The 56,709-nt window shown below is 70.2% G+C and carries 49 protein-coding genes (1 of these 49 cut by a window edge); 24 read left to right on the top strand and 25 right to left on the bottom strand.

Annotation, left to right across the window (positions count from 1 at the left end; genetic code table 11):
• The 4 genes from MBR110_RS15410 to MBR110_RS15395 form a co-directional block, all read right to left on the bottom strand.
• On the bottom strand, positions 1-1,897 hold the 5' portion of the coding sequence (locus MBR110_RS15410) for a TonB-dependent siderophore receptor (RefSeq protein ID WP_181709403.1). It extends 338 nt beyond the left edge of the window; 1,897 of the gene's 2,235 nt are visible here — the first part of the coding sequence; its start codon is at positions 1,895-1,897; the stop codon falls past the left edge of the window.
• Positions 1,898-2,484: 587 nt separating this feature from the next.
• A complete protein-coding gene (locus MBR110_RS15405) occupies positions 2,485-2,688 on the bottom strand; it encodes a DUF2970 domain-containing protein (RefSeq protein WP_011881436.1) in 204 nt (67 codons plus the stop codon).
• Positions 2,689-2,820: 132 nt separating this feature from the next.
• On the bottom strand, positions 2,821-4,641 hold the full coding sequence (locus MBR110_RS15400; RefSeq protein WP_181709402.1) for a 2Fe-2S iron-sulfur cluster-binding protein: 1,821 nt from the start codon (positions 4,639-4,641) through the stop codon (positions 2,821-2,823).
• A gap of 40 nt (positions 4,642-4,681) precedes the next feature.
• Entirely contained in the window at positions 4,682-5,326 is a 645-nt protein-coding gene (locus MBR110_RS15395) for a glutathione S-transferase family protein (protein ID WP_011881434.1), read from the bottom strand.
• Positions 5,327-5,452: 126 nt separating this feature from the next.
• On the opposite strand from MBR110_RS15395, the gene MBR110_RS15390 reads away from it, so the two are divergent.
• Entirely contained in the window at positions 5,453-6,424 is a 972-nt protein-coding gene (locus MBR110_RS15390) for a LysR family transcriptional regulator (RefSeq protein WP_181709401.1), read from the top strand.
• Positions 6,425-6,498: 74 nt separating this feature from the next.
• On the opposite strand, the gene MBR110_RS15385 is transcribed toward MBR110_RS15390, so the two are convergent.
• Positions 6,499-7,155 (bottom strand): TetR/AcrR family transcriptional regulator, encoded by a 657-nt coding sequence (locus MBR110_RS15385; RefSeq protein ID WP_045578235.1) that lies wholly within the window; start codon positions 7,153-7,155, stop codon positions 6,499-6,501.
• Positions 7,156-7,242: 87 nt separating this feature from the next.
• On the opposite strand from MBR110_RS15385, the gene MBR110_RS15380 reads away from it, so the two are divergent.
• The 3 genes from MBR110_RS15380 to MBR110_RS15370 are packed head-to-tail and all read left to right on the top strand — an operon-like array spanning position 7,243 to position 10,698.
• Positions 7,243-8,145, top strand: a complete 903-nt coding sequence (locus MBR110_RS15380) for an SDR family NAD(P)-dependent oxidoreductase (RefSeq protein ID WP_059462035.1) — start codon at positions 7,243-7,245, stop codon at positions 8,143-8,145.
• On the top strand, positions 8,142-9,704 hold the full coding sequence (locus MBR110_RS15375; protein WP_181709400.1) for a flavin-containing monooxygenase: 1,563 nt from the start codon (positions 8,142-8,144) through the stop codon (positions 9,702-9,704). The genes MBR110_RS15380 and MBR110_RS15375 overlap by 4 nt, the downstream gene beginning before the upstream one ends.
• Positions 9,705-9,711: 7 nt before the next feature.
• A complete protein-coding gene (locus MBR110_RS15370) occupies positions 9,712-10,698 on the top strand; it encodes an alpha/beta fold hydrolase (RefSeq protein ID WP_034194920.1) in 987 nt (328 codons plus the stop codon).
• A 151-nt stretch (positions 10,699-10,849) separates the two neighbouring features.
• Here MBR110_RS15370 and MBR110_RS15365 read toward each other — a convergent pair whose 3' ends face one another.
• Positions 10,850-11,248 (bottom strand): carboxymuconolactone decarboxylase family protein, encoded by a 399-nt coding sequence (locus MBR110_RS15365; RefSeq protein WP_041494076.1) that lies wholly within the window; start codon positions 11,246-11,248, stop codon positions 10,850-10,852.
• Between the two features lie 380 nt (positions 11,249-11,628).
• Between MBR110_RS15365 and MBR110_RS15360 the strand changes: the two genes are divergently transcribed.
• The 3 genes from MBR110_RS15360 (at position 11,629) to MBR110_RS15350 (ending at position 15,647) form a co-directional block, all read left to right on the top strand.
• Positions 11,629-13,524: a collagen-like triple helix repeat-containing protein gene (locus MBR110_RS15360; protein WP_181709399.1), complete on the top strand. Its 1,896-nt coding sequence runs from the start codon at positions 11,629-11,631 to the stop codon at positions 13,522-13,524.
• A 120-nt stretch (positions 13,525-13,644) separates the two neighbouring features.
• A complete protein-coding gene (locus tag MBR110_RS15355) occupies positions 13,645-14,928 on the top strand; it encodes an isoprenylcysteine carboxylmethyltransferase family protein (protein ID WP_181709398.1) in 1,284 nt (427 codons plus the stop codon).
• A gap of 146 nt (positions 14,929-15,074) precedes the next feature.
• On the top strand, positions 15,075-15,647 hold the full coding sequence (locus MBR110_RS15350; protein ID WP_014724509.1) for an NADPH-dependent FMN reductase: 573 nt from the start codon (positions 15,075-15,077) through the stop codon (positions 15,645-15,647).
• A 19-nt stretch (positions 15,648-15,666) separates the two neighbouring features.
• Here MBR110_RS15350 and MBR110_RS15345 read toward each other — a convergent pair whose 3' ends face one another.
• From MBR110_RS15345 to MBR110_RS15325, 5 genes are all read right to left on the bottom strand, one after another.
• Positions 15,667-16,287: a DUF2894 domain-containing protein gene (locus MBR110_RS15345; RefSeq protein WP_011881424.1), complete on the bottom strand. Its 621-nt coding sequence runs from the start codon at positions 16,285-16,287 to the stop codon at positions 15,667-15,669.
• Positions 16,284-16,928 carry an OmpA family protein gene (locus MBR110_RS15340; protein WP_011881423.1) on the bottom strand — a complete coding sequence of 215 codons (645 nt, stop codon included), beginning with the start codon at positions 16,926-16,928 and terminating at the stop codon, positions 16,284-16,286. Before MBR110_RS15340 ends, MBR110_RS15345 begins: the two co-directional genes overlap by 4 nt.
• A gap of 3 nt (positions 16,929-16,931) precedes the next feature.
• Entirely contained in the window at positions 16,932-19,739 is a 2,808-nt protein-coding gene (locus MBR110_RS15335) for a DUF802 domain-containing protein (RefSeq protein WP_181709397.1), read from the bottom strand.
• 10 nt (positions 19,740-19,749) lie between these two features.
• Positions 19,750-20,514 carry a DUF3348 domain-containing protein gene (locus tag MBR110_RS15330; RefSeq protein WP_011881421.1) on the bottom strand — a complete coding sequence of 255 codons (765 nt, stop codon included), beginning with the start codon at positions 20,512-20,514 and terminating at the stop codon, positions 19,750-19,752.
• 333 nt (positions 20,515-20,847) lie between these two features.
• Positions 20,848-21,486 (bottom strand): LysE family translocator, encoded by a 639-nt coding sequence (locus tag MBR110_RS15325; RefSeq protein ID WP_014724505.1) that lies wholly within the window; start codon positions 21,484-21,486, stop codon positions 20,848-20,850.
• A 226-nt stretch (positions 21,487-21,712) separates the two neighbouring features.
• Here MBR110_RS15325 and MBR110_RS15320 point away from each other — a divergent pair, with 226 nt between their 5' ends.
• Positions 21,713-23,089, top strand: a complete 1,377-nt coding sequence (locus MBR110_RS15320) for an FAD-containing oxidoreductase (protein ID WP_181709396.1) — start codon at positions 21,713-21,715, stop codon at positions 23,087-23,089.
• 252 nt (positions 23,090-23,341) lie between these two features.
• On the opposite strand, the gene MBR110_RS15315 is transcribed toward MBR110_RS15320, so the two are convergent.
• Positions 23,342-24,235 (bottom strand): SDR family oxidoreductase, encoded by an 894-nt coding sequence (locus MBR110_RS15315; protein ID WP_011881418.1) that lies wholly within the window; start codon positions 24,233-24,235, stop codon positions 23,342-23,344.
• A 95-nt stretch (positions 24,236-24,330) separates the two neighbouring features.
• On the opposite strand from MBR110_RS15315, the gene MBR110_RS15310 reads away from it, so the two are divergent.
• Both MBR110_RS15310 and MBR110_RS15305 read left to right on the top strand, forming a co-directional pair.
• Positions 24,331-25,188 (top strand): helix-turn-helix transcriptional regulator, encoded by an 858-nt coding sequence (locus tag MBR110_RS15310; RefSeq protein WP_059735653.1) that lies wholly within the window; start codon positions 24,331-24,333, stop codon positions 25,186-25,188.
• Positions 25,189-25,347: 159 nt separating this feature from the next.
• Complete coding sequence (locus MBR110_RS15305; protein WP_059735651.1) at positions 25,348-26,604, top strand: cyanate transporter; 1,257 nt, start codon at positions 25,348-25,350, stop codon at positions 26,602-26,604.
• 99 nt (positions 26,605-26,703) lie between these two features.
• Here the strand turns inward: MBR110_RS15305 and MBR110_RS15300 are convergent, their stop codons facing one another.
• Both MBR110_RS15300 and MBR110_RS15295 read right to left on the bottom strand, forming a co-directional pair.
• A complete protein-coding gene (locus MBR110_RS15300; RefSeq protein ID WP_011881415.1) occupies positions 26,704-26,991 on the bottom strand; it encodes a PAAR domain-containing protein in 288 nt (95 codons plus the stop codon).
• A 45-nt stretch (positions 26,992-27,036) separates the two neighbouring features.
• Positions 27,037-28,050 carry an SEL1-like repeat protein gene (locus tag MBR110_RS15295; protein WP_309486114.1) on the bottom strand — a complete coding sequence of 338 codons (1,014 nt, stop codon included), beginning with the start codon at positions 28,048-28,050 and terminating at the stop codon, positions 27,037-27,039.
• Positions 28,051-28,558: 508 nt separating this feature from the next.
• On the opposite strand from MBR110_RS15295, the gene MBR110_RS15290 reads away from it, so the two are divergent.
• On the top strand, positions 28,559-30,121 hold the full coding sequence (locus tag MBR110_RS15290; RefSeq protein ID WP_181709395.1) for a methyl-accepting chemotaxis protein: 1,563 nt from the start codon (positions 28,559-28,561) through the stop codon (positions 30,119-30,121).
• Positions 30,122-30,226: 105 nt separating this feature from the next.
• Here MBR110_RS15290 and MBR110_RS15285 read toward each other — a convergent pair whose 3' ends face one another.
• Positions 30,227-31,102, bottom strand: a complete 876-nt coding sequence (locus tag MBR110_RS15285; RefSeq protein WP_011881412.1) for an IclR family transcriptional regulator — start codon at positions 31,100-31,102, stop codon at positions 30,227-30,229.
• A gap of 294 nt (positions 31,103-31,396) precedes the next feature.
• On the opposite strand from MBR110_RS15285, the gene MBR110_RS15280 reads away from it, so the two are divergent.
• From MBR110_RS15280 to MBR110_RS15250, 7 genes are read left to right on the top strand one after another with little or no spacing between them, the layout of a single operon-like run.
• Positions 31,397-32,479, top strand: coding sequence for an ABC transporter ATP-binding protein (locus MBR110_RS15280; RefSeq protein ID WP_034194912.1), 1,083 nt, complete (start codon positions 31,397-31,399; stop codon positions 32,477-32,479).
• The gene (locus MBR110_RS15275; protein ID WP_059889744.1) at positions 32,480-33,463 is read left to right on the top strand and encodes an ABC transporter permease; all 984 of its coding nucleotides are present in this window, start codon (positions 32,480-32,482) and stop codon (positions 33,461-33,463) included.
• Positions 33,460-34,254 (top strand): ABC transporter permease, encoded by a 795-nt coding sequence (locus tag MBR110_RS15270; RefSeq protein WP_011881409.1) that lies wholly within the window; start codon positions 33,460-33,462, stop codon positions 34,252-34,254. Before MBR110_RS15275 ends, MBR110_RS15270 begins: the two co-directional genes overlap by 4 nt.
• On the top strand, positions 34,254-34,604 hold the full coding sequence (locus MBR110_RS15265; RefSeq protein WP_011881408.1) for a (2Fe-2S)-binding protein: 351 nt from the start codon (positions 34,254-34,256) through the stop codon (positions 34,602-34,604). The genes MBR110_RS15270 and MBR110_RS15265 overlap by 1 nt, the downstream gene beginning before the upstream one ends.
• Positions 34,601-36,028, top strand: coding sequence for an FAD-dependent oxidoreductase (locus MBR110_RS15260; protein WP_176322050.1), 1,428 nt, complete (start codon positions 34,601-34,603; stop codon positions 36,026-36,028). The genes MBR110_RS15265 and MBR110_RS15260 overlap by 4 nt, the downstream gene beginning before the upstream one ends.
• Positions 36,021-37,172, top strand: a complete 1,152-nt coding sequence (locus MBR110_RS15255; protein WP_181709394.1) for an NAD(P)/FAD-dependent oxidoreductase — start codon at positions 36,021-36,023, stop codon at positions 37,170-37,172. The genes MBR110_RS15260 and MBR110_RS15255 overlap by 8 nt, the downstream gene beginning before the upstream one ends.
• A complete protein-coding gene (locus MBR110_RS15250; protein WP_181709393.1) occupies positions 37,169-38,215 on the top strand; it encodes an ABC transporter substrate-binding protein in 1,047 nt (348 codons plus the stop codon). The genes MBR110_RS15255 and MBR110_RS15250 overlap by 4 nt, the downstream gene beginning before the upstream one ends.
• Before the next feature lie 82 nt (positions 38,216-38,297).
• On the opposite strand, the gene MBR110_RS15245 is transcribed toward MBR110_RS15250, so the two are convergent.
• Positions 38,298-39,545 (bottom strand): YbfB/YjiJ family MFS transporter, encoded by a 1,248-nt coding sequence (locus MBR110_RS15245; protein ID WP_181709392.1) that lies wholly within the window; start codon positions 39,543-39,545, stop codon positions 38,298-38,300.
• Positions 39,546-40,055: 510 nt separating this feature from the next.
• Here MBR110_RS15245 and MBR110_RS32130 point away from each other — a divergent pair.
• Together MBR110_RS32130 and MBR110_RS15240 are read left to right on the top strand one after the other, a co-directional pair.
• A complete protein-coding gene (locus MBR110_RS32130) occupies positions 40,056-40,178 on the top strand; it encodes a hypothetical protein (RefSeq protein ID WP_006479692.1) in 123 nt (40 codons plus the stop codon).
• 58 nt (positions 40,179-40,236) lie between these two features.
• Entirely contained in the window at positions 40,237-41,190 is a 954-nt protein-coding gene (locus MBR110_RS15240) for a leucyl aminopeptidase (protein WP_175994661.1), read from the top strand.
• Positions 41,191-41,197: 7 nt separating this feature from the next.
• Here MBR110_RS15240 and MBR110_RS15235 read toward each other — a convergent pair whose 3' ends face one another.
• The 3 genes from MBR110_RS15235 to MBR110_RS15225 all read right to left on the bottom strand — a co-directional run bounded on the left by MBR110_RS15235 (position 41,198) and on the right by MBR110_RS15225 (position 44,319).
• Complete coding sequence (locus MBR110_RS15235; protein WP_011881401.1) at positions 41,198-41,707, bottom strand: GNAT family N-acetyltransferase; 510 nt, start codon at positions 41,705-41,707, stop codon at positions 41,198-41,200.
• Between the two features lie 44 nt (positions 41,708-41,751).
• The gene (locus MBR110_RS15230; protein ID WP_181709391.1) at positions 41,752-43,770 is read right to left on the bottom strand and encodes an LssY C-terminal domain-containing protein; all 2,019 of its coding nucleotides are present in this window, start codon (positions 43,768-43,770) and stop codon (positions 41,752-41,754) included.
• A gap of 96 nt (positions 43,771-43,866) precedes the next feature.
• Positions 43,867-44,319 carry a hypothetical protein gene (locus MBR110_RS15225; RefSeq protein ID WP_046425990.1) on the bottom strand — a complete coding sequence of 151 codons (453 nt, stop codon included), beginning with the start codon at positions 44,317-44,319 and terminating at the stop codon, positions 43,867-43,869.
• 290 nt (positions 44,320-44,609) lie between these two features.
• Here MBR110_RS15225 and MBR110_RS15220 point away from each other — a divergent pair, with 290 nt between their 5' ends.
• Positions 44,610-45,257: a response regulator gene (locus MBR110_RS15220; protein WP_011881398.1), complete on the top strand. Its 648-nt coding sequence runs from the start codon at positions 44,610-44,612 to the stop codon at positions 45,255-45,257.
• A complete protein-coding gene (locus MBR110_RS15215) occupies positions 45,254-47,053 on the top strand; it encodes a sensor histidine kinase (RefSeq protein WP_059735639.1) in 1,800 nt (599 codons plus the stop codon). The genes MBR110_RS15220 and MBR110_RS15215 overlap by 4 nt, the downstream gene beginning before the upstream one ends.
• 37 nt (positions 47,054-47,090) lie before the next feature.
• Here the strand turns inward: MBR110_RS15215 and MBR110_RS15210 are convergent, their stop codons facing one another.
• Positions 47,091-48,401, bottom strand: a complete 1,311-nt coding sequence (locus MBR110_RS15210) for an MFS transporter (protein ID WP_014724483.1) — start codon at positions 48,399-48,401, stop codon at positions 47,091-47,093.
• 89 nt (positions 48,402-48,490) lie between these two features.
• Positions 48,491-49,519, bottom strand: a complete 1,029-nt coding sequence (locus MBR110_RS15205; protein WP_059462088.1) for an ABC transporter substrate-binding protein — start codon at positions 49,517-49,519, stop codon at positions 48,491-48,493.
• 234 nt (positions 49,520-49,753) lie between these two features.
• Between MBR110_RS15205 and MBR110_RS15200 the strand changes: the two genes are divergently transcribed.
• Both MBR110_RS15200 and MBR110_RS15195 read left to right on the top strand, forming a co-directional pair.
• The gene (locus MBR110_RS15200) at positions 49,754-50,419 is read left to right on the top strand and encodes a response regulator transcription factor (protein ID WP_011881394.1); all 666 of its coding nucleotides are present in this window, start codon (positions 49,754-49,756) and stop codon (positions 50,417-50,419) included.
• The gene (locus tag MBR110_RS15195; RefSeq protein ID WP_011881393.1) at positions 50,406-51,824 is read left to right on the top strand and encodes a sensor histidine kinase; all 1,419 of its coding nucleotides are present in this window, start codon (positions 50,406-50,408) and stop codon (positions 51,822-51,824) included. Before MBR110_RS15200 ends, MBR110_RS15195 begins: the two co-directional genes overlap by 14 nt.
• A 21-nt stretch (positions 51,825-51,845) precedes the next feature.
• Here the strand turns inward: MBR110_RS15195 and MBR110_RS15190 are convergent, their stop codons facing one another.
• The 4 genes from MBR110_RS15190 to MBR110_RS15175 are packed head-to-tail and all read right to left on the bottom strand — an operon-like array spanning position 51,846 to position 56,508.
• On the bottom strand, positions 51,846-52,577 hold the full coding sequence (locus MBR110_RS15190; protein ID WP_011881392.1) for an ABC transporter ATP-binding protein: 732 nt from the start codon (positions 52,575-52,577) through the stop codon (positions 51,846-51,848).
• Positions 52,578-52,606: 29 nt separating this feature from the next.
• A complete protein-coding gene (locus MBR110_RS15185) occupies positions 52,607-53,446 on the bottom strand; it encodes an ABC transporter ATP-binding protein (protein WP_011881391.1) in 840 nt (279 codons plus the stop codon).
• Between the two features lie 11 nt (positions 53,447-53,457).
• Positions 53,458-55,269: an ABC transporter permease gene (locus tag MBR110_RS15180; RefSeq protein ID WP_059735635.1), complete on the bottom strand. Its 1,812-nt coding sequence runs from the start codon at positions 55,267-55,269 to the stop codon at positions 53,458-53,460.
• A 45-nt stretch (positions 55,270-55,314) separates the two neighbouring features.
• Complete coding sequence (locus MBR110_RS15175; protein WP_059735634.1) at positions 55,315-56,508, bottom strand: ABC transporter substrate-binding protein; 1,194 nt, start codon at positions 56,506-56,508, stop codon at positions 55,315-55,317.
• Between the last annotated feature and the right edge of the window lie 201 nt (positions 56,509-56,709).

Raw genomic sequence — 56,709 nt, 5'->3', positions numbered from 1 at the left:
CCTCGTACGCCGGCGAGCCGGAATCGTAGGCACGCGCGCGAATCGCCGCGACGCTCGCGCTCAGCGCCATGCGCTCGGTCAGCCGGCCGGTCGCACCCAGCTCGATCCCCTGGTGCCGTTGCGTGCCGCGTTGCACGAACGTGTAGCTCGCGCCCGATGCGTCGGGGTCCGCGAACTGGAACGGCTTGCTGATCGAGAACACGGCGGCCATGATGCTCATCCGATCGAGCCAGTCGTATTTCGCGCCGAGTTCGAATTGATGCGACTCGACCGGCGGCAGGAACGCATACGCGTTGGTCGCGCGCACCGGCGCCTGATCGCCGAGCGACAGCGCCTTGCTGTACGACGCATACAGCGACAACGCCGTTACCGGCTTGTAGACGAGCGCGACCTGCGGCAGGAACACCGAGCGATCGGTATGCGTCGCATCGCCGTCGATGCTGTCCCAGCTGCGCTGGCGCAGCAGCACTTCCTTGCCGCCCGCCAGCAGCTGCCAGTGCTCGCCGAGGCTGATGCGATCCAGCCCGAACACGCCGTATTGCCACGCGTCGAGCCGCGGATACGACGGCCCCGGCGTGTTGGGCGACGGCGGGAACGCGACGTCCGGCCCGTAGACGTTCTCGCTGCCCACGTAGTCGTACACGGCATCGGCCATATGCACGACGCGACGCTGCACGCTGATGCCGAGCGTCAGCTCGTGGCGCAGCGGGCCGGTCGCGAACTTGCCGGTGGTGACCGCACGCAGGTCGTCGTTGCGGCGGTATTCGCCCGGGCTGCGGAAGTCGTACACGTCGTAGTCACCGTTCGCGCCGAAGAAGAACGGCGAGGTCGCGCCGCCCGCGCAGCTCGCCGCGTAAGAGCAGCCGTACGGGAACGCGCTGTTGTCGTCGATCATCGTGCGGCTGCGGCCGGCCGCGACGTAGGCTTTCCAGTCGTCGCTGAACTGGTAGTCGAAGCGCGCGTTCAGGTTCAGCGCGTCGGTCGTCACCGGCTTCGCCCACGGCTGCGTGCCGAGCGCCTTCGAGGTCGTCTTGACCGACGGCACGACCGTGCCGCCGAGCAGCTGGTAGCCGGGCGCCGAGCGCTGGATCCACTGCTGGAATTCCGCATTGAGCTGCAGGCTCGCACGCGGGCTGATGTCCCAGTCGGCGGCGATCGAGCCGAACGTGCGCCGTCCGTTCGTGTCGTCGACGTAGGAGTGCATATTCTCCTTCGCCGCATTGATCCGGAAGCCGAACTGATGATCGGCGCCGAAGCGCCGGCCGAGATCCACGGCCGCCGACGTCGAGCCACGGCTGTCGACACCGGCCGTCACGCTCGCGACGTCGGCCGCGCGCTTCGTCACGAAGTTGATCACGCCGCCCGGCGCGACCACGCCGCTGTCGATGCCGGCGAGCCCCTTCAGGATCTCGACGCGCTCCTTGTTTTCGAGCGGCACGTTCTGTTCGCCGGACACCGTCAGGCCGTCGATCCGGATCGCGCTCGCGAGATCGACCGGAAAGCCGCGAATCGCGAAGCCCTCGAAGTAGCCGACCGGCGCATAGTCGTTGACCACCGACGCGTCGTTGCGCAGCACGTCCGACAGGCGCTTCGCCTGCTGATCGTCGATCAGCGCGCGCGTCACGACGCTGACCGACGCGGGCGTGTCGCGCAGCGGCGCATCGTCGAGGCCGGCGACCGACGCTTCGCGCGCGCGCAGCGCGCTGCCGCGTTCGCCGCTGACCGTGATCGCCGGCAGCGTCGCGCCGCCGGCCGCATCGGCATCCGAAGCCGGTCGCGCGTCGCCCGGCGCGGCCGCGGCCTGCGCCGCGAAAAGCGTGATGCCGAGGCCCACGCCCAAGCCGACCTTCGTGCGCCGCCGCCGTGCGGCCAACGCGATTGTTCTATTCACCGTCATCGTTCTGGATGGAAAACTTGCCGCTCGTTCCTGTCGAAACGCGCTGAACCTGGGAAACACGAAGCGCACGCCGCCGCGACGGTGCCGGACAGACGCCGTGCGCGTGCTCGACCCGCCGTGCGTCGGACGCGCCGCGCGATCGGGCCGCGTGCGGGCCGATCGGTCGGGATAGCGCAGGTTGGGGCATCTGAGCCGCTGACGCGCCGGGCGCCGGCCTGGCCGCCGATCGGTGGATCGGCGGCGCAGCGGGCGGCCGGCGGCTTCGCGCGGGCGTGTCGTGCGGGGAACGCTTCGAACGCCGCGGCGCGCGCGGCGGGCCTGTGTGCGCGCCGTTCGTCAGAACGGCGGGATGCCCGTCGCGCGCGGCATCGCGGCGCGGCGCGCATTTTACCGCGGGCACGGGAACGGGTCGGGGAATGGGGTGAAGCTCGCGCTGCGCGCCAGGCAGGTGAAGCGGGACGACGCGATTGAAGCGAGGAGAACGACTAGAGCGAAGGACGCGCCGCAGCGGCGCTCGCCGGGCAACGTGCAACGCCCGGGCGAACCGCGAAACGCGCGCGACGACTCGCGCGCGTTTCGGCCATCGTTCAGAACCCCTGCATCGTCGCGGTCGGATCGGCGACCAGATGAACGACGCCGTAGATCACCGCGCCGACCAGCACGGCGAGCACGATCGCGACGAACGGCAGCAGCGTGAAATTGACGTTCGCGAGGTCGGACGCGTGCGACTTGCTGTTGCGCACGCCGAAGAAACTCCACAGAACCAGACGGATCATGCTGAACAGTTTCATGATGTTGCTCCTTTGTTCGATCGGTTGACGCTATCGTCGGTCCGACAGGTCTCCGGAAAAAGAAGCAGTTGCGCGCGGTTTTAGCGCAGCACGCGTCGTGCGACGGCGTGTCGCAGCGTTGCCGCGCGTGCGTCAACGGTCGAGCACGAGCGGCTCGTCGGCCCGTGCGGCCGGCTGCGCGACGCACAGCAGCGCGCAGCCGGGTTCGACCGCTGCGTCGTATGCGTGCAGGTAGTCGACCGCGCCGGACAGCACACGCGTCGCGCAGGTCCCGCACGAGCCGGCGCGGCAATCCGACGGCACCGTCACGCCGCGGCTTTCGGCGAATTCGAGCAGCGTGCCGTCGATGCGGCCCGCGCCGTCGCGCTGCGCGCGGCTGTCGAAGCAGTGCAGCGACACGCGCGCATCGGCATGTGCGAGACGCGCGAGCTCGGCGGCGAACGGCCGGTCGGCCGCGTCGCGCGCACCGTGCACGAACACCACGCGGCGCGACGCGCTGTCGTCGGCCAGCGCGCGTCGCAGCATCGCCATCATCGGCGTGATGCCGATGCCGGCCGACACCAGCACGGCCGGTCGCGGGCTTGCGACGTCGAACGTGAAGCGGCCGCGCGGCATCTGCGCGTCGAGCGTCATGCCGGCGCGCGCGTGGTCGTGCAGCCACGCCGACACGCGCCCTTCCCGCTTCACGGTGATCCGGTAATGGGCGGCGCCGGGCGCATCCGACAGCGTGTAGCTGCGGATCGCCGGCGCATCGCCGCCCGGCAGTGCGACGCGCAGCGTCAGATGCTGACCGGCTTCGTATGCGGGCAGCGCGGCGCCGTCCGCCGCGTCGAAATGAAACGAGCGGATCGCGCGCGCTTCGTCGACGATCTTCGCGACGCGCAGCGCGCGCCAGCCGGACGCCGACGGCGCGGCGGATGCGGGCGTCGGCACATGCGACGCCGCCGCTTGCGAAGCCGTCGCGGCCGGCGCTCGCGTCGCCGCCGCAAACTGCGGCGCCCGCTCGACGGGCGACCAGCGCAACGGCAGCACGCGACGCGTGCGCCGCACTTCGCGCACCCGAAAACGCACGACGCGCTGCGCGCCGTCGAACGACGCGACGAGCGGCCCGTCCCACACGATCTCCGCATCGGCGGCGACGTACAGCAGGTCGCCGCTGTCGAAGTCGACGAACAGCAGGCCCGCGCGCGGATCGAGCTGCAGATTGCCGAGCGTGTTGAAGAAGCGGTTGCCGCTGAAATCGGGCGTGGTCAGCGTGTGGGCGTCGTCGACGCGCACGAAGCCCGGCATCCCGCCGCGATGCGACACGTCGGCGCCGCGCGCGGGGCCGGCCGCCGCCGCCGTGTTCGCGCTCGCGACGAAGAACGTATCGGCCTGCGCGAGCAGCACGCGATCGGCGTCGCTCAGCCGGTCCGACACCTCGGGCGCCGCATCAGCCGCGGACCGCTCGCCCTCACGCGGCACGCGCACCGGCTTGCGCGCCTGGATGTACTTCGCGCAATTGCCGAAGCTCTGGTCGACCGCAACCGTCAGCGCACCGCCGTCGACCGCGCGCACGACGCCGTTCACGCGATTGCGCCGACGCGTATCGAACTCGATGCCGAGCCCGCCGAACGGCACGCCGGGCCGCCACGTGCCGGCGAGCGGATCGCCGGGCAACGCATCGCCGTCGATGCGCAGCGTGCGCGGGTCCGGCGCCGTCACGAAGCCCGGCATGCCGACCCGCAGCGTCGCCCACGGCTGGCCGTGCGCATCGACGCCGCCGAGCACGAACAACGGCAGCTGCGCAAAGAAGGCCCGGTGCTGGTCCGGCATGAAGCGGCGAATGCCGCGCCGGCCGCCCGCACCGGCGGCCTCGGTCACGCCGGCACGCTGCTGCACGGCGAGCTCGCCCGCATGAAACGGCGGCACCTCGAGTTCCCAGCCCGGTACGGCGGCGCTCGGCGCGATCATCTCGTTCTCCCGGTGGTTACGCGTGTCGATCCGCCGCGCGTCACGCGGCGAGCAAGCCGGCGCGCGTCGCCGGCATCCCGACGAAACCCGGCAGCGCCTCGACGCGCGCGAGCCACGCGCGCACGTGCGGATACGGCTCGAGCGACACGCCGCCTTCCGGCGCGTGCGCGATGTACGTGTACGCGGCGACGTCGGCGATCGTCGGCTGCGCGCCGGCCGCGAACGGCTTGCCGGCCAGCTCGCCGTCGATCGCGGCGAGCACCTTCGCGGCCGTGCGCTTGGCCGCGTCGTGATCGAGCGTCGCGTTGAACACGGTGACGAGCCGCGCGGCCGCCGGCCCCGACGCGATCGGCCCCGCTGCGTACGACAGCCAGCGCTGCACGGTGGCCGCGCCGAGCGCGTCGTCCGGCAGCCAGTGGGCGTCGCCATAGCGCTTCGCGAGATAGACCAGGATCGCGTTCGAATCGGCCAGCACGATGCCGTCGTCGTCGATCACCGGCACCTGGCCGAGCGGGTTGAGCGCGAGGAACGCTGGCTCGCGCTGCGCGCCGCCGGCCAGATCGACGTCGATCGTGTCGAACGGCACGCCGAGCAGCGACAGGAACAGACGGACGCGGTGCGCATGCCCGGACAGCGGGAACGAATAGACGCGAACCGGACGGGCAGGCTGGTTGGCTGCAGACATGGCAAGGCTCCTGGATCTCGCGCCGCCGGAATTCGGCGACGAACGGCCCCAGCGTAACGTGCGCCGTTGCTGCGCAGAAGACGGATAATCGCGGAAACATCATCCTTTTTCATAGGACAATCGACGATGGCCGATCTGCGCGACGTGAACCTGAACCGGCTGGCGATCTTCGTCGCGGTGGTCGATGCCGGCTCGCTGACGGCCGCCGCCGAGCGGCTCGGGCTGGCGAAGACGGTCGTCAGCACGCACATGCAGCGGCTCGAATCCGAGGTCGGCGCGAACCTGCTGGTGCGCACCACGCGGCGCCTGAGCGTGACCGACGGGGGGCGTGCGTTCTACGATGCGTGCCGCGACATCCTGCGTGCGGCGGAAGCCGCGCTCGACGCCGCGTCGTCCGACGCGGGGCCGCTGCGCGGCACGCTGCGCGTGAGCGTGCCGATCGACTACGGCGCGCTGGTGGTCGCGCCGGCGATCGTCGCGTTGCGCGACGCGCATCCGGCGCTCGACGTCGAGCTGATCGCGAACGACCGGGTCGTCGATCTCGTCGCGGACAACCTCGACGTCGCGATCCGCATCGGCCGGCTCGCCGATTCGAACTACCGCGCGGTGCAGCTCGGCGAATACGAGAAATGGCTGGTGGCGAGCCCCGCGTTCGTCGCGCGCTACGGGCTGCCGCGCGATCCGGACGCGCTCGCCGCGCTGCCGTTCGTGATGCTGTCGACGCTGCCGCGCCCGCATACGCTCGAACTCGACCATGCGCGCGGCGCTCACGCGTCGGTGCGCTGCGTCGCGCCGGTCGTCTCGAACACCGCGACCGCGTGCCGCGCGATCGCGCTCGCGGGCGGCGGCTTCGGGCTCCTGACGGATTTCTCGATCGCCGACGACGTGGCGGCCGGCCGGCTGGTGCGGCTGTTGCCCGCGTGGCGCTCGGCGCGGGCCGGGATCCACGCGGTATATCCGTCGACGCGCATGCCGTCGCGGAAAGTGCGCGCGTTCGTCGACGCGATGAAAGCGTGCATCGGAACCGCACGGCCAACCGCACCGGCGCGCGCGACGGCGTCGAAACGCGCGGCGCGGCGCGCGCCCGGAGCGGCTTAGTCACGCGGCCGCATGCCGGTCGGGCAAGTCGGAAAGTTTGAAAGTCGGCGCCTCGCGCGCCTGCTGGCCGGCCGCTACCCGTCTTGCCGCAACGTGCCCAGCAGCACCTTCCGGCAACTCGCGACCATCTGCGCCTCGGGATCGCGATGGCCGGTGAGCAGCCACGCCGCGCCGACGTTGGTCATCGCGCCGACCAGCGCAAGCCCGACGAGCCGCTGTTCGATGCGTTCGGCGGGCGTCGCGGCCTCGGGCGTCGCGCCGATCTCCATGATCAGCTTGCCGAAATCGAGCAGCATCCGCTGGTAGGTCGCATCGGTTTCTGCGCTCACGCCCATCACTTCGAGCAGCAGCACGCGCGCCGCACACGGGTCGCGCAGGTAGCCGAAGAACGCCGCGAGCCCCGCGTCGACGCGCGCGTCGAGGTCGCCGCCGCGCGCCGCCACCGCGCGCGCGACCGCGCCGTGCAGTTGCTGCGCGTGATGCAGGTAAGTCGCGCGCAGCAGCGCCTCGGCGCTGTCGAACGCGGCGTAGAAGTAGCGATCGTTGAGCTTCGCCTCCTGGCAGATCGACCGCACGGTCGCCTTGCGGAACCCCACCGTGCCGAACACCTGCGTGGCAGCGCGCAGCAGCGCGTCGCGCCGCCCGGCCGCCCGGACTTCGTGCGCCACGCCGCCGTAAGCGCGGCCCCGCTTTGGCGTTTCGAGGGCTTTCTCCATTTCGCTGTTTGACATCGGGACGCCCGAAAACTAAGGTGGTGACGAACAACACCACAATAAGCGCGCCGCGGACGCAGCGCAAGCGGAACGGGAGGAAGACGCATGAAGGGATTTTCCGGCAAGGTCGCCGCGATCACCGGCGCTGGTTCGGGCATGGGCCGCAGTCTCGCGGTCGAGCTGGCGCGGCGCGGCTGCGCGGTCGCGCTCGCCGACGTGAACGACGTCGGGCTCGCGGCCACGGCCGCCGCGTGCGTGCAATACGGCGTGCGCACCAGCACGCGGCGGCTCGACGTCGCGGACCGCGACGCGGTGTTCGCATGGGCGGCGTTCGTGCGGGCCGAGCACGGCAAGGTCAATCTGATCTTCAACAACGCGGGCGTATCGCTGGCCGCGAGCGCGGAAACCGCGCGCATCGACGATCTCGAATGGATCGTCGGCGTCAATTTCTGGGGCGTCGTGCATGGCACGCAGGCGTTCCTGCCGCATCTGCGCGCGTCGGGCGACGGACACGTCGTCAACACGTCGAGCCTGTTCGGGCTCGTCGCGATGCCGACGCAGAGCGCGTACAACGCGACGAAGTTCGCGGTGCGCGGCTTCACCGAAGCGCTGCGGATGGAGCTCGAACTCGACGGCGCGCCGGTCAGCGCGACCTGCGTGCATCCGGGCGGCGTCGCGACCGGCATCGTCGACGCGAGCCGCGTCGACACCAGCATCCACGCGCTCACCGGGCAGGACGAAGCGACCCACCGCCGCCAGGCGAACCGCCTGATCGACGCGACGACCGCCGACGACGCCGCGCGGCAGATCCTCGCGGGCGTCGAGCGCAATGCGCGCCGCGTGCTGGTCGGCGCCGATGCGCGCCGCCTCGACAAGATCGCGCGCCTGCTCGGCGCCGGCTATCAGCGGCTCGTCCTGCGCCACGTGCGCCGCGCCCGCGCGCGCAATCTCGCGCGGGCGCACGGGCCGGCCGCGCTGCCCACGTCACCGACCAAGGACCCCGCATGAGCTCGACCACCACCGACCAGCGCGACGCGCGCCGCGATCCCGGCGAGAGCCGCGACCTCGACGTGTTGATCGTCGGCGCCGGGCTGTCCGGCATCGGCGCGGCCTGTCATCTGAAAAAGCGTTGCCCGCATGCGAGCGTGGCGATCGTCGAGGCGCGCGACGCGATCGGCGGCACCTGGGACCTGTTCCGCTATCCGGGCGTGCGCTCGGATTCCGACATGTTCACGCTCGGCTACAGCTTCCGCCCGTGGCACAGCGACAACGCGATCTCGGACGGCCAGACGATCCTCGACTACATTCGCGACACGGCGCGCGCGTACGGCATCGACAGGACGATCCGCTTCGGCCAGAAGGTCGTCGCGGCCGACTGGGATTCGGCCCGTGCGCGCTGGACGGTGCGCGTCGAGCGCAGCGGCGGCGGCGCGGCCGACGCGCTCGTCTATACGTGCCGCTTCCTCTACATGTGCAGCGGCTATTACGACTACGACGGCGGCTACCTGCCCGACTGGCCCGGCATGGCATCGTTCGGAGGCCGGATCGTGCATCCGCAGCAATGGCCGAAGGACCTGTCGTACGCGAACCGGCGCGTGGTGGTGATCGGCAGCGGCGCGACGGCCGTCACGCTGGTGCCCGCGATGGCGGCCGAGGCGAAGCACGTGACGATGCTGCAGCGCTCGCCGACCTACATCGTGTCGCTGCCCGCGCGCGACCGGATCGCCAACGCGTTGCGCCGCGTGCTGCCGTCGCGGTTCGCGCACCGGCTGGTGCGGATCAAGAACGTGCTGCTGACGATGTACCTCTACAACGTGTCGCGCCGCAAGCCCGAACGCACGAAGCGGTTCATCATCCGCGCCGCGAGCCGGCAGCTCGGCCCCGGCTTCGACGTCGCGAAGCACCTGACGCCGCGCTACATGCCGTGGGACCAGCGCGTGTGCCTCGTGCCGAACGGCGACCTGTTCAAGTCGATCCGCACGGGCCGCGCGTCGATCGTCACCGACGAGATCGAACGCTTCACGCCGACCGGCCTGCAGCTCAAGAGCGGCCAGCGGCTCGACGCCGACGTGATCGTCACCGCGACCGGGCTGAAGGTGAAGATGCTCGGCGGCGCGCGCGTCACGGTGGACGGCCGCCCGGTCGACCTCGCGCAGACGGTGTCCTACAAGGGCATGATGTACAGCGACGTCCCGAACCTCGCGTCGTCGTTCGGCTACACGAACGCGTCGTGGACGCTGAAGGCCGAGCTGATCGCGCGCTACGTCTGCCGGCTGCTGAACCACATGCGCGCGCACGGCTACGACACCTGCGTGCCGCGGCTCGGCGCCGGCGAGCTCGGCGACGTGCCGGCCGTGAACCTGAGCTCCGGCTACATCCAGCGCGCGGCCGGCATACTGCCGAAGCAGGGCCATCGCAAGCCGTGGAAGTTTCACCAGAACTACGTGCTCGATCTCGCATCGCTGAAGTTCAGCGGGCTCGCCGACTCGGCGATGCGCTTCGAACGCCGCGCGCAAACCGGCCCGGCCGCCGCGCCGGCTGCCGACCCCGTACTCGAAACCCGTTGAGGCCGACATGACCCACACGCTGCATCTGATCCTGAACGTGCTGCTCGGCGTCGTCGCCGTGCTCGTCGCGCTCGCGTTGTTCTCCGCCTACGTCGCGCACCGCGTGACGCGCGCGTTTCCGCCCGAAGGGCGTTTCGTCGACATCGACGGCGATCGCCTCCACTACGTCGAGTACGGCAGCGGCCCGCCGCTCGTGTTCGTGCACGGGCTCGCCGGGCAATGGCGCAATTTTGCGTATCTGCCGCTCACGCGACTCGCGCAGCAGCATCGCGTGATCCTCGTCGATCGGCCGGGCGCCGGCCGCTCGCTGCGCGGCGCCGGCTCGCAGGCGAACGTGTTCGCGCAGGCGCGCACCATCGCGGCGTTCATGGAAGCGCTGAAGCTCGAGCGGCCCGTGCTCGTCGGCCACTCGCTCGGCGGCGCGATCGCGCTCGCGGTCGGGCTGAACCATCCGGAGCACGTGAGCCGGCTCGCGCTGATCGCGCCGCTGTCGCACGAACTGAGCGCGCCGCCCGGCCCGTTCAAGCCGCTGATGCTGCCGTCGCCGCTGGTGCGCCGCTTCGTGTCGTGGACCTTCGCGATCCCGATGACCATCCTGACCGGGCGCAAGGCCGTCGCGCACGTGTTCGCGCCCGACGCGGTGCCGGACGACTTCGCGGTGAAGGGCGGCGGGTTGCTCGGGCTGCGTCCGCACGTGTTCTATGCGACCGCGACGGACCTGTTGTCCGCGCCGGTCGACCTGCCGGCGATGGAGCGCCGCTATGCGGACCTCACGGTGCCCGTCGACGTGCTGTACGGCCACGCCGATCCGATCCTCGACTGGCGCACGCATGGCGAAGCGCTCGCGCAGAAGTCGCCCCGCGTGCGGCTGAAGGTCGTGGAAGGCGGGCATATGCTGCCCGTCACGATTCCGGACGCGACGGCGGACTGGTTGCTCGAAGTCGCCGCGGCGCCCGTCGATGCGGGTGCAGCGCGCGCGCACGTCGAGCACTGATCGCGTTGGGCGGCGCAGCGGCGGGCGTGAAGCCGCGGGCCGCTCGCGCGAGTCGGCACGGCTCGGCCGCGGTCATGAACCGCGCCGCGCGTCGCGCGCGGTGACGCCGCGGCGGCGCATGCGCGCCCGCGGCCCGCTTCGGCGACGCGGCTCAGGCTTCGTCGTCGGGCAATGACAATCCAAGCTCGGCGATGACCTCGCGCGCGCTGCGAAACGCCTCCACCGCGGCCGGCGCGCCCGCGTAGAGCGCGCTGTGCAGCAGCACCTCGCGGATCTCGACGAGGCTCGCGCCGTTGTTGAGCGCGCCGCGCACGTGGCCCTTCAGCTCCGTGCTGCGGCCGAGCGCCGCGAGCATCGCGCACGTGCAGAGGCTGCGCGTCTTCAGGTCGATGCCGCCGCGTTGCCACGTGCTGCCCCATGCGTGCTCGTTCAGCCAGTTCTGCAGCGGACGCGAAAAACCGTCGAGATCGCGCATCGCGCGTTCGACGAAAGCGTCGCCCATCACCGCCGCGCGGCGCGTCTTGCCCTGCTCCCTGTCCTGTTCGCTCATGTCGATGTCCTGTTCGAAGTGGGCCGCGTCGGCGTCGCCTGCGGCCCGGTGGGTTTCCGGTGGGTTTCGCGTGATGTTCGCGGCGTACGGGCGTTTCGTCAAAGGCGTCGCCCATCGCGCCGGCCGGGCGCCCGGGCACGCGCGACGGCGGGCAGGACGCTACGTAACATCCGGCGCGGCGTTACGGCGACTGGCGGGAACACCGCGGCGGGCGATTCGTGCAGCACGCGGCGCCGTCTCGCGGAAACCTGCCTTCCCCCGTTTAAATCACCGCAATCTTCCCGATTCCCGCAACAAAGCGCGCATGGATCGCGCACAACATGTCGTGGCGCGGAATTTGCAGTGTTGGCTCGGACACAACTTCCAATGTCGAGGCCAACATGCATCATTACTTCAAGAAAACGACGGTGGCGCTAGCCGCCTTGTCGGTCGTCACGCTGTATGGCTGCGGATCGGTCGACGGGCCGGTGACGCCGTCGATCAAGCCGAGCACTTCGGGGACGTCCGGGACGTCCGGGACGTCGGGCGGCGGTTCGTCGGGTACGTCGGGCGGCGGTAGCTCGGGCACTTCGGGTACTTCGGGTAGCTCGGGCACTTCGGGTACTTCGGGTACCTCGGGCACTTCGGGCACCTCGGGCACTTCGGGCACTTCGGGCACTTCCGGCACTTCGGGCACTTCGGGCACTTCGGGCACTTCGGGTACTTCGGGTACTTCGGGTACTTCGGGTACTTCGGGTACTTCGGGTACTTCGGGTACTTCGGGTACTTCGGGTACTTCGGGTACTTCGGGCACTTCGGGCACTTCGGGCACTTCGGGTACTTCGGGCACTTCGGGCACTTCGGGCACTTCCGGCACTTCGGGCACTTCGGGCACTTCGGGCACTTCGGGCACTTCGGGCACCTCAGGCACCTCGGGCACTTCGGGCACCGCCACCACCCCGCTCGGCAACGTCCTTCAGCAAACCGGCACGCTGGTCACCGCACTCGGCACCACCGTCGCGAACGGCGGCTCGCAGATCGGCGGCGTGCAAGTGCCCGGCACGAACCCGACGACGGCCGCCAGCGTCGGCAACGCGGTCACGAGCCTCGGCAACGGCGTGCAGTCGCTCGGCAGCGGCATCGCGGCGGGCCTCGGCTCGATCGGCGTGTCGCCGAACCCGCTCGGCCCGACGCTCACGTCGACCACCGGCCTGCTGACCGGCGCGGGCGGCGCGGTCAACAATCTCGGCAACGCGGTGACGAGCCTCGGCAGCGGTCCGCTGTCGCCGCTCGCGCCGGCGACGACGCTGGTCGGCAGCCTCGTCAACACGGTCGGCACCGCGGTGAACTCCACCGCGTCGGCGTTGAACACGGCGCTGAGCAGCGCACCGGTCCAGCAGCTCGAAACGCAGCTCGGCAGCGTGATCAATCCGATCACCAACACGCTGACCGGCGGTGCCACGACGCCCGGCGCCACGCAGACGCTCGGCGGCGCGACGCTGCTCGGCGCCCCGCTCAACGGGCTGCTCGGCACACTCGGCAGCGGCCTGGGCCTCGCGGGCTCGCAGATCGGCAGCACGACCGGCAACCCCGTCGGCGCGAGCACCGGCAATACCGTCGCGCAGCTCGGCAACACGGTGGCATCGGCCGGCGGCCTGCTGTACGGCGGCAGCGGCAGCTCCAGCAGCGACACGAACCCGCTCGCGCCGATCACCGGCCTGCTCGGCACGTTGACGGGCGGGCTCGGCGGCGGCAGCAGTTCGAGCGGCTCGGGCGGCACCAGCGGAACGAGCGGGACGAGTGGAACGAGCGGCACCAACCCGCTCGCCCCGATCACCGCGCTGCTCGGCACCGTGACGGGCACGCTCGGCGGCATCGGTTCGAGCGGCACGGGTGGTACCAGCGGCACCGGCGGCACCGGTGGCGCGGGCGTCGGCGGCTTGCTGGCGCCGGTCACGGGCCTCGTGAACGCGCTGACGCCGCTCGGCGCCAGCCTCACCGGCACGGTGACGACGCCCGGCGGCGGCGTGACCGGCAACCTCGGCGGCGCGCTGACGAGCGGTCCGGTCGGCACGCTGACGGGTTCGTTGACGTCGCCGACCGGTGCGCTCGGCGCTGTCGGCACGGCGAGCCCGGGCGGCGCGGTCGGGACGGTGACGACGCCGTCCGGCAGCGGCACCGTGACGGCCGGCCTGTCCGGCAGTTCGGGCAGCACCGCGGGCGGCGCGACCAACCTGCTCGCGCCGGTGACGAACCTGCTCGGCGGTCTGCTCGGCGCCACCGCGCCGAAGAAGTAACGCTTCACCCATCAGAACGACAGGCCAGTGGCCGGGCCCATTCCGATACGGAGCCCGGCCGACGGCCGGCGTCATCCGCCAAGCGGGGACGCCGGCCCACCTCCCGACGAGGATCCGATCATGAATTCCACCATCGACGGCATTGCCGCAGTCCACGATCGTCCGCCGCGCTCCGCCACGCCGTTTCGCGCCGGGCTGCTCGGCATCGCGGCCGGGCTGGTCGCGCTGTGGGTCACGCGCGACCAGCCGGCGCTCGACGCGGCGACCCGCGCCGTGATCGCGAGCGTCGCGATCATCGGCACGATCGCGCTGCTCGAAATCTTCGTCTCGCGCGTGTATCTGCGCCCGAGCGCCGGGCTGTCGCGGCAGGCGTTGCGCCCGCTGGGGCTCGCGCGCGTCGCGACGCGCCTCGGCGCGCTGACGTCGATCTATGCGGGCATCGGCGCGATCTACTGGCTGCTCCCCGAATATCACGGCGCGTTCTATCTGCCGTTCTGGTCGCTGCTGCGCTCGCTGGCGCCGTACGTGATCGTCGCGGCGCCGTTCTACTTCGCGTGGATGGACCGCCACCAGCGCGACACCGACGACGCCTATCTGCTGTGGGGCCGCTACCTGTTGCGTCGCGAGCGGCCGGCGAGCTGGCAGCCCGTGCGCGAGATGCTCGCCGGCTGGGGCGTGAAGGCGTTCTTCCTGCCGCTGATGACCGTGTACCTGTCGAAGGACGCCGATCACCTGAGCGCATCGCTCGCGAACGCGCTGCACGCGCCGATGACGCTCGCGACCTTCGTGTTCCTGTACGACCTGTCGTTCACGATGGACCTGATGTTCGGCACCGTCGGCTACCTGTGCACGTTCCGCATTCTCGACAGCCACGTTCGCAGCGTCGAGCCGACCACGCTGGGCTGGGGCGCCGCGCTGATCTGCTATCAGCCGTTCTGGTCGCTGATCTCGAACAACTACATCCGCTACGAAGGCTCGCTGTTCTGGGACAACTGGCTGCTGTCCGCGCCGACGCTGCGCGTGATCTGGGGCGGCGCGATCATCCTGTTGCTGATGACCTACGCGCTGTCGACGATCTCGTTCGGGCTGCGGTTCTCGAATCTCACGAACCGCGGGATCATCACGTCGGGCCCGTACCGGTTCACGAAGCATCCGGCCTACATCACGAAGAACCTGTCGTACTGGATGGTATCGGTGCCGTTCGTCGAGCCGCTCGGCTGGCAGGTCGCGCTGATGCACTGTGCGGGGCTCGTCGCGGTGAACCTGATCTACTACACGCGCGCGAAGACGGAAGAACGGCATCTGATGCGCGATCCGGACTATCGCGCGTATGCGGAATGGATCGCGCAGCACGGGTTGTTTGCGCGGATGCGGCACGCGTTGGGTATGCGCGCGGCGGTGTGAGGCCGTGTAACGCGGCGGCGATCGTCGGTTCGATGAGCGGCGCGCATCCGCGCTTCGCGCCGGCGCGCCCCGAACGCGCACCGGTGCGATAATCCGTCGAACCCACGCGACGACGCCGCGCCCCTACACCTCCAACCCACCCGCCGATGGCCGACGAACCCCGAACCGATCGCGCGCACCGCGTCGACATCATCGCGCTGTGCGGCAGCCTGCGCGCCCAATCGCACAACGCAGCGCTGCTCGATGCGGCGGCCCGCGTCGCACCGCACGGGATGCGTATCGTGCGCTTCGAACGGCTCGGCGAGTTTCCACTGTTCAATCCGGATATCGAATCTCCGACGCCGCCCGCGGTGCACGACTTGATCGAACGGCTGAACGCGGCGCACGGCGTGCTGATCGCGAGCCCGGAATACGCGCACGGCGTGACAGGCGTGATGAAGAACGCGCTGGACTGGATCGTCGGATGCGAGGCGGTCGTGTACAAGCCGGTCGCGGTACTGAACGCGTCGCCGCGCGCGACGCACGCGGACGCGGCGCTGCGGGAAACGCTGGCGGTGATGTCCGCATGCATCGTCGAGCGCGCGTCGATCGCGCTACCGATCCTCGGCAGCGGGCTCGATGCGGCCGGCATCGCCGCGCATCCGCGCTTCGCGCCGGCGCTGACCGATGCGCTGCTCGCACTGCGCGCGACGATCGACGCGCAGGCGCCGAGCCGCTAGCGAAGCGCCGCAACGGGCGTTATCGCGCCCTCACCCGCGCGACTTTCTTCGCGGGCTTGCCGGACTTCGCTGCCTTGGCGCGCGGCGCATCCTTGTCGGGCGGCGGGCCGCCGGCCAGATCCTCGAGCCATGCCAGCGCATCGATATACGACAGGAACTGCTGCAGGTAGTCGGGTGACAGCTCGCGCATCGTCGCGAGCGACCGATGCACGAGGCTGTTCGAATTGAGCGGCCCCGCGTTGCGCGGCACCTGGTCGAGCGACTGGCGGTACTGCTGCTCGGTGCGGACCTTCGACCACGTCGCGCGGAAGTAGTCGATCAGCTCGGGATCGATCCCGCGCCGGTCGGCCTGCGCATCGCGCGCGAGCCGCGCGACGAGCCCGGCGAGTGCGCCGCGCGCAGCTGCGGTTGCGGTTGCGCTTGCGTTCACGTCTTCGCTCGCGCGCGCCACGATCGCGGCGAACGCGTCGAGCAGCGTCGCGAGCCGCGCGTCGAGCAGCGCGCGCGCATCGCCGTCCAGCGCGGCCGCGCGTTTGGCGAGCGCATCGAGCCGATGGAAGCGCACCGGGTCGAGCCGGTCGGCGCGCTGCTCACGCCATGCGTCGAGCATCGCGCGCACCTGCGTCGCGTCCACCGTCACTTCGCCGCTCCTCCATTCGACGCGCTCTTGCGCGGCACCGGCGCGATCTCCACGCGGCGGTTCTTCGCGCGGCCTTCGTCGTCGGCGTTCGAGCTGACCGGCTGCTGCGAGCCGAACGCCGCCGCGAACACCGACGGCGCCGGCACGCCGGCGTCGATCAGCGCGCGCGTGACGGTCAGCGCGCGCTTCGCCGACAACTCCCAGTTGTCCGCGAACAGGCGGTTGCCGGCGCGCACCTGCTGATCGTCGGCGAAGCCGCTGACCATCAGGATCTCGTCGCGCGTCTTCAGGTACGCGGCGAGCGGCCCGGCCAGCGTCTTCAGCAGATCGCGGCCGGCCGGCTGCAACTGGTCCGAGTTCAACGCGAACAGCACGTTGCCGCTGATCCCGATGCGCCCGTTCACGAGCGTCACGCGACCGGCCGCGAGCGGCCCCGCGAGCGCCTGCTCCAGCGACGCGCGCTGCTGCGCTTCCTGCCGGCGCGCGCGCACGGCTTCCTCGAGCTTCGACGTCAGCTGCAATTGCATGCCGATCACGCCGACGAGGATCAGCACGAAGGCGCCGAGCAGCACCGACATCAGGTCGGCGAACGCGGGCCAGACCGGCGCGGCGGGCGCGCCGTCGTCGATTTCGTCATGCATGTCTTACGCTCCGACCGATGCGCGCCGACCGGCAATCTGCTGCAGATCCTCGACGATCTGCTTCTGCGACATCATGCTCAGGTCGATCACCTCGCGCGCCTGCGCGACGTAGTACTCGAGCTGCTCGTCGCTGCGCGCGAGCGATTTCTCGAGCGCGGCCTCGATGCGTTGCAGGTGGCTCAGCAGCTTGTCGTTCGATTCGCCGAACACCTGCACGGCCGCGCCGAACGCATCGCCGAGGCTCGCGACCTCGACCGCGCCCGCCGTCACCTGCGCCGCCACGGAATCGAGCTTGCGCGTCTCGGCATCGACGGCGTCGTTGAAGCGCGCGCCGACGCGTTCGAGCAGATCGGCCGACGTGCTGACGAGCGCGTCGATCGCGGTGCGCTGCTCGGTCGATGCGTGATTGACCGCGCCGAGCAGGGTTTCGAGCGTCGAGAGCAGGCGGCTGCGCTCGTCGAGCATCGCCGTGTCGCGCACCATGCTGTCGGACAGACGCTGGCGCAATTCGGCGACGACGTCCGCCGCGGCCTTCGGCGCTTCCGATGCGGCCTGCACGAGGCGCGAGATTTCGTTGATCGTGTCGCTCGCGTGCGCCTGCGCCTGTGCGGTGATCGCGTTCGCGGTGCGCGCCAGCGTGTCGCAGATGTCCTGCTGGCGCGTCGCCGCGTGCGCGCTCGTCTGCGCCCATTCGTCACGCAGCGCGGCGGCCAGGGCCGCCAGCGAGTTGCTCCATGCGGCCAAACGTTCTTCGTCGCGTGCGGCGAGTTGCGTTTGCAGGCCTCTGTGCGAATCGCGAATCGTCGACAGCAGATCGTTCGAGCGTTGCTCGAACGTCGCCGCCTGCGCGGTCAGATCGCGTGTGGTCTGTGCGAGCGCATCGCAGATCTCCTGCTGACGGCCCGCGCTGTGCACGCCCGCGCGCCGCCATTCGTCGCCGAGCTTCGCGGCCATCGCGGCGAGCGAGTCGCTCCATGCTGCCAGACGCTCCTCGTCGCGTGCGGCGAGCTGCGTTTGCAAGCCTGTGTGCGAGTCCCGAATCGTCGACAGCAGATCGTTCGAGCGTTGTTCGAACGTCGCGGCTTGCGCGGTCAGATCGCGTGTGGTCCGTGCGAGCGCATCGCAGATTTCCTGCTGACGGCCCGCGCTATGCACGCCCGCACGCTGCCATTCGTCGCCGAGCTTCGCGGCCATCGCGGCGAGCGAGTCGCTCCATGCGGCCAGACGTTCCTCGTCGCGTGCGGCGAGTTGCGTTTGCAGGCCCGCGTGCGAATCGCGAATCGTCGACAGCAGATCGTTCGAGCGTTGCTCGAACGTCGCCGCCTGCGCGGTCAGATCGCGCGTCGTCTGTGCGAGCGCATCGCAGATCTCCTGCTGACGGCCCGCGCTGTGCACGCCCGCCCGCTGCCATTCGTCGCCGAGCTTCGCGGCCATCGCGGCGAGCGAGTCGTTCCATCCGGCCAGACGCTGCTCGTCGCGTGCAGCCAGTTGCGTCTGCAACCCCGCGTGCGCGTCGCGCATCGCGACGAGCGCGGCCGCCGAGTGTCGTTCGAACGTGGCCGCGGCTTCGCCGAGCGCGCGCGCATGCCGGTCGGCCAGCGCGTCGCCGACCTGCTGCTGCTGCGCGAGCGCATCGCGCCACGCGTCGGACAGACGGCCTTCGGTGGACTCGAGGCGCGTCGCGACGCCGTCGAGCAGATCGCTCGAACGCTGCGCGAAGGTGTCGGTGAACCGGCCGAGCGTCGTCTGCAGCTGCTGCGCGACGGCGTCGCCGGCGCGGCGCTGCTCGTCGAGCGCGCGGCCCCACGCGGCCGTCACGTCGGCGGTGGTCTGCTCGAAGCCGCCGGCCAGCGCGTCGAGCTGGCGCTGCACCGCGCCCGTCACGGTGTCGCGCAGCGCGGCCATCTCCTGCGCGAGCCCCGTCATCGTCGCGGCGACGACCGGCTGCAGCGCAGCGCCGGCCACGCGCGCGCTTTCGGCGGCGCTCTCCTTCAACGCGTCGCCGACGTTCGCGGCAAGGCCCGCATACGCGCGCTCGGTGCGCTCGAAGAAGGCGTGCTGGCTTTCGATCTGGCGATCGTGCAACGCGGCGCTGCGTGCGTCGAGCGCCGTCATCATCGTGTGCAGCCGGTCGACCAGCGCGGGCATCACGTCGGCCTGGCGCTGCAGCAGTCGGAACGATTCGTCGCGCTGATGCGCGGACGAGTGCACGCGCAGCGTCGTCGCGATCTTCGCGTCGAGCAGCTGCGCTGCCTCGATGCGTTCGCGCCGCACGAGCGCCGACAGCAAGCCGAGCATCGCGGACGTCGCGACACCCGCGATCGACGTGCCGAACGCGAAACCGAGGCCCTTGACGGGCGCGATCAGCGACGCGCGAATCGCATCGAGGTCGGTGGCGCTTTCGAGCGCGGCGCCCGTGCCTTTCAATGTCACGACCATCCCGAGCAGCGTGCCGAGCATGCCGAGCAGCACGAGCAGGCCGACGAGATAAGGCGTCAGCGCCGGACCCGGCAGCGCGACGCGCGCGCCCTCGACGCGCGCGCGCACCGCGCCGCGCAGCCCGGGGTGCAGCGTATCGAGCCACGTGTCGAGCGTCGCCGGCGGCTCGGTCAAGCCGGCCACCGCGCGCGTCAGCGTGGCCGTGGCCTGCCGGTAACGCTGCAGCTCCCACGCACCGGCGACGTAGCACGCGCCGATCAGCAGCGTGACGGCGGCCGCAAGCGGGTTCGACGCGACATAGCCGGCGCCGATCCAGCCCACTGCGAGCAGGCCGGCGATGAACACAACGAGATCAAGACGAATTCTGGACATAGCTTGGGAATTAGCTGGTGCGAAGGGCCGCGAGCAGCCCGTCCACCGTTTGAAACCGGACTTCGAGTTCGGCCAGCAGGATGCTTTGCATCTCGTCGCGGAACGTGTCGAGCCACGTACCCGGCACGACCGGCGTGACCGGCGCGGGGCTCGGCGCGTCGGGCGCGGCATCGGCATCGGCATCGGCCGCTGCTTGCGCGTCGGCGAGCGCCTGCCGCTCCGCGTCGCGCAGCCGCTCGAAGCGCGTGCCGAGCAACGCGGGCACGGCGCCCAGCAGGCTGCGCTCGCGCGCGCCGAGCACGCGCTCCATGATCGCGTCGAGCGTCGCGAGCCGCGCCAGCGCGGACGAACGCGCGGCGAGCGCGACGCGCAGGCGCGCGCGCAACTGGCCGATCGCCGTCTCCATCTCCTGCTGCAGGGACAGACACTGCTGGCGGAAGTCCGCGAAATCGGCCGTGTCGGCGGGCGGCGGCGGCATCTCGCCGGCGCGCCGCCGCGTGCGCGGCCGAAGGGCGCCCGTGATCGCCTGCGCGAGGTCGTGGCGCACGCGCGCGCTGTCGCGCTCGGCGTCGTAGCCGCGCACGCCGGCCGCGACAGCGGGCGGGTTCGCATTCAGTGCCGACGACAGCGTGATCGCGTCGGTCCAGCCGAGCCATTGGCTCAGGCGGTCCGACAGCGTCTGCCGGGATTCCGCGACGTCGGCATCGGTCAGGCGCGCGAGCAGCCGGACGAGCGTCGGGCCGCTCAGCGCCGGGCGCGGAGGTGCTTGCACCATGCTGCAAACCGTCAAAAAAGGCAGCAGTTTACACGTCGTCGCGCGGTCGCCCGCCAGAATCGGGAAAGCGATGCGGCACCGCACCGCGTGCGGCCGGCGGGAACGCCCGCCGCACAAGGCTCGCGAGCCGATCGCGGGCGCGCCGGCCGGGACGGCGCCGCACCGCGCGGCGGCTGCGGGCCGCCGGCGAGCAAGCCGGCCGGGCTCGCGACGACGGTCGAACGGGTTCCATGAGCCTTACTCGTGCCGAACGCGATCGCTCGCAGCCGGACCATCGGCCGGCCGTGGTGACGGGGAGTCAGTGCATAGCGGATTCGCCAAGCGCGCGTCGCATCAGATCCCGGCCTTCGGGGCGTTCAGGATCAGCCGCAGCCCGAGCAGCGCGATCGCACCGGCCGCGATGCGGTCGACCCACTTCCTCGCCCGGAGATACAGCTCGCGCGGCCGGCGGGTGGAGAAGCACAGCGCGACGATCGTGTACCAGCCGAACTCGACCGCGAACACGAGCGGCGGCAGCGCCAGGTAGCACCACAGCGGCGGATGTTGCGGCAGCAGCGCCGCGAAGATGCTGCCGTACCAGATCGCAGTCTTCGGGTTGCTCAGCTGGGTCGTGAGGCCGGTCAGGAACGACTTGCGCGCGCTGCCCGCCGCGCCGCCCCGCGGATCGTCCATCGCGATCGGCCGGTCCGCGCCGCGCCAGATCTTCGACGCCATGTAGATCAGATACGCGCCGCCCGCCAGCTTGAGCGCGACATACAGCCACTCGACCGCCTGCAGCAGCGTATAGAGCCCGGCGAGCGCGACGCCGCCGAACGCGATGCCGCCCACGCCCATGCCGAGCGCGGTCGCGAGCCCGTCGCGGCGCGACAGCCCGATCGAATTGCGGGCGACCAGCACGAAGCTGGGGCCCGGAATCATCGCGCCGAGCCAGAGCGCAGCCAGAATGGCGAGTACGGCAGCCGATGCAGTCATCGAAGTCTCCTTTGCCTTGCGACGCCGCGACGCCGGCGCCTGCGCGTCCGTCCCGGACCGGGAAGCCACCGATTCTGGCACGCTTCGCGGGCCGCCGAAAGCGCGGCCGCACGTGCGGGGCGGCGCCAACCGGTCTACCATGGGCGCTCGCCGCCGTTCGCGCGCGCCGGCCCGGCATGCGGCTTGCGCGCTCCGTTCCCACGTTGAACCAGCGCAGGAGGACGTCATGACGCAACACTTCGACGCGATTGTCATCGGCACCGGGCAAGCCGGGCCGCCACTCGCCGCGCGCCTCGCGGGCGCCGGCATGAAAGTCGCGATCGTCGAGCGCGGCCGGTTCGGCGGCACCTGCGTGAACACCGGCTGCATTCCGACCAAGACGCTGATCGCCAGCGCCTACGCGGCGCACCTCGCGCGGCGCGCGCACGAATACGGCGTGTCGGCCGGCCCGGTCAGCGTCGACATGAAGGCCGTGAAGGCGCGCAAGGACGCGATCGCCGGCCGCTCGAACCACGGCGTCGAGCAATGGGTGCGCGGGCTCGACCATACGACCGTGTTGCAGGGTCATGCTCGCTTCGAGCAGGCCGACACGGTGCGCGTCGGCGACGCGTTGCTCCAGGCCGAGCGGATCTTCATCAACGTCGGCGGCCGCGCGCAGATTCCGCCGATACCGGGTCTCGACACGGTGCCGTACCTGACCAACTCGACGATGATGGACGTCGATTTCGTGCCCGAGCATCTGGTGATCGTCGGCGGCAGCTACATCGGGCTCGAGTTCGGTCAGATGTACCGCCGCTTCGGCGCGCGGGTCACCATCGTCGAGAAAGGGCCGCGCCTGATCCAGCGCGAGGACGACGACGTCTCGCAGGCCGTGCAGGAGATCCTCGCCGGCGAAGACATCGACGTGCAGCTCGGCGCGAACTGCCTGCGCGCGCGACGCGACGGCGAGCGCGTCGTGGTCGGTCTCGATTGCGACGGCGGCGGCCGCGAAGTGGCCGGCTCGCATCTGCTGCTGGCAGTGGGCCGCGTGCCGAACACCGACGATCTCGGCCTCGAACGGGCCGGCGTCGCGACGGACTCGCGCGGCTACATCGCCGTCGACGAGCAATTGCGCACCAACGTCCCGGGCATCTGGGCGCTCGGCGACTGCAACGGACGCGGCGCGTTCACGCACACCGCGTACAACGACTACGAGATCGTCGCGGCGAACCTGCTCGACGACGATCCGCGCAAAGTGTCCGACCGCATTCCAGCCTATGCGCTGTACATCGATCCGCCGCTCGGCCGCGTCGGGATGACGCTCGCGCAGGCGAGGCAGACCGGCCGCCGGCTGCTGGTCGGCACGCGGCCGATGACGCGCGTCGGCCGCGCGGTCGAAAAAGGTGAGAGTCTCGGCTTCATGAAGGTGATCGTCGATGCGGACGACCACGCGCTGCTGGGCGCGTCGATCCTCGGCGTGACCGGCGACGAAGTCGTGCACGGGCTGCTCGACGTGATGGCCGCGCGCGCGCCTTATACGACCATCAGCCGCGCGATGCATATCCATCCGACCGTGTCCGAACTCGTGCCGACGCTGCTGCAGGATCTGCATCCGGTGGAATGAGGGGCGCCGACGTCGGTGTCGCTTGAACGCGCGTTTTCGGCTCGACGGCTCGACGGCTTGGCCGCAGCCGGTCGGTGCAGGGAGTGCCTTACGGCGGGTGGTGGGTTCGGCGGTTCGGCACGGGCGTCTGACAGTCCGAACATCCGGGTGCCCGACTACCCGTGCGCCCGAATGTCCGGGGATCGAAGCGTCATCGCAGCGATGCAGCGATGCGCCGCGACACGCGCGCCGCATGCGCTGCTCGCGCGTGCGTCAGCTCGCGAAGTACTGCGGCCGGTCGATGTCGGCCAACAGCCCCGGCTGCGTCGGCGCCCAGCCGAGCGCCGCGCGCGTGCGCTCGCTGGTTGCGGGCGCATCCATTCCGACGAACATAGCGAACCAGCCGAAGTGCTCGCGCGCCTGCTCGGCCGAGATCGACGCAACGGGCAGATCGAGCCGCTGGCCGATCACGGTCGCGATCTCGCGAAACGGCACGCCCGTGTCGTCGACCGCGTGGTAGCGTGCGCCGCGCGCACCGCGCTCGACCGCGAGCCGGTACACGCGCGCCGCGTCCAGCCGATGCACGGCCGGCCAGCGGTTCTCGCCCTCGCCGACGTACGCGGACACCTGTCGCTCGCGTGCGAACGCGATCAGGCGCGGCACGAACGCGTGGTCGCCGTCGCCGTGCACCGACGGCGGCAAGCGCACGACCGACGCGTGCACGCCGCGCGCTTCGAGCGCGTGCGCCGTCGCTTCCGACGCACGCGGATAGGCCGCCGACACCGGCACGTGCGGATCGTCCTCGGTCGCCGCGCGGCCCGGTGCGACCAGCGCGAGCCCCGACGTGACGACGAGCGGCCGCGCCGCCCCTTCCAGTACCGCGCCGATCGTCTCGATCGCGCGGCGGTCGAGTTCGCAGTTTTCAGCGAAGCGCGAGAAGTCGTGATTGAATCCCGTATGGATGACCGCGTCGGCGGACTCGGCGCCGCGCGTCAGGCTATCGGCATCCTCGAGCGACCCGCGATGCACCTGCGCGCCGGCGGCCGCAATCGCTGCCGCGGCGGCGTCGGAACGCGCGAGGCCGAGCACCGCATGCCCGGCGGCCACGAGTTCGGCAACGACCGCGGAGCCGACGAAACCCGACGCTCCAGTAACGAAGACACGCATGTTCAACACCTCCGGATGAAATGGAGGCTTACTATCTGCCGGCCGCCGCGCGCGGTGAAGACGTGACGGTTTACCGGTAAACGAACTAACAGGCTATGGCTGACGCCCCCAACAACCTGCTCGGCGCGTACCTACGGGACCGCCGCGAGAAACTCGACCCCGCCGCGCTCGGGCTGCCGTCGACGCGGCGCCGCACGCCGGGCCTGCGGCGCGAGGAAGTCGCGCAGCGCGCGCACGTGAGCACCGCGTGGTACACGTGGCTCGAACAGGGGCGCGGCGGCGCGCCGTCGGCCGACGTGCTCGATCGGCTCGCCCGTGCCTTGCTGCTCGACGACGCCGAACGCGAGCATCTGTTCCTGCTCGGCGTCGGCCATCCGCCCGAAGTGCGTTATCACGCGAGCAGCGGCGTGACGCCGCGCCTGCAGCACGTGCTCGATGCGCTCGACGCGAGCCCCGCGATCGTGCGCACGGCGACCTGGGACGTGGTCGCATGGAACGCCGCGGCCGCCGCGACGCTGACCGACTATGCGACGCTGCCGCCGGCCGCGCGCAACATCCTGCGGCTGATCTTCGTCGATCCGCGCGTGCGCGACGCGCAACCGAACTGGGACCGCGTCGCGCGGTTCGCGGTGGGCGCGTTCCGCGCCGACATCGCGCGCGGCGGCGCGACCCAGGCCGTCCAGGCCTTCATCGACGAAATGCGCGCGACGAGCGCCGAATTCGACGCGCTGTGGCGCGACCACGATATCCGCTCGCACGACGAAGGAACGAAGGAGATCCGCCATCCGCACGCGGGGCGGATCACGCTCGAATACTCGGCGTTCGCCGTGATCGGCCGTGCGGACTTGAGCCTCGTGATCTTCACGCCGACGACGGCGGCCGATCGCGCAAGCATCCGTTCGCTCGTCGCTGCGCGCGAGCAGGCTCGTGCAGCGCAGGCGCCGGCCATGTAGCGGTGCGGCGTCGCCCATACGCGCTGTCGTGCGGCGTGGACGCGCCATCGGATTCCCCACTGACAGGCAGTCGAATATTTAATTTTCAAGCGGCGCAGCGCAGCTTTACCCTTTCGGCATCGCATCGTGGGGCCGCAGGCCCCGTCCTGGAGCAATTCGATGACCGACCGCTGCACCGCGCAAGCCGCCTGCCGTCCGCGCGCCGCTTCAATGTCGTATGGCGCGCTCGCGCTGCTGGTGCTGGCCGGCATCAACCTGCGTCCGTTCCTCACTGCATTCGGCCCCGTCCTCGACTTCGTGCGCAGCGACACCGGCCTCGGCTTTCGCGCGGCTGCGCTGCTGACCACCCTGCCGTTCGTGCTGATGGGCATCGTCGCCGGGGGCGGCGTGGGGCTCGCGCGGCGCGTCGGCGAACGACGCGCGCTGACGGTCGCGCTGGTGCTGATCGCCGCCGGCTGCACCGCGCGGTTGTGGGCGGGCAGCGGCAGCGGGCTGGTGGTCACCGCGATCGTCGCTGGCGCCGGAGTCGCGGTGATCCAGGCGCTCACGCCGGGCCTCGCGAAGCGCTGGTTCGTCGATCGGCTGCCGCTCGCGATGGGCGTCTATTCGGCCGCGCTCGTCGGCGGCGGGGCGTTCGGCGCGATGACGAGCCCGTGGCTCGCCGCGCACGGCGGCTGGCGTCTGTCGCTGGCCGTCTGGGCCGTACCCGCGCTCGTCACGCTCACGTTGTGGCGAACGCATGCGCCGCGTGACGCAGCGCACGGAGCGCATGCAGTGCATGCAGCGCACGCGGCCACGGTGCCGGCGTCGGTCGCCGCGTTCGCGCGGGTGCCGCGCGCATGGCAGCTGGCGCTGTTCTTCGGTCTCTGCAACAGCGGCTATGCGAGCGTCGTCGCGTGGCTGCCGGCGTTCTATCGCAGCGCTGGCATGAGCGCGCAGGCGAGCGGCAACCTGCTTGCATGGATGGCGCTGTTCCAGGCGGCCGGCGCGCTGGCGATGCCGCTGCTCGCGAAACGGGCGCACGATCGGCGTGCGGTGCTGTGGGCGACGCTGGCGTTGCAGGCGACCGGCTTCGCCGGGTTCGCGGCAATGCCCGCGCTTGCGCCATGGCTGTGGGTCGCCAGCGTCGGCATCGGGCTCGGCGGTTTCTTCTCGATGAGCCTGATCGTCACGCTCGACCATCTTCCCGACGCACGACTCGCCGGTGCGCTTGCCGCGTTCGTGCAGGGTGTCGGGTTCCTGATCGTGGCCGCGAGCCCGTGGCTGATCGGCTGGCTGCGCGACGCGGGCGGCGGCTTCGCGATCGCGTGGTGGGCGCATGCCGGCGTGGTCGCGGCGATGGCCGCGTTGAACGCCGCGTTCGCGCCCGCCGGTTATCGGCGCAGCATGGTGCGCATTACCGGCGCGGCGTGCTGAGCGGGCAAGTTTGACGATATGGCGCGTGAGCCGCTGCGGCGCGCATGGGTGGCGACGTGAACGTATCGACCACCATGCGATTGGCGGCCTTGCGTACCGTCACGCATCGACCGACATCACTTGCTGAGACGGGACGAGCTTCGGCGGCGGGGCGCACTTGCAGATACAAAGGTCATCGCTCAATGCCACAGGCCGCCCGTCCGGCCCCGTCATCGGCTGTCGCGGGCCGACACATTGAATCTTGCCGACGGTTTTGCACGCGGGACAGATCACGTCGTCGCCTTCATGAGCGATGTGTCTGCCGCCAAGCTCGAACGGCGTTGCCGTTGCGCGGACGGTTCCGGCCACGGTCGTGTGATCGCCGTCGAGGATCATGTATCGCGTCATTTGTCGTTGCCTCGTTCAGGTATTCAATGTCTTGCCGGTTTTCTCTTACAGCGGGAAACCGGTTTTCGGATCCAGATTGTAGGCCTTCGCCATCGCATCGACCGTCGCTTCCGACGGCTTCGGTGGCGAGGCGGCGGCGTCCTGCTCCTTCTGCCATTCGAATGTGCCGTCCCACCGGGGGAGCTTTGCGGGCGGAAGGGGCACGATTTTGTCGATGTCGGGGAGTTTGGGGTTGCGGCCGTCGTTCGAGCGCAGGAATTCCAGAATCGCGCGGTATCTCCGCGAGCGCTCTGAATCATTGGTCAGCGCGAGATAATATAAACCGTCGGTTTGCGGCGGGGCCTTGAAGCCGTTACCCAGAAAGGAAGCTGACTGAATACTGCCCGCCTCCACTCCTTTTTGAAAGGCCTTTACCGCGTCCGGATACAGCTTATCGCCGCTCAAATCGATACCCAACGCGCTTGCGGCCTCACCAGATCCCTGGTCCGTAGCACACTGGCGCATCTGTCTGGCAATCTCCGGAGCCTTATCAAGCGGCGCCAGTAATTGCGCCACATACGCCTGCGCCTCCGGGTTTCCAAGATCGGCAGCCTTTCGGAAATACCGCAGTGCCGTCTCGGCATCCTGTCCCAGTCCATATCCGGTTTCGAGATAGTGACCGATGTCGTAGTAGCCCGATGGGATGCCTTGTTGGATCAGTCGCACGGCAAGCGCGACCGTTTCCTTCGGTGCATCGGGTGAACCGGCCAAACCGTCGGAAATCAGCGACTGGAGATTCTGATTGGCCTTGTAGTGTCCATGTGCCGCCGCGATCCGGTAATAGCGCGCCACCTCGTTGAAATCTTTCGTGCCGTCCTGCTTCTCCAAAAAGCGCGCGTAGAGAAACAGGCCCTCTGCCTGCGGATCAAGCGGCGGCAGGTGATCCGCCTGATGCGTGCAGCTGAAAGCGAGATTCGTGCGCACGGCGCTCATGTCGGGCAAAGCGGTCCCCGGCGGTTCCTTTTTCGAGCAGGCGCAGGCAACCAAGGAAAGCCCAATGATGATGGCGTATCGATTCATGAATCAGTCGGAACGGGCGATCGTGTTCGAAGCTCGCATGAAGGCCACGAGCGACGCGTATGGCTGTTGGGCCACCATTTTGTCGCATCTATTTCACACCTACCACCGCCGCCGCGAATGCGGCATCGCCAACACACCGCCTGGCGCATCTCAATCAAATCCATCCATCGTCGTTCCACGCCCACGTGCTGAATCCACTCACTGCCACGAAGCGATTCACCACCGTCCGATTCAGCGGAATCGCCTGCCGAGATTCGAACGACTTTCCAGCCCGCAGCACGATCGGCCATACCAACAACCCCGCCCCACCCTCAACCGAACGCAGGCGCCCCACCTGTCGCATCCATCCATATCCACGTCGCATACGGATAAAACCTCCGCGCCCCGCCCGCCGTTAACGCGTTCGTAACCCCGGCGCCCCGAGCTTCGACGCGGCGCCCGTCGTCGTTCGTGATCCGCCATCCACATCGCCCGTCGGCCGCCGTTCGGCCGCCGGCAAGGGAACGTCATGCGCAAACTCACCATCCGCGGCGGCCTCGTCGCGACCATCGCCGGCTACACCGTGCTGCTCCTGCTGGTGGTCGGCGCCTGCATCGCCGCGCTCTACGCGGGCAACCATTCGCTCGAGGCGATGTACCGTGACGACACCGCGTCGCTGCTGCATCTGAAAACCAGCTCCGAGCGGATGCTCGTGCTGCGCGAACGCGTGAGCGACGTCGCGCAGATCATCAGCGCCGGCCAGCCGGCCAACGCCGAAATCGCGCAGCTCCATACGCTGCTCCAGCAAAGCAACGACGAGCTCGGCGCGTACACGCGACTGCACGCCCGCGACGCCGACGAGCAGGCGCTGTTCGACACGCTGCAATCACGTCGCCGCACGCTGCTCGATCAGGTGTTCCTCAAGGCGATGTCGCAGCTCGACCACGACAACGCCTTCGACTTCCTCGAAACGCACCGCACCGCGCCGCCCGGCCTGTTCACCGCCTATCAGCAGGCGATCGACGCGCTCGAATCGTTCCAGGTCACGCGCCAGAAGGCGCGCTACGACGCAGCCGGCGCGCGCTTTCACCGGATCGTCTGGGCGATGGCGAGCGTCGCCGCGTTCGCGCTGCTGGTCGGCTTCGTCGCGCAGCGCGTGCTGGCGAAGGCGATCATCGAGCCCATCCATCTGGCCGTCGATCAGTTCGACCGGATCTCCAAAGGCGATCTGACCGGCGCGGTCGCGATCCGCGGCGAAAACGAAATGGCCTATCTGCTGAAGGCGTTGAAGCGCATGCAGGCCGGCCTCGTCGACACCGTGACCCAGGTACGCACGAGCACGGAGACGATCGTCGGCGACGTGCGCACGATCGCGAGCGGCAACGTCGATCTGTCCACGCGCACCGAACAGCAGGCCGTCTCGCTGCAACAAGCCGCCGCAAGCGTGGAGCAACTGACCGCGACGGTGCGCCAGAACGCGGACAACGCACGCGATGCCCGCACCTACGCGCAGGGCGCGGCCGGCATCGCGGCGCGGGGCGGCGATGCGATGCGGCGCGTCGTCGAAACGATGTCGGCGATCTCCACCAGCTCCGCGCGGATCTCCGGCATCGTGGGCGTGATCGAAAGCATCGCGTTCCAGACCAACATCCTCGCGCTGAACGCCGCCGTCGAAGCCGCGCGGGCAGGCGAACAGGGACGCGGCTTCGCGGTCGTCGCGACCGAGGTACGCGGGCTCGCGCAGCGCTGCGCGTCGGCAGCGAAGGAAATCCGCGAACTGATCGGCAACTCCGCGCAGCGTGTCGAGGACGGCAGCGCGCTCGTCGCGCTCGCCGGTTCGGCGATGTCCGAACTCGTCACCGCGGTCGAGCGCGTCAACGCGATCATGAGCGAAACCAGCACCGCGTTCGACGAGCAGACCGCCGGCATCGAGCAGGTGAACGCGGCCGTGATCCAGATGGAACAGACGATGCAGCGCAACGCCGCGCTCGTCGAAGAAGCGGCGGCGGCCGCGCTGTCGCTCGACGATCAGGGCGCGCGGCTGAGCGATGCCGTCGCGCAGTTTCGTCTGCACGGCGCGGCGACGGCCTGATGGCACGCTGATGGCACGCTGATGGCGCGCGAGCGGTGAGCCGTGACCGACAGGCGACGCCCAACCGCGGAACCGGCCGCGCCGCAGCGCCGCCGCGCACCGCCTCTAGCCGCCGTTCCCCGACAGCCCGTGCATCGGCCGCCGCAGCGCGGCATCGAACGGATTCGTGCGCGGGCCGATCGCGTCGGCCTGGCGCCTGAGCAGTTCGACGACCATCGGCATCCGGTCGTCGCCGAGCCGCGACGCCAGCGTGCCGACGCTCAGCGCGCCGACCGGATAGCCGGTGCGATCGAGGATGGGCACCGCGACGCCGGCCATGCCGTCGAGCACGCCGCTGTTGCGACCCGCGTAGCCGAGCTCGCGCACGCGCTCGATCTCGGTGCGCAGATACACCTCGTCGAGCACGCCGTAGCCGCGGATACGCGGCACGTTGAAGCGGATCACCTCCTCGCGCTCGGCTTCCGGCAGGAACGCGAGGATCGCGAGGCTGCCCTGCCCGACGCCGAGTGCGATGCGCCCGCCGATGTCGCCGGTAAACGACCGGATCGGAAATGGCCCTTCGCACAAGTCCAGACACACCGCGTCGAAGCCGCTCTTCACGAGCAGGAAGATCGTCTCGCCGAGGCTCGCGCACAGCCGCAGCAACGCGGGCCGGCACAGCGTGCGCATGCTGCTCGGATTGCCGGCCAGCGCGGCGAGCGCGAAGAAGTCGACGCTCAACCGATACAGCTTCGATTGTTCATCCTGCTCGACCATGCGCTCGGCGATCAGCGACTGCAGGATGCGATGCGCGGTGCCTTGCGTGAGGCCGACGGCCTTCGCGAGGTGCGTGACGCGCACGCCGTCCTGCTGCATGCCCGCCAGCGCGCGCAGGATCGCGAACGCACGCTGCAGCATGCCGACGCCCGCTGCGCCGCTGGCGTCGTCCGGCTGCCGCACGGGCGCTTCCGCCGACGTTCCGCGCGAATCGGGTTCCTGCATACCGGCGCTCCTCGATGATTTCATTGAATGGAACAGGGTGAGCCGCCATTGTGGTCCCGCCGAAAAACCGCGGGCATCCGGGTGTGCACGGGATTGACGTGCGTTTTTCGCGGCACGGCCGCCCTTCACCCAACGGAACGAATCGCACCCGCTTCGTCGATTCATTCCGTTCACCGGAATTTTTCCGAAATTCCTCTCGTTGAGCAGAATTCGAAATTGACGCGCCGAAATATGGCTGGCTAGAGTCCGCGTCAATGACGCACCGGCGCTCCGGTGTGCGAACCGGAGCCTCCCATGTCGTTTCTCACGCTTACGGATCTGACGAAAACGTACGGCGAGCTCACCGCCGTCGCGGACGTCAACCTGTCGGTCGAGCAAGGCGAGTTCGTGTCGCTGCTCGGGCCGTCGGGCTGCGGCAAAACCACGACGCTGCAGATGATCGCCGGTTTCGTCGACGTGACGCGCGGGCGCATCGCGCTCGACGGGCAGGACATCACGCACATGAAGCCGAATCGCCGCGGCCTCGGCATCGTGTTCCAGAGCTATGCGCTGTTTCCGCACATGAGCGTCGAGCAGAACGTGGGCTTCGGCCTCGACATGCGCGGCGTCGACAAGGCCGAGCGCGCGGAGCGCATCCGCGCGGCGCTGTCGCTGGTGCGACTCGATGCGCTCGCGCAGCGTTTTCCGCGCGAGCTGTCCGGCGGGCAGCGGCAGCGCGTCGCGATCGCGCGCGCGGTGGTGATCGAGCCGCCGGTGCTGCTGCTCGACGAGCCGATGTCGAACCTCGACGCGAAGCTGCGCGAGGACATGCAGTTCGAACTGCGCGCGATCCAGCGCAAGATCGGCACGACGACGATCATGGTCACGCACGATCAGTCCGAGGCGCTGTCGATCAGCGACCGCGTGGTCGTGATGGAAGCCGGCCGCATCACGCAGACCGACACGCCGTACCGCGCGTACGAACGCCCGGAGAACCGCTTCGTGTCGCAGTTCATCGGCAAGGCGAACCTGTTGCCCGGCACGGTCGTCGCGCACGACGGCGATGCGATTCGCATCGACCTCGGCCACGATCTCGCCGAGACGGGCCGCACCGCGCATCTGCCGATGCACGAGCGCGACGTGCGCGTCGGCGACGCCGTGTCGGTATGCATCCGCCCCGAGAAGCTGCGGCTGTGCGCGCCGGGCGCGGGCCGCTTCGCCGCGACCGTCACGAGCCGCTTCTTCCTCGGCAGCCAGTGGCTGTACCGCGTGGACAGCGCACTCGGCGAAGTGCTCGTGTGCTGCCAGAACGAAGGCGCGGAGCCACTCGAGGAAGGCGCGCCGGTCGGCGTCGACTGGCACAGCGACGCGGTGCGCGTGATGCGCGGGGAGGCATGAATGGCACAGCCTGCCCGCCCGCTGCCTGCCGATCCCGCGCAACGCGGCACGAGCACGAGCACCAATACGAGCGCCGCTACGCCGCCGGCACGCGCGGCCGCCCCGCGTCCGCCGCGCGCGACGTGGCGCGCCCATGCGCCGCTGTGGCTGATGTGCGCGCCGGCGTTCGCGCTGTTCGCGGCGCTCGTGCTCGCGCCGCTCGCGATGACCTTCGCGCTCACGTTCTACCGCTTCGATCCGGCCACCGGCCCGAGCGCCGCGTTCCAGTTCGGTCACTACGCGGAGGTGCTCGGCTCGTCGTACTTCCACGCGATCTTCGCGCGCACCTTCGGCATCGCCGCGCTGACCACCGCGATCTGCGTCGCGATCGGCACGCCGGAAGCGTACGTGCTGTCGAAGATGCGCGACCCGTGGCGTTCGCTGTTCCTGCTCGTCATCCTCGCGCCGCTGCTCGTCTCGGTGGTCGTGCGCGCATTCGGCTGGAGCATGCTGCTCAACACGGGCGGCCTCGCGAACCAGGCGCTCGCGCTCGTCGGGCTCGGGCCGTACAAGCTCGAGTACACGACGTTCGCGATCGTGATCGCGCTCGTCCACGTGATGCTGCCGTTCATGGTGATTCCCGTGTGGACGGCCCTGCAACGGCTCGATCCGCAAACCGAGCACGCGGCGCTGTCGCTCGGCGCATCGCCGTTCACGACGCTGCGGCGCATCGTGGTGCCGCAGCTGATGCCCGGCGTGCTGTCGGGCAGCCTGATGGTGTTCGGGCTGTCGGCGAGCGCGTTCGCGATTCCCGGCCTGCTCGGCGGACGGCGGCTGAAGGTCGCGGCCACCGCCGTCTACGACGAATTCCTCGGCTCGCTGAACTGGCCGCTCGGCGCGACCATCGCCGTGCTGCTGCTGGTCGCGAACCTCGTCGTGATGCTCACCTACTACCGCGTGCTCGAACGCCGCTACGCGCGCAGCCTCGGAGGCGCTTCCCGATGAGAAACAACGGCCCTGTCGCGCTGGCGTTCCACACGCTCGTGATCCTGTTCGTGCTCGCGCCGCTCGCGATCGTCGTGCTGGTCGCGTTCACGCCCGACGAAACGCTGACGCTGCCGACGCACGGACTGTCGCTGCGCTGGTTCCGCGCGATCCTCGACTATCCGGACTTCATCACGGCGTTCGCCAACAGCGTGAAGCTCGCGTTCGCGTCGGCGACGCTGTCGCTCGCGCTCGGCCTGCCGGCCGGCCTCGCGATCGGGCGCGCGACGTTCCCCGGCCGCGCGTTCGTGAACGGCCTGCTGCTGTCGCCGCTGGTGATTCCCGGCCTCGTGCTCGGCATCGCGCTGCTGCGCCTGTTCGCGCTGATCGGCGCGACCGGCTCGTTCGCGTGGCTCGTGCTCGCGCACACGATCGTCATCACGCCGTTCGTGATGCGGCTCGTGCTCGCGTCCGTCGCGGGGCTCGACCGCAGCATCGAACAGGCCGCGTGCTCGCTCGGCGCCGACCCGTGGACGATCTTCCGCCGCATCACGCTGCCGATGATCGTGCCGGGCATCACCGGCGGCTGGCTGCTCGCTTTCATCAACAGCTTCGACGAGCTGACGATGTCGATCTTCGTCACGTCGCCGCAGACGGTCACGCTGCCGGTGCGCATGTACATGTACGCGACCGAATCGATCGACCCGATGATGGCGTCGGTGTCGGCGCTCGTCATTTTCATCACCGCCGGCGCGATGCTGCTGCTCGATCGCGTGTACGGCCTGAACCGCATCCTGATCGGCCAACATTGATGACGACTTCCGCTTCCCGCTCCACCGATATCGCCGACGACGGCGCGCAGTTCGTGCGCGTCGCCGAACACGGACGCACGGCGGTCGGGTTCACGCTCGACGGCCGCGCCGCGCAGGCGCTCGCCGGCGACACCGTGCTCACCGCCATCCTCGTCGCGCAGCGTCGCGTGCGCGTGAGCGAATTCAGCGGCCAGCCGCGCGCGGGCTTCTGCCTGATCGGCGCATGCCAGGACTGCTGGGTGCGCACCGAAGCCGGCGCACGGCTGCGCGCGTGCTCCACGCCGATCGCCGAAGGCATGCGCCTCGTGACGACAGCCGTGCAGCCGGCCGCGACCGGAGCCGCGTCGTGACGGCCGCGCTGCAGCCGGTGATCGTCGGCGCGGGGCCGGCGGGCGTGCGCGCGGCCGAGGCGCTGGTCGACGCGGGGCTGCGCCCCGTCGTGATCGACGAGAACGCACGTTGGGGCGGGCAGATCTATCGGCAGCCGCCGGCCGGGCACGCGTTCACGCGCGGCAAGCGCACGCTGTACGGCTTCGACGCCGCGAAGGCCGACGCCGTGCACCGCACCATGGCCGCGCTGCTGCCGCACGTCGACTACCGGCCGAACACGCTCGCGTGGGCGTGCGGCACGGGCCGTATCGACACGCTGCAGGACGGCCGCGAAGTGACGGTGCCGTTTTCGCGCCTGATCGTTGCGAGCGGCGCGACCGACCGCATGCTGCCGGTGCCCGGATGGACGCTCGCGGGCGTCTACACGCTCGGCGGCGCGCAGGTCGCGCTGAAGGCGCAGGGCTGCGCGATCGGCCGCCGCGTCGTGTTCGCCGGCACCGGGCCGTTGCTGTATCTGGTCGCCTATCAATATGCGAAAGCCGGCGCGCAGGTCGCGGCCGTGCTCGATACGAGCCCGCTGCGTCAGCAGACGGCCGCCGCCGCCGCGCTGTTGCGGATGCCGACGACCTTCGCGAAGGGGCTGTATTACATCGGCTGGCTGCGCGCGCACGGCGTTGCGGTGGAAACCGGCGTGACGCTCGAGCGCGTGCTCGGCGACCAGCACGTGCGCGGGCTCGCGTGGCGCGCGGCCGACGGCGACGCGCACATGCTCGACTGCGATGCGCTCGGCCTCGGCTTCGGGCTTCGCCCCGAAACGCAGCTCGCCGATCTCGCCGGATGCCGGTTCCGCTTCGATCCGCTGAGCGGCACGTGGCTGCCGGAGCGCGACGCGGCCGGCCGCACGTCGATGCGCGGCGTCTACGTCGCCGGCGACGGCGCGGGCATCGCGGGCGCCGACGCGGCCGAAGCATCGGGCCGGCGCGCGGCGCTCGCACTGCTCGACGATGCCGGCTTCGCGCCGGGCTCGCCCTCCGGCAAGCCCGGCGCGGCCGCGCTCGAGCGCACGCTGGCGCGGCTCGGTGCGTTCCGCGCGGGCCTCGAGGCGGCGTTCGCGCCGCCGCCCGAGCTCGCCGCACGCTGCCCCGACGACACGATCGTGTGCCGCTGCGAGGAGATCGATGCGGGCACGCTGCGCCGCTGTGTTCGCGACGGCGCAGCAACCGAACTGAACCGGCTGAAGGCGCTGACGCGTGCCGGGATGGGCCGCTGCCAGGGCCGCATGTGCGCGGACGCGGCCGCGCGCGTGCTCGCCGCCGAAACCGGCCGCCCGCTGGCGGAGGTCGGACGGTTGCGCGCGCAACCGCCGGTGAAGCCGTTTCCGATCGCGGCCGCGCTCGCGGGCGACGACGTCGCGACGATTCCCGACGAGGCGCGCGATGAATGAGCGCAGCCGTTACGATGTCGCGATCGTCGGCGGCGGGCTGGTGGGCGCGTCGACGGCGCTCGCGCTGACGCGGCGCGGGCTGCGCGTCGCGCTGTTCGAGCGCCGCGATTGCGGCGCGCAGGCGAGCGGCGTCAACTACGGCGGCGTGCGCTGCCAGGGCCGCCCGGCCGAACAGCTGCCGCTCGCGCTGCGCGCGCGGCGCATCTGGGATCGGCTGCCCGAGCTGATCGGCAGCGACGGCGAGTTCGTCGTGTCCGGCCACTTGCGGCTCGCGCGCAGCGACGCCGATCTCGACGCGCTCGATGCATACGCGACGCTCGCCGGCGAGCACGGCCTGCCGCTGCAGGTGATGCGCGGCGCGGCGTTCCGCCGCCGCTACCCGTGGCTCGGCAGCGCGGCGCTCGGCGGCTCGCTGTGCGCGACCGACGGGCACGCGAACCCGCGCATCGTGTCGCCCGCGTTCGCGCGCGCGGCGCGCGCGGCCGGCGCCGACGTGTTCGAACACGCGCCCGTCGACGACGTGCGACACGACGGCACGCAGTTTCACATCCATGCGGGCGCGCGCACATGCGTCGCGACGTGGCTGATCAACTCGGCCGGCGCGTGGGCGAACACGATCGCCGAACGCTTCGGCGAGGCGGTGCCGATGGAGCCGATCTACCCGAACATGTGGGTGACCGAGCCGCTGCCGCCGTTCATCACGCACAACCTGGGCGTGTACGGCGGCGGCGTATACGCGCGGCAGGTCGCGCGCGGCAACTGCGTGATCGGCGGCGGACGCGGCCGCGGCGACGGCGAGTTCGGCCAGCCGTCGGTCGACACGACGCGCGCGGTGATGCGCGACGCGTGCGCGCTGCTGCCCGCGCTGCGCGACGCGCTGCTGATCCGCACGTGGAGCGGCGTCGAAGGCTGCACGCCGGACCACAACCCCGTCATCGGCGCGAGCCGTACGACACCGAAGCTGCTGCATGCGTTCGGCTTTTCCGGCGGGGGCTTCCTGCTCGCGCCGGGCGTCGGCGAAGTGCTCGCCGACCTCGTCACGGCCGGCGAAACCGCCACGCCGCTCAGTGCATTCTCGATCGGCCGCTTCTTCCGCGAAGCCGCGCCGAGCGCCCCTATCCGTCAACAGGAGACCCAACGATGAAACTGCCCGCAACGATCGCGGCGGCGGCCGCCCTCTGCATCGCGTGCGCCGTCGCGCCCGCGTCCGCGCAAACCAGGACGATCTACGTCGGCATGAACGGCGGCCCGATGGAGAAGGCCTATACGAGCCAGGTGCTGCCCGAGTTCGAGAAGGCGAACAACGTGAAGGTCGTCGTCGTGCCCGGCACGTCGTCGGACGTGCTCGCGAAGCTGCTTGCGAATCGCAACAAGCCGCAGATCCACGTCGCGTTCCTCGACGACGGCGTGATGGCGCGCGCGGTGAGCCTCGGCGTGTGCCAGAAGCTCGACGATTCGCCGGTGCTCAAGGAGCTGTATCCGTTCGCGCGGATGAAGGACGACGTCGGCGCGGGCGTGCAGCTCGGCATGACGGGCATCGCGTACAACCGGAAACTGTTCGCGGAAAAGGGCTTGGCGCCGCCGACGTCGTGGCTCGATTTCGCCGATCCGAAATACAAGGGCAAGGTCGTGTTCCAGTCCGCATCGAGCAGCACCTTCGGGCTGCACGGATTCCTCGCGATCAACCGGCTGCTCGGCGGCAGCGAGCAGAACGTCGAGCCGGGCTTCAGCAAGTGGGCGAGCACGGTCGGGCCGAACGTCGTCGAGTACATTCCGAACTCGGCGAAGATCTCCGAGATGGTGCAGACCGGCGAAGCCGGCCTGTTCCCGCTGACCCCGACCGGTGTCGGCGATCTCCAGGACAAAGGCATTCCGGTCGCCTATGCGAACCCGAAGGAAGGGCCGGTGCTGCTGCTGGTCGACCTGTGCGTGGTGGCGAACAACCCGGACCCGCAACTCGCGCAGAAGCTCGCGCAGTTCCTGCTGTCGGCCCCCGCGCAGACGAAGGCGGCCGAGGCCGGCAGGCAGATCCCGACCAACCGGCTCGCGAAGATGCCCGCCGCGATGCAGCAGAGCCTCGGCAACGTCGACGATCTGCTGCACAAGGTGACGGTGGTCGACTGGACCGCGATCAACGCGCATCGCGCGCAGTGGGATACGCGCTGGAATCGGCAGATCGAGCGGTGAGTGTCGAGGGTTGGGGGTGCGCCATCGCCGACGCCGCGGCCATCCTCCGCGGACGCGGTGCGCGCCGGCCGCACGCCGGCGATCAGCGGCGCGGCAACGCCCGCTGCGCCGCCGCCAGCCCAGCCGCCGCGAACAGCGTCAGCGCCGAATAGACGAGCCCGCGCGCGAGGCCCGCGCTGTCCGACACCCAGCCGATCGCGACCGGCCCGGCGATCTGTCCGAACGCGAAGACCGTGGTGAACGCGCTGATACCCTTCGCCCAGCCTTGCGGCGGCAGGTTGTGACGCACGAACGCGGTCGTCGACGCGACCGCCGACAGGAACGTCGCGCCGAACAACACGCCCGACGCGAACGCGGCTGCCGGATGAACGAACAGCGCGGGCATCAGCGTCGCCACGCCGAGCAACGCATTGAGCACCGCGAGCGCCTGGCCGCCGCGCATCCGGTCGAGCAGCGTCGACCATAGCCGTGCCGACACGACGGTCGCGACGCCGAGCATCACGTAGAACGCGGCCACCACCGTCCCGCTCATCCCGGCGCCGCGCAGCAGCGCGACGATGAACGTCATGTAGCCGATGTAGCCGACGCCGAACAGCCCGTAGCCCGCGAGCGCGAACGCGAAGCGCGCGGGGCCGGCGATCGCGGCCGGCGCGGCGGCGTCGCGTCGCACGGCGGCTGCCGCGTGCGCGTGCTCGATGCGGCGCGCGGCCGACACGGCCGCCGCCGAGAACAGCACGCAAGCGAGTGCGAGCGCGAACCAGGCCGGCTGCCAGCCGTGCGCGCGATGCACGAGCGTCGCGGGCACGAGCAGCGACGACGCGACGATCCCCCAGCCGGTACCGCCGTAGTACAGGCCGAGCAGCAGCCCCGCGTCGCGTGGCGACGCGGATGCGAGCCGCGCGGCCAGCACGCCGCCGCTGATGAAGATCAGCGCGCTGCCGATGCCCGTCGCGACGCGCGCGGCGAGCAGCGCGTCGGTGCCCGACACCAGCCCGCAAGCGGCCATCAGCGATACGGTGAGCACGCAGCCGGCGGTGAGCAGCGTACCCGCGCGCCAGCGCCGCGACAGCAACGGAAAGACGAGCGCGCCGAGCAGATAGCCGGCCGCGTTGGCCGTATTGAGCGCGCCGGCCTCGGCGAACGACCAGCCGAGATCGGCCTTCATCGGCGGCAACAGCAGTGCATACGAAAAGCGCGCGAGCCCCAGCGCGATCGCGCTGCCGAGCGACAGCCGGACCGCGAGCCGCCATGCGGCCATCCGGTCGGCTTCGGCCGTGCCGGCGCCCGCCCGTGCGCGGGCGGCATGCTGCGGTGGCGGCGCTGCGCGCATCGCGGTGTCTCCATGATGGTTCGAATCGTCCAGCCTGACCGGCCGTGCGCGCGGCCGTGACCGCGCGTGAAGAAGCCGTCAGATGGTGCCAGAAAACCGGCGGCGCCGCGCGTGCCCGGTGCGGCATCGGCAACCGCCGGCGCGCGAGCGCGGCCGGTCGTGCGCGGCATGCGGGAATAGCCAATTCAAAAAACGAAACCGCTACACACCCATTGAAATTATAAAAAATACAATTCCAGGCTGAATTGCTCCCATCGCCGATATTCCGAAAAAAATCGCCGCGCGCGTTTGAATCGATTCGGCGTCATCCGGCCCCGGATCACGCCGACAGGTGCGAATTCCGCGTGTTTATCAACGAACGACTAAAAACGCAGCAATGCATTGCATTCGATAAATCCTCAGACTAATATCGACGCCACTCGCCCGGCATTCAGGAAATACCGGGTGGGCGGCGGTAATACCCTTACCGTGCTTTCATGTTGAATCGCTGTTCACCACAGGAGAATTGACATGCAGGAAACCCAGCAGATCGAATTGCTTGACTGGATGCAGGAAGACACGCACCCCGAGGCCGTCGACATGATGGTCGAGGATGCGGTGGTGCCGTTCGGCACCGCGCTCTGGCCGGTCTGAGCGGCCCGCCCGTTCCCGCGGAAGGGCTGCGGCCCTTCCGCCGCTTCCGGAGACACGCATGCTGAACCTGCATCGCGCGCTGGGTTTTCATCCGGCGCTGCGCGACAAGCTCGCACGCGGCGAGATGGGCAAACTGCTGGTCGGCTACGACACCCGCAATCGCGACACCGCGTTGCGCGCGTTTTCCGCCCTGCCCGACTCGCTCGACGCGACCACTCTCAGCCTCGAAAACACCGCACCCGACGACATCGCCGCCGCGCTCACGCAGGCCGATCTGTTCGTGCTGCTGTACGACTCCTCATGCCTGCCCACGCCGTCGCCGAGCGGCCCGCCGTTTCTTGCGGCGATCCGTCCCGCGATCGTCGAGCACTGGAACAAGTCGGTGCTGTTCAAGGATTACGGCCCGCATCTCGACGAGGCGTTCGCCGAATCGCTCGACGACATCGCCGCGCGCAACGCGCGGCTGATCGAAGCGGCCGCGCGCGCGTCGCAGATCCATTTCATCGACGAGGCCGGCAACCGGCTCAGCGGTTCGCTCGCCGCGGACCAGAAATGGACGAGCGTCGACGGCATGGGCAACCTCGACGTCGTGCCCGGCGAGATCGCGACGCACGTCACCGACCTCAACGGCTCGATCGTGTTCAGCGGCACGTTCCTCGGCACCGTGCCGTTCGCGATCAAATACCGCGTGGCCGAGCGGCTCGCGACGCTGCACGTGCGCGACAGCCTGATCGACGGTTTCGACAGCGACGATGCGGGCTTCCGGCGCGACTTCGCCGCCTATCTCGAGCGCCACGACAATCACCGGCGCATCGAGGAGTTCGGGATCGGCACGAACCTCGGCATCCGCGCGCTGTACGGCCGCAACGCCGGCTTCGAGGAACGCCACCCGGGCCTGCATCTCGGTCTGGGCGGCGGCGCGAACGGCAGTCATCATCTCGACCTGATCTTCGCGCGCGGCACGCTCGCGTTCGACGAGCGGATCGTGTTCGACGGCGCGTTCGCCGTCTGAGCGCGCGTCAGGCTTCGGCGGCGGCTGCGTCGCCGAGCCACTTGAACATCACGAAGCAGTCGACGAAGCCGAGCCGCGCATGCCGATACGCGCGCGGCAGGCGCCCGACGATCTCGAAGCCGAGCTTCTGCCACAACGCGACGGCCACGTCGTTCGTCGCGACCACCGAATTGAACTGCATCGCGAGAAAGCCGCGCTCGCGCGCCACCTGCTGCGAGTGCTCGCACATCGCGCGCGCGAGCCCGCGGCCGCGCGCGGCCTCGCTGACCATGTAGCCGCAGTTGCACACGTGGCTGCCGGGGCCGGCCGCGTTCGCCTTCAGGAAGTACGAGCCGAGCAGCTCGCCATCCTGTTCGGCCACCCAGGTGCAGAGCGGCGCATCGAGCCACAGCGTGCGCGCGGCTTCGAGCGTCGGCGCGGGATCGAGCGCGTAGGTTTCCTGCGCGGCGACGACCGCGCGGTAGGTGGGCCAGAAACGCGCGAAGTCGTCTTCGGTCATCGGGCGAAGCGTGATCATTGGGGTCCTTGCGGTTGAAAGATGGGAGCGGAGTGGCGCGCGCATCAAGGCTGCACCATCCACACGAGCACCACCGTCGCCGGCGCCGCGTGCATGTCCGCCGGCGGGCGTTCGAGCCTCGGCTCGACGTCGAGTGCCTGCGCAATCGCGGCCGCATCGTCGACCGTCGTCGTGCGCACGATCGTCATCAGCCGCGCGGGCCGATGCAGCGTCTCGCGATACAGCGCGCCGTACCACAGCGGCCGCGTGCCGAGCGCGTCCTGCAACACGTACGGATAACGCCACAGCCGCAGCACGAGACGGCTGTCCGGCCGCGCGGGATCGACGCGCACGAACTCGCGCCGCGTGCTCTCGCCGTGCGTGTAGCGCGGCAGCACCGGCAACGCGTCGGCCTGCGCCTGCGGCAGGAGCCAGCGCAGTGCGCTCGCGGGCGACCACGGCGTCGCGCGTTGCCAGCCGGCCAGCGACAGATGGCGATCGAGCGTATCCGACGTCGCGCACCATTGCAGCGGCAGATACTCCTCGCGATCGCCGCCGATCTCGGTGCGTCGCACCGGCACGCGCTGCCAGCCGCCGCGCAGCCACTGGTCGACCGTCATCGCGACGACGTCGCCCACATGCGGACGCGCCGCGCGATCGAGCGCCCACTGCGCGGGCACGGTCCACACGCCGGCCGTCGCCGTGACGACCACCAGCGCGACCAGCGCGCCGCGCGGCTGCACGTGCTCGCGCACCTGCCAGTATGCGTAGGTGGCGGCCAGCACCGCGAACCAGGCGAGCCCGAGGCTCCAGCCGCCGATCAGCCCCGACAGCCAGGTGTCGCCCACATACAGCCGCGCGAAGCCGCCCAGTACGATCCACAGCACGACGGCCGTGACGACCGGCACGCGCCACAGCGCGGGCCGGTCGCGCGCGAGCAGCCAGCCGATGCCGCTGCTCGCGACGATCGCGAACGCCGCGTCGGCGTCGGGCAGCGGCACGTGCAACGTGCCGGGCGGCAGGCTCGCGGGCGTCGTGCCGAGCGCGCCGGCGCCGAACGCCGGCGCGAGCACGACCGCGACGCCGACCGTCGCCGCCCACCACGCCGACGTCAGCCAGCAGCGGTGGATCATCAGCCAGACGAGAAACGCAGCGGCGACGATCAGCCCCGTATCGCGTCCATGCAGCACGGCCAGCGCGCGCATCGCCGCATCGACGGGCGGCGTGCGCAGGTTCTGCAGAAATGAGTACAGCGCAATGTCGGCATGCGTGAGCGGATCGTTCGCGACGACGTCGCGCACGACGTCGCCGAACAGCCACACGCAGCCGACGAACAGCAGCGCGAGCACCGGCACGGCGCCCGGCAGCCGCCGAAGCGCTTCGATCGCCGCGTGCAGCCGCGTGCCGAAGCGCGGCCAGCGCCGCGCGCACGCGTGCATGCCCGCGGCGGCTATGCGGCGCAGCAACGGCCAGCCGCGCCGCAGCGTGAGGCGCACGCCGATCCATACGAGCGCGACGAGCGCGGCCACCACCAGCAGGATCGCCGCGACCCGCACGCTGATCGCGGCGGCCAGCGCGGCCGACGCACCGAACAGGATGCCGGGCGCGACGTGCACCGGCGCCCAGATCAGCGCCGAGACGATGTTGACCGGATAGAACGCGCGTCGCGGCAGCGTCGCGCATCCGACCACGACCGGCACGACCGCGCGCACCGGCGCGAGGAAGCGCGCGAGGACGATGCTCTTCATGCCGTGGCGCAACACGAACTGCTCGCCGCGCGCATAGGCGTTCGCGTAGCCGAAGCGCACCCAGCCGTTGCGAATCGCGCCGCGGTAGCGGCGGCCGACCTCGTAGCTGACGCCGTCGCCGACGATCGCGCCGACCGCCGCGACGCCGAGCGTCGTCCAGGCGTCGAGCGCGCCCGCGCCGACCAGCGTGCCGGCCGCGAACATCACGGCGCCGGCCGGCACGATCGTGCCGATCAGCGCGATCGATTCGGCACCGGCGACGACGAACACCACCGCCAGCACGAGCAGCGGATGCGCGCCGATCGCGGCCAGCCAGCCGTGGATCGCGTCGCTCATCGCGGGCCGCCGGGCATCACTGTGCGCCGCGCCGGCAGCGGGCGCATCGCGGCGGCGCGCGGCTTCGTCGATGCGCGTGCGCGCCCGTGGGCAGCGTCAGTCGAACTCGTGCTGCCGCGCGTCCGCCTCGAGCGGCGCGTCGTGGTAACCGACGGTCGCGATTTCGTGCAGATAGCGCGCGAGAAACGCGCCGATCGACCCGGCTTCCTCGTACTGATGGACATGACGAAACTCATGGGTGAGCAAACGCCGCGTGTCGTGGCCGCGCAGCACGAAGACCGCGTGGCCGAGCGTGAGGCCGATCGTCTCCGGCGCGAGCAGCCCGGAGTCGTGGGCGATCGCGCCCAGCGTCGGCGTATCGGGAAACGGCAGCCGATCCGCGATCACGACGCGGATGAGCTCCGGCTGCGCGACGCCGACGGCGCGCGCATCGGCGTGCTGCGCGCGCGTCAGCGGCGCGCCGTGCGCAAGCCCCTGCGCGGCCTGCGCACCGGCCCACGCGACGGCGTCGGGCAGCACGGACGGCAGGATGTGGACGAGATCGACCATCGTCGGGATTCCTTCGGCGGGACGCATTCCAATCGCTCACCAGTTTATCTCTTAAACAGGCCGGCCCGCGGTCCGCGGCATCGACCGGCGGCCGACGACCACGCGGAAACGCCCGCCCCGTCTGGCGCTGCCGCCTGCACCTGTACGCGGCGATCGTTTCGCTGCAATATGCATTCCCCGCTCAAGTGTCTCAAAAAGATACATCGGGCACACCGTTTGCCGCTGCGGCGGAATATATTGTTGGACGAACAGCCGCGGCCACGCGGCGCCATCCGGGAGAGAACCGCTCGATGATCAGGGTAATTCTGGCTGACGATCATGCAGTGATGCGCGACGGGCTGCGTCACATCCTGGAGACGGCCGGCGGCTTCGACATCGTCGGCGAGGCGAGCGACGGCGACGCCACGCTGGCGCTCGCCGAACGGCACGCCGCCGACGTGCTGCTGCTCGATCTGTCGATGCCGGGACCGACCGGCATCGACCTGATCCGGCTGCTGAAGAAACGCGCGCCGTCGCTGCGGCTGCTGGTGCTGACGATGCACGCGGAGACGCAATACGCCGCCCGCGCGTTCAAGGCCGGCGCGACCGGCTACCTGACCAAGGACAGCGCGAGCACCGCGCTGGTGGAAGCCGTCGGCAAGGTCGCGGCGGGCGGCGTGTACGTCAGCCCGTCGGCCGCCGAGAGCCTCGCGCGCACGCTGCGTACGCCGGCCGACCTGCTGCCGCACGAACGGCTGTCCGCTCGCGAGCTCGACGTGATGCGTCGCATCGTAGCCGGTCAGACGGTCACGCGGATCGCCTCGGAGCTGGCGCTGAGCGCGAAGACGGTCAGCACCTACAAGACCCGCATCCTGGAGAAGATGGATCTGCCGCACGAGGCCGCGCTGGTGCGCTATGCGGTGCGCCACGAGCTCGATCTCGGCGTGGGCGACGCATGATGGCCGCGTTCCGCATGCGCGAGCCGGCCGCCGCCGCCGACGACGACGCGCCACAGCCGTCGCACATGTTCATGTCGTCGCTGCCGCCGGGCCGGCGCGAGCGGCGGCTCGCGCTCGCGACGGTGCTCGTGTCGGTCGCGATCTTCGTCGCGCTCGCGCCGTTCGCGCGCATGCAGCTGCCGCGGGTATGGGGCTTCATTCCGGTGTACCAGTCGGCGATCGTCGTCAGCGACATCGTGACGGCCGGGCTGCTGCTCGGCCAGTTCGCGATCCTGCGCGAGAAATCGCTGCTCGCGCTCGCCGGCGGCTACCTGTTCACGGGCTTCATGGCCGGCACGCACATGCTGACCTTTCCGGGGCTGTTCACGCCGACCGGCCTGCTCGGCGCCGGCGAGCAGACCACCGCATGGCTGTATCTGTTCTGGCACGGCGGCTTTCCGTTGGCGCTCGGCGTATACGCGCTGCTGCGCGCGGCCTCGCGTACGCGCAGCCCATCGCTGCAGCGGCGCCGCGCGGCGGTTCCCGTGCTGCTGTGCATCGCGCTGACCGCCGGCGCGACCGCCGCGCTCGCGTTGCTCGCGACCGCCGGCCACGATTTGCTGCCGCGCATCATGGACGGCAACCGGATGACCGCGACGATGACGAACGCGATCGCGGTCGTCTGGGGGTTGAACCTCGCGGCGCTCGTGCTGCTGTGGCGGCAGCGGCGCCGTCACTCGGTGCTCGATCTGTGGCTGATGATCGTGCTGGTCGCGTGGCTGTTCGACATCGCGTTGTCGTCGATGCTGAACCACGGGCGCTTCGACCTCGGCTTCTACGCGGGGCGCACCTACGGCCTCGTCGCGTCGGCCGTCGTGCTGTTCGCGCTGCTGTTCGAGAACGGCCGGCTTCATGCGCAGACGGTGCACGCGCTCGCCGGCGCGCGCTATCAGCACCTGCTGGTCGTGCAGAAGAGCGCGCAGCTCAACGACGCGAACGAACGGCTCGAGCAGCGTGTCGCGGCGCGCACCGCGCAGTTGAGCGCGTCGAACCGCGACCTGCGGCGCGAGGTCGAGGAGCGCGTGCGCGCGGAGCGGGCGCTGCAGGCGTCGCGCGAGGAGTTGCGGGAAATCGCGGCGATGAGTGCGAGCGCGCGCGAGGCCGAACAGCGCCGCATCGCGCGCGAGCTGCACGACGAACTCGCGCAGACGCTCGCGACGCTGAAGAACGACCTCGAATGGCTGCTCGATCACGTGCCGCAGGAAGACGCGACCCTGGCCCGCAAGATCGGCGCGATGCACGCGCTCGCGCGCGGCGCGGTCACCGCGACGCGCCGCATCGCGTCCGACCTGCGCCCGCTGATGCTCGACGACCTCGGGTTCGCGGCCGCGATGCAATGGCTCGTCGAAGATTTCCAGCGCCGTCATGGGGTCGCTTGCACGCTGCGCGTCGAGCCCGGCGAATTGCAGCTCGACGAGCCGTATGCGACCGCCGTGTTCCGCATCGCGCAGGAAGCGCTCGCGAACGTCGCGCGGCATGCGGCCGCGTCGAGCGCGAGCGTGGCGCTCGCGTATCGCGACGAGACGCTCGTGCTGACGATTCGCGACGACGGCGCCGGCTTCGATCCGGGCGCGCCGCGCAAGTCCGCCTCGTTCGGGCTGGTGGGCCTGCGCGAGCGCGCCTACCTCGTCGGCGGCACGCTGCGCATCGACACGACGCTCGGCGAAGGCACGACGGTCGAGGTGGAGGTTCCGGTGGCGGCCGCGCATGTCGCGATCGCGTACGACGCACGCCACGCCGCGCGCACACAGGAATGACCGGCGAGGAGCACGCCGGCGCGCGCGGCGTGGCGCATCACGCCTGCGCGGCGACCATCGTGCGCTCGGAGCGCGCCCACGCGATCAGCGCGCCGATCCCGAGCAAGGCGAGGCACACGATCGGCACGATCATCGGCCCGAACGCGGTGCCCGTGACCTTGCCCGCGAACGGCATCAGGTTCTGGCTGAAGAAGCCGCCGAGGTTGCCGATCGAGTTGATCGCCGCGACGCTCGCCGCTGCGCGCGCGCCGGTGAAGTAGCGCGGCGGCATCGACCAGAAGCACGGATACAGCAGCGGAATGCACGCACCGCCGAGCACGAGCGCGATGAAGCGCAACGGTGTGGACGGCAGCACGAGGCTCATCAGGAAGCCGAGTGCGCCGAGCGCGGCGACGATCGCGATGGTGCGCAGGATGCTCTTCGCGCGGCGCAGCTTCGACGGCAGCCACACCAGCAGCACGACCGCGAGCGCCCACGGCAGCATGCTCAGCAGACCGTTCGTGCTGCTCGACACGCCGAACGATTTCACCAGCGTCGGCAGCCAGTACGTGACGCCGTACAGCGACGTCGACATCAGCATGTAGGTGGCCGCGAACAGCATCACGCGCGGATCGAGCAGCGCAGCCCACGGCTTCGCATGGACGGCCTGCGCCGGCTTCTCGCGTTCGAGCGCGGCGGCGACGATCTGCTTCTCGCGTTCGTCGAGGAACGGCGCCTCGCGGAACGATGCGGGCAGCACGCGGAACACGACGATCGCGACGAGCACGGCCGGCACGCCGGTCGCCACGAACACCCACTGCCAGCCCGCGAGCCCCCACACGCCGTTCAGGCCGAGCAGCACGCCGCCGACCAGCGAGCCCAGCATGTTCGCGAGCGCGCTGCCGAGCGTGAAGATGCCGAGCACCTTCGCGCGGTAGCTCTGCGGGAACCACAGCGTCAGGTAGTAGATGACGCCCGGATAGAAGCCGGCCTCGGCGATGCCGAGCAGGAAGCGCAGCGAGCAGAACGCCGGCATCGACGTGGTGAAGCCCATCAGCACGGTGATGAGCCCCCACGTCAGCATGATCCGCGCGAGCCATACGCGCGCGCCGTAGCGATGCAGCGCGAGCGTGCTCGGCACTTCGAACAGCAGGTAGCCGATGAAGAACAGCGACGACGCGAGGCCGAACGCGGCTTCGGTCATCCCGAGGCTGTGCACCATCTGCAGCTTCGCGAAGCCGACGTTCTGCCGGTCGATGAATGCGATCAGGAACATCACGACGAGGATCGGCAGCAGGCGCCGCGCGATCTTCGACATGATGCGCTGTTCTTCGGCGGACGCGGGGTCCAGGGTATCGGTGGCATTCACTACGGGCTCCTCCGTAAATCGGTTGCTGATCGGTTGAACCGGCGCGACGCGCGCGCCCGGCTATTCGGTGGTATCGGTTGAATCGGTGCTCAGCTCGGCCGGTATGCGTCGAGCATCGGCGCGAACATCTCGTGCCACGCGCGGGGCTTCGCCTTGATCGTGCCGGCGAGGTACAGGAAGTCGACGTAGTCCATCAGCTGGTTCGGCCGCACCGAGAAACGCGTGTCGGGCGCGGCCAGCATCTGCAGCACGTCGTCGTGCGACACGCCGACGCCCGACGACGCCGCATACAGCGCGGCCGCCGCGCGCGGGTCCTGCGCGATCAGCCGGTTCGCGTCGTCGAGCGCGCCGAGAAACGCCATCGCCAGCGCGGGCTCCGTATCGACGAGCCGCTTCGGCGCGAACACGACGTCGAGCGTCAGCGGCCCGAGCACGTCGACCGAATTCACGACGCGATGAATGCCCGGCTGCCGCAGCTCGAGCGTCGAGAACGGCGGCGACGTGAAGTGCGCGGTGATGCCGCCGTCGCGGCGGATCAGCGCCTGCATCGCCTGCGGGTGCGGCAGGTTCACGGTGATCGAATCGAGCTGCGCGAAATGGCGCGCGCCGAGCTGCCGGCTCGCGACCATCTGCAGCACCACCGCCGACAGCGACGTGCGAATGCCGGGCACCGCGATCCGGTCGGACGGCGTGAAGTCGCGCAGTGCGACGAGGCCCGGCCGGTTCGCATTCAGCGACAGCGACGTCGTCGACAGGCCGCTGATGCCGATCACCTCGACGTTCGGAATCCCGCGTGCGCGCGCCCACAGCTCGATGAAGCCCGGCGCGCCGGCCGCCGCGAAATCGAGCGTGCCGGCCATCATCGCGTCGTTCACGGAGTTGCCGCCGTCGAGCAGCACCCAGTCGAGGACGACGTCGCGCAGCCCATGCCGCGCCGCGTGACGCTCGAACAGCCGCTGCTTCTCCATCACGAGCAGCGGCAGATACAGCACGCCATATCCTTTCGAGATCCGTACCGTACGCGGCTTCGCACGCGCGAGCGGCGGTGCGGCCAGCAGGCCGAGCGCGAGGCCCGCGCCTGCGGCGACGAGCGCACGTCGGCGCGGCGACGTCGTCACGCGCAGCTCCGCGTGCAACGGAGATCGCACGCGGACCGGCCGGCGTGCGCTGCGCTGCGTCGCGCATGGGGCCGCGCGCTCGCGGTGCGCGTCAGATGCTGCATGTTGCCGTCTCCTCTGGTATTAATGCCGTCTTCGCTCGTTTCGGCTGAACACAGGTTATCGGGCGAGTCTGAGAAAATGCTGAGATCCCGCCCCCGGGGAAACCCGTAACCCTTCATTGCGAACGGCACCATGCGCATTCTCGTCGTCGAGGACGATGCCGAAATCGGCGCGGCGATCCGCGCGCGGCTCACGCGGCTCGGCCATGCGGTCGACCACGAAACCGACGGCGCGACCGCCAACAGCCTGCTGCGCGTCGAGCGCTTCGATCTCGTCGTGCTCGATGCGAACCTTCCCGGCCTCGACGGCTTCGCCGTGCTGCGCAACCTGCGTGCGGCGGGCAGCACGACGCCGGTGCTGCTCGTCACCGCGCGCTCGGCGATCGACGACCGCGTGAGCGGCCTCGGCCTCGGCGCCGACGACTACCTCGTGAAGCCGTTCGACTACCGCGAGCTCGATGCGCGCGTGCAGGCGCTGCTGCGCCGCAACAGCGGTCATGCGAACGACGTGCTGACGCTCGGCGGCCTCGTGATCGACCGCAGCAGCCGGCTCGCGGAGCTCGACGGCCAGCCGCTGTCGCTGTCGCGCCAGGAGTTCGCACTGCTCGAGATTCTCGCGAGCCGCCCGCAGCGAATCTTCTCGAAGGACGAGCTGCTGAATCAGTTGTTCAGCTTCGGCAACGAGCCGAGCGCGAACGCGGTCGAGCAGTACGTGACGCGCGTGCGCAGGAAGCTGCACGGCAGCTCGGTCGAGATCCGCACCGCGCGCGGGATGGGGTATCAGATTGCCGCGCACTGACTGGTTTCCGAAGACGCTGTTCGGCCGCACGCTGCTGCTGATCGCGCTCGTCGTCGCGACCGGCGCGCTCGCGCTCGCCGCGATCGCGCGCTACTACGCGGGCGTCGCGGCGGAGCGCGCGTACGACCAGCTGCTTGCAGGCGCGTCGATCCAGGTCGCGGAAAACCTCTACGTGCAAGGCGGCGTGCTCGCGCTGAACCCGCCGGTCGCCGCGCTGTCGACGCTGTCGCGCTACGACCTCGTCTACTACAAGGTCGTCGATTCGCGCGGCGTCGTCGTGGCCGGCTACGGCGATCTCGCGAGCCCCGCGACAGCGGCCGCCGCGAAGCAGGGGCCGGCGTTCGCGGACGCCGTGTACCAGGGGCATCGCGTGCGCACCGCGACCATCGCGCGCTACATGCCCGAGGAGAGCACGCCGGGCTGGGCGATCGTCACCGTTGCGCAGACAACGAACGCGCGGCAGCAGCTGACCAACGACATGAGCATCAAGGTGTGGACGCTGATCGTGTTGATGAGCGTGCTCGCGATCGGCGCAAGCGGGCTCGCGATCCGGCGCGGCCTGCGCCCGCTCGCGCAGATCGGCGCGATCATCGCCGCGCGCGACCCGGCCGACCTGCGGCCGGTGGCCGTCGACACGCCGAGCGAGATCGACGCGATCATCGGCTCGATCAACGGGCTGATGCGAAGGCTGGCCGAGCGGATCAACGCGATGCAGCGCTTCATCGCCGATGCAGCGCACCAGATGCGCACGCCGCTCGCGCGGCTCGACGCGCAGATCGAGCTGCTCGACGGCGAACACGATCCGGCCCGGCATGCGGCGCGGCTCGATGCGTTGCGCGCGACCTGCGCCGATGTCGGACGTCTCACCGGGCAGTTGCTCAATCACGCGATGGTGATCCACCGCACCGAGGCCGTCCCGCTGCAACCGGTCGAGCTCGTCGCGCTCGCGAAGGACGTGCTCGGCCGCGCGATTCCGCTCGCCGGCGCGCGCGACGTGGCCGTTGCGTTCGCGAGCGATGCACCGCAAGCGTGGATCGACGGTGATGCGATCAGCCTGCAGGAGGCGTTGTCGAACGTGCTGCACAACGCGCTGCTGCACGGACATGCGGACGATATCGTCGTGTCGGTCGCGACGGCGGGGAATGCAGAGGATGGCGTCACGCTCACCGTCACCGACAACGGCCGCGGGATCGCGCGCGAGCATTGGGACGCGGCGTTGCAGCCGTTCGTGCGGATCGCGGCGGACGGCAGCGAGCGCCGCACGGGCTCGGGGCTCGGGCTCGCGATCGTGCAGGAGGTGATGAAGGCGCACGGCGGGCGCGTCGGGTTCGCGTTTCCCGACGCGGGCGGGTTTGCGGTCGTGTTGACGTTTCCACGGGCGGTGGGGAGTGGGCGGGGAGCGTGAGCACGCAGCATACTGCCGCCGTCAGGCCGTCACGGCATCCCCGCCGAGATACGCATCGCGCACGCGTTCGTCGTCGAGCAGCGCCCTCGCCGGCCCTTCGAGCGCGACGCGCCCCGTCTGCAACACGTATCCGTAGTGCGCGATCTCCAGCGCGAGGCTCGCGTTCTGCTCGACCATGAACACCGTCACGCCCTGCCGGTTGATCGCATCGATGAGTTCGAGCACCTTGTCGACGTAGAGCGGCGACAAGCCCATCGTCGGCTCGTCCATGCAGATCAGTTTCGGCCGCGCCATCAGCGCACGCGCCATCGCGAGCATCTGCTGCTCGCCGCCCGACAGCGTGCCCGCACGCTGCGCGAGCCGCTCCTTCACGCGCGGAAACAGGTCGAGCACGCGCGCGTAATCGTCGGCGACCGCCGCGCGGTCGCCACGCGTGTACGCGCCCATCAACAGGTTCTCGCGCACGCTCATGTCGCCGAACAGCCGCCGCGCCTCGGGCACCGCCGCGATCCCGCGCCGGACGCGCTGCGGCGTCGCGAGCGACGTCACGTCGTCGCCGTCGAAGCGCACGACGCCGCGCCGCGGCCGCATCAGCCCGAGAATCAGCTTCATCGTCGTCGACTTGCCGCTCGCGTTGCCGCCGAGCAGGCTGACGATCTGCCCGCGGCCGACCTCGAAGCTCACGTCGAAATGCACCTGCACCGGTCCGTAGAACGTGTCGAGGTGCTCCAGTTTCAGCAGCGTGTCGGTCATCGCGAGGTCAGCTCCAGAAAATGGTGGGCTCATGCCGCCGCGCGCGCGGCGTCCGCATGGCGGCGCCCGAGATAGGCCTCGATCACGCGCGGATCGTGCCGCACGTCGCGCGGCGCGCCTTCGGCGATCTTCACGCCGTTGTCGAGCACCATCACGCGATCGGATACGCGCATCACGAGCTCGAGCTTGTGTTCGATCAGCAGGATCGTCAGGCCGCCCGCCTTCAGCGACTGGATCAGTTGCAGCATCTCGGCGGTCTCGGTCTCGTTCATCCCGGCGGTCGGCTCGTCGAGCAGCAGCAGGCGCGGGTGCAGCGCGAGCGCGCGGCCGATCTCGACGCGTCGGCGGTTCGCATACGACAGGCTATGCGCCGGGTGATCGATGCGCGGCGCGAGCCGCTCGCCGAATCGCGCGACGATGTCGCGCGCTTCGGCGCGCAACGCGGCTTCCTCGCGCCGCACCGACGCGGGCCGCACCAGCGCGCGCCATACCTCGGCCGCCGCGCCGAGCACCGGCCAGCCGCGTCGCGCCGCCCGCAGCCGCGCATGGGCGCCGATCAATACGTTGTCGAGCACGCTCAGGTTGCCGAACACGCGGCCGTGCTGAAACGTGCGCGCGATGCCGAGCGCCGCGAGCCGCTCCGGTGCGACGCCGGTGATGTCGCTCCCGTCGAACGTCACGCGGCCGGCGTCGGGACGGTCCGCGCCCGCGATCAGGTTGAACAGCGTCGACTTGCCCGCGCCGTTCGGGCCGATCACGCTCAGCAATTCGCCGTCGGCGAGCGTCAGGCTCGCGGCGTCGAGCGCGGTCACGCCGTCGAAGCGGCGTGTCAATCCGCGCACGTCGAGCAACGGTCGACGAGTGGTCATCGCATTTCTCCTTACACGGTGCCGAGCAGGCCCTGCGGCCGGAACCGGACGAGCAGCACCAGCACGACGCCGTAGATCAGCATCCGATAGTCGGCCGCCCAGCGGAACAGCTCGGGCAGCCCGATCAGCGCAACCGCGCCGACGATACCGCCAAGCACGTTGCCGAGCCCGCCGAGGATCACCATCGTCAACGCAAGGATCGAGACCTGCGAATCGAAGGTCTGGTGATTGATATAGCTGTACAGATGCGCGGCGATTCCGCCGCTCACGCCGGCCGCCACGCCGCCGACCGCGAATGCGATCGCCTTGTAGCGATTCGGCGCGATGCCGTGCGCGCGTGCGGCGACGTCGTCCTCGCGCACCGCGCGCAGCGTACGGCCGAGATGCGAGCGCAGCAGCCGCACCTGCAGCAGCGCCAGCACGACGAGCACCGCGAGTGCGAACCAGTACGCGGCGCGCGCGGTGCTCGCCCACGGCAGCGGCGCGATGCCGGTGATGCCGAGCGGGCCGCGCGTGAGGCCGTCCCAGTTCAGGATCACGAGGCTCACCACTTCGCCGATGCCGAGCGTCGCGATCGACACGTAGTGGCCGCGCAAGCGGAATGCCGGATAGACGAGCAGCGTGCCGAGCGCCGCGGTGATCGCGCCCGCACACGGGATCGTCACAGCCGGCGACCAGCCGAGATCCGACGACAGCAGCGCCGATGCATACGCGCCGATCACGAGCAGCGCCGCATGGCCGAGCGAGATCTGCCCGACCGTGCCGGCCACCAGCGTGAGGCTCAGTGCGAGCAGCCCGTACAGCCACGCGTTGGTCAGTGTCTGCAGCACATACGGCGACGCGCCGAGCCACGGCAGCGCGGCAGCCAGCACGATCAGCGCCGCGACGGCCGGGCGCGACACGCGTACGTGCCTCGCAGCGGCGAGGAAGGTGCCGGTCATCGGCTCGGGCGGCAGCGCGCGCTTCGCGCTGAACAGCCCGTTCGGCCGCCATACCAGGAACACGATCAGCAGCCCGAACGCGAACAGGTCGCGATAGCTCGTCCCGAACAGCGCGACGCCGTAGCTTTCGACGAGACCGAGCAGCAGGCTGCCCGCAATCGCGCCCGGCACGTTGCCGAGCCCGCCGATCAGCAGCGCGACCACGCCCTTGAGCGTCGCCTGGAAGCCCATCGCAGGATCGATGCTGTTGTAGTACATGCCGACCAGCAGCCCGCTGACGCCGCCGAGCGCGCATGCGATTGCGAACACGGCCTGGTTCACGCGATCGACGTCGACGCCCATTTGCAGCGCCGCGTCGCGGTCCTGCGCAGTGGCGCGCACGGCCCAGCCGAGCCGCGTGAAGCGCAGGAATCCGTACAGCAGTGCGGCCGCCGCGATGCCGATGCCCGCGATCAGCAGGTCGAGCGCGCCGAGCGTCGCGCCCGCGATCCGCACGTGCCAGTCGGGCAACGGCGTCGGCACGGCGCGCGGATCGGCGCCGAACACGAGCTGCGCGAGCTGATCGAGGATGAAACTGATGCCGATCGTCGCGAGCAGCGGCGCGATCCGCGCCGCGTGGCGCAACGGCCGCAGTCCGATGCGCTCGATCGCGATGCCGAGCGCCGCGCAGCCCGCGACCACCGCCGCGAGCGCGACGGGCAGCGGCAGGCCGAAGCGCGTCAGGCACAGCCAGCCGACGAACGCGCCCACCATGTAGACCGAGCCGTGCGCGAAGTTGATCAGATGCGACACGCCGAAGATCAACGCGAGCCCGACCGCGAGCAACGCGTAGATGTTGCCGACGATGAGACCGTTGAGCGTGTAGTCGAGCCAGGAAGCCATCACGATACGTCCGTCGAAAGCATGCGGGTCAGGGCGCGCGCTGGATCAGCGCGCGGCGAGCTGCGGCTTCGCGCCGTCCCACAGCGCCCACTGCCCCTGCTTCACCACGAGATAGACGGTGCGGGCGCCCGCGACACGGCGCGTCTGCGGGTCGAAGCGCACCTTGCCGAAGATCACGCTCGGCACGTCGCTCACCTTCGCGAAGCCGTCGTGCGCGGCCGCACGCGTGGTCCCGTAGCGGCGCAGCACGTCGGCCGACAGGATCAGCGCGTCGTACGCGCGCGCCACGAACGAATCGGGATCCGCATGATATTTCGCGCGATAGCGCTGCACGAACGCCTGCACTTCCGGACGCGGTTCGGCCGGGAAAAAGTTCGACTCGGTATAGACGCCTTCCACGGCCGTGCCGCCCAGTTCGAGGAATTTCGGCGAATACACGGAGCCGACCGCCGCGATCGGCAACGCGAGGCCCGCGCTACGCGCCTGACGCACGATCTGCGCGCCGTCGGCGTAATACGAGATCAGCACGATCGAATCGGGCTTCGACGCACCGATGCGCACGAGCGTCGAGCGGAAGTCCTTCTCCGCCGGCTGGTAGCCTTCGGCCGCGACGACCTGCGCGCCGAGCCCCGCCGCCGCCTTCGCGAAGATGTCCTTGCTCGTGCGGCCCCAGTCGGTGTTCAGGTACAGCACCGCAATCCGCTTGAAGCCGAGCTCCTTCACCGCGTAACGCGCCAGCAGCGGCTGCTCCTCGGCCTGACTGAGCGCGGTGCTCCACAGGTAGTCGCCGCCCTTCGTGAAATCGGGATGCGAATTCGTGAAGCCGAACTGAATCAGCTGCCCGCGCTGGTAGATCGGCGACGCGGCCATCGACGTCGCGCTGGAGAAGTCGCCGAGCTCGATCACGACGCGCGGATCGGCGACGAACTTCTGCGCGATCGCGACCGCTTGGCGCGGGTCGCTGCGGCTGTCCTGGAAATCCACCGCGAGCGGGCGGCCATGGATGCCGCCGCTGCCGTTGATCTCGTCGAGCGCGAGATCGAAGCCGCGCTTCCATTGCTCGCCGTATTGCGCGTCCTGCCCGGTGAGCGGTCCGCTCACGCCGATCACCAGCGGCTCGCCCGATACGCCCGCGGCGAGCGCGCCGCCCGTCGACAAACCCCATGCGGCAGCCAGCGCCGCAACCGTGCCCAGTGCGCGCCGCCATGCGCCGCGTGTGTCGATGCCCGATACCTTCATACGCCCCCCAGCCGTCCGCCAATCGAAAAGAGTGACGGCATGTAACCATCTGCCTCAGGGCGTTCCAACGAAGTTTTGCGCATATCGATATCGCACGCGGCGCGAAGCCGAACGCGTGCGTCGATGCATCGGCGTGCGGCGCACATGCACGGCGCGTGCGTACGCGGCGCAGCGCTTTGATTCGATTGAGGTTCGACATGC

This window comes from Burkholderia sp. MBR-1 (assembly GCF_013822785.1).
In the GTDB taxonomy this organism is placed as follows: Bacteria; Pseudomonadota; Gammaproteobacteria; order Burkholderiales; family Burkholderiaceae; genus Burkholderia; species Burkholderia vietnamiensis.
This window is presented reverse-complemented; position numbering and strand designations above follow the sequence as displayed.

What these genes read in the sequence shown, in the direction of transcription:
- MBR110_RS15405 (WP_011881436.1), bottom strand. Translation starts at nt 2,688, where the DNA reads ATGAAACTGTTCAGCATGATCCGTCTGGTTCTGTGGAGTTTCTTCGGC.
- MBR110_RS15400 (WP_181709402.1), bottom strand. Translation starts at nt 4,641, where the DNA reads ATGATCGCGCCGAGCGCCGCCGTACCGGGCTGGGAACTCGAGGTGCCG.
- MBR110_RS15395 (WP_011881434.1), bottom strand. Translation starts at nt 5,326, where the DNA reads ATGTCTGCAGCCAACCAGCCTGCCCGTCCGGTTCGCGTCTATTCGTTC.
- MBR110_RS15390 (WP_181709401.1), top strand. Translation starts at nt 5,453, where the DNA reads ATGGCCGATCTGCGCGACGTGAACCTGAACCGGCTGGCGATCTTCGTC.
- MBR110_RS15385 (WP_045578235.1), bottom strand. Translation starts at nt 7,155, where the DNA reads ATGTCAAACAGCGAAATGGAGAAAGCCCTCGAAACGCCAAAGCGGGGC.
- MBR110_RS15380 (WP_059462035.1), top strand. Translation starts at nt 7,243, where the DNA reads ATGAAGGGATTTTCCGGCAAGGTCGCCGCGATCACCGGCGCTGGTTCG.
- MBR110_RS15375 (WP_181709400.1), top strand. Translation starts at nt 8,142, where the DNA reads ATGAGCTCGACCACCACCGACCAGCGCGACGCGCGCCGCGATCCCGGC.
- MBR110_RS15370 (WP_034194920.1), top strand. Translation starts at nt 9,712, where the DNA reads ATGACCCACACGCTGCATCTGATCCTGAACGTGCTGCTCGGCGTCGTC.
- MBR110_RS15365 (WP_041494076.1), bottom strand. Translation starts at nt 11,248, where the DNA reads ATGAGCGAACAGGACAGGGAGCAGGGCAAGACGCGCCGCGCGGCGGTG.
- MBR110_RS15360 (WP_181709399.1), top strand. Translation starts at nt 11,629, where the DNA reads ATGCATCATTACTTCAAGAAAACGACGGTGGCGCTAGCCGCCTTGTCG.
- MBR110_RS15355 (WP_181709398.1), top strand. Translation starts at nt 13,645, where the DNA reads ATGAATTCCACCATCGACGGCATTGCCGCAGTCCACGATCGTCCGCCG.
- MBR110_RS15350 (WP_014724509.1), top strand. Translation starts at nt 15,075, where the DNA reads ATGGCCGACGAACCCCGAACCGATCGCGCGCACCGCGTCGACATCATC.
- MBR110_RS15340 (WP_011881423.1), bottom strand. Translation starts at nt 16,928, where the DNA reads ATGCATGACGAAATCGACGACGGCGCGCCCGCCGCGCCGGTCTGGCCC.
- MBR110_RS15335 (WP_181709397.1), bottom strand. Translation starts at nt 19,739, where the DNA reads ATGTCCAGAATTCGTCTTGATCTCGTTGTGTTCATCGCCGGCCTGCTC.
- MBR110_RS15330 (WP_011881421.1), bottom strand. Translation starts at nt 20,514, where the DNA reads ATGGTGCAAGCACCTCCGCGCCCGGCGCTGAGCGGCCCGACGCTCGTC.
- MBR110_RS15325 (WP_014724505.1), bottom strand. Translation starts at nt 21,486, where the DNA reads ATGACTGCATCGGCTGCCGTACTCGCCATTCTGGCTGCGCTCTGGCTC.
- MBR110_RS15320 (WP_181709396.1), top strand. Translation starts at nt 21,713, where the DNA reads ATGACGCAACACTTCGACGCGATTGTCATCGGCACCGGGCAAGCCGGG.
- MBR110_RS15315 (WP_011881418.1), bottom strand. Translation starts at nt 24,235, where the DNA reads ATGCGTGTCTTCGTTACTGGAGCGTCGGGTTTCGTCGGCTCCGCGGTC.
- MBR110_RS15310 (WP_059735653.1), top strand. Translation starts at nt 24,331, where the DNA reads ATGGCTGACGCCCCCAACAACCTGCTCGGCGCGTACCTACGGGACCGC.
- MBR110_RS15305 (WP_059735651.1), top strand. Translation starts at nt 25,348, where the DNA reads ATGACCGACCGCTGCACCGCGCAAGCCGCCTGCCGTCCGCGCGCCGCT.
- MBR110_RS15300 (WP_011881415.1), bottom strand. Translation starts at nt 26,991, where the DNA reads ATGACGCGATACATGATCCTCGACGGCGATCACACGACCGTGGCCGGA.
- MBR110_RS15295 (WP_309486114.1), bottom strand. Translation starts at nt 28,050, where the DNA reads ATGAATCGATACGCCATCATCATTGGGCTTTCCTTGGTTGCCTGCGCC.
- MBR110_RS15290 (WP_181709395.1), top strand. Translation starts at nt 28,559, where the DNA reads ATGCGCAAACTCACCATCCGCGGCGGCCTCGTCGCGACCATCGCCGGC.
- MBR110_RS15285 (WP_011881412.1), bottom strand. Translation starts at nt 31,102, where the DNA reads ATGCAGGAACCCGATTCGCGCGGAACGTCGGCGGAAGCGCCCGTGCGG.
- MBR110_RS15280 (WP_034194912.1), top strand. Translation starts at nt 31,397, where the DNA reads ATGTCGTTTCTCACGCTTACGGATCTGACGAAAACGTACGGCGAGCTC.
- MBR110_RS15275 (WP_059889744.1), top strand. Translation starts at nt 32,480, where the DNA reads ATGGCACAGCCTGCCCGCCCGCTGCCTGCCGATCCCGCGCAACGCGGC.
- MBR110_RS15270 (WP_011881409.1), top strand. Translation starts at nt 33,460, where the DNA reads ATGAGAAACAACGGCCCTGTCGCGCTGGCGTTCCACACGCTCGTGATC.
- MBR110_RS15265 (WP_011881408.1), top strand. Translation starts at nt 34,254, where the DNA reads ATGACGACTTCCGCTTCCCGCTCCACCGATATCGCCGACGACGGCGCG.
- MBR110_RS15255 (WP_181709394.1), top strand. Translation starts at nt 36,021, where the DNA reads ATGAATGAGCGCAGCCGTTACGATGTCGCGATCGTCGGCGGCGGGCTG.
- MBR110_RS15250 (WP_181709393.1), top strand. Translation starts at nt 37,169, where the DNA reads ATGAAACTGCCCGCAACGATCGCGGCGGCGGCCGCCCTCTGCATCGCG.
- MBR110_RS15245 (WP_181709392.1), bottom strand. Translation starts at nt 39,545, where the DNA reads ATGCGCGCAGCGCCGCCACCGCAGCATGCCGCCCGCGCACGGGCGGGC.
- MBR110_RS32130 (WP_006479692.1), top strand. Translation starts at nt 40,056, where the DNA reads ATGCAGGAAACCCAGCAGATCGAATTGCTTGACTGGATGCAGGAAGAC.
- MBR110_RS15240 (WP_175994661.1), top strand. Translation starts at nt 40,237, where the DNA reads ATGCTGAACCTGCATCGCGCGCTGGGTTTTCATCCGGCGCTGCGCGAC.
- MBR110_RS15235 (WP_011881401.1), bottom strand. Translation starts at nt 41,707, where the DNA reads ATGATCACGCTTCGCCCGATGACCGAAGACGACTTCGCGCGTTTCTGG.
- MBR110_RS15230 (WP_181709391.1), bottom strand. Translation starts at nt 43,770, where the DNA reads ATGAGCGACGCGATCCACGGCTGGCTGGCCGCGATCGGCGCGCATCCG.
- MBR110_RS15225 (WP_046425990.1), bottom strand. Translation starts at nt 44,319, where the DNA reads ATGGTCGATCTCGTCCACATCCTGCCGTCCGTGCTGCCCGACGCCGTC.
- MBR110_RS15220 (WP_011881398.1), top strand. Translation starts at nt 44,610, where the DNA reads ATGATCAGGGTAATTCTGGCTGACGATCATGCAGTGATGCGCGACGGG.
- MBR110_RS15215 (WP_059735639.1), top strand. Translation starts at nt 45,254, where the DNA reads ATGATGGCCGCGTTCCGCATGCGCGAGCCGGCCGCCGCCGCCGACGAC.
- MBR110_RS15200 (WP_011881394.1), top strand. Translation starts at nt 49,754, where the DNA reads ATGCGCATTCTCGTCGTCGAGGACGATGCCGAAATCGGCGCGGCGATC.
- MBR110_RS15190 (WP_011881392.1), bottom strand. Translation starts at nt 52,577, where the DNA reads ATGACCGACACGCTGCTGAAACTGGAGCACCTCGACACGTTCTACGGA.
- MBR110_RS15185 (WP_011881391.1), bottom strand. Translation starts at nt 53,446, where the DNA reads ATGACCACTCGTCGACCGTTGCTCGACGTGCGCGGATTGACACGCCGC.
- MBR110_RS15180 (WP_059735635.1), bottom strand. Translation starts at nt 55,269, where the DNA reads ATGGCTTCCTGGCTCGACTACACGCTCAACGGTCTCATCGTCGGCAAC.
- MBR110_RS15175 (WP_059735634.1), bottom strand. Translation starts at nt 56,508, where the DNA reads ATGAAGGTATCGGGCATCGACACACGCGGCGCATGGCGGCGCGCACTG.